Annotated in this window: 42 protein-coding genes; 21 read left to right on the top strand and 21 right to left on the bottom strand. The window is 50.5% G+C overall.

Annotation, left to right across the window (positions count from 1 at the left end; all coding sequences use genetic code 11):
- Positions 1 to 587: 587 nt before the first annotated feature.
- From csrA to alaS, 3 genes are all read right to left on the bottom strand, one after another.
- On the bottom strand, positions 588 to 779 hold the full coding sequence (gene csrA, locus FHP88_RS17570) for a carbon storage regulator CsrA (protein WP_144360409.1): 192 nt from the start codon (positions 777 to 779) through the stop codon (positions 588 to 590).
- A 248-nt stretch (positions 780 to 1,027) separates the two neighbouring features.
- On the bottom strand, positions 1,028 to 2,260 hold the full coding sequence (locus tag FHP88_RS17565; RefSeq protein WP_144360408.1) for an aspartate kinase: 1,233 nt from the start codon (positions 2,258 to 2,260) through the stop codon (positions 1,028 to 1,030).
- A gap of 143 nt (positions 2,261 to 2,403) precedes the next feature.
- Positions 2,404 to 5,010 carry an alanine--tRNA ligase gene (gene alaS, locus FHP88_RS17560; protein ID WP_144360410.1) on the bottom strand — a complete coding sequence of 869 codons (2,607 nt, stop codon included), beginning with the start codon at positions 5,008 to 5,010 and terminating at the stop codon, positions 2,404 to 2,406.
- A gap of 221 nt (positions 5,011 to 5,231) precedes the next feature.
- On the opposite strand from alaS, the gene FHP88_RS17555 reads away from it, so the two are divergent.
- Positions 5,232 to 5,750 (top strand): FKBP-type peptidyl-prolyl cis-trans isomerase, encoded by a 519-nt coding sequence (locus FHP88_RS17555; protein WP_144360407.1) that lies wholly within the window; start codon positions 5,232 to 5,234, stop codon positions 5,748 to 5,750.
- Between the two features lie 100 nt (positions 5,751 to 5,850).
- On the opposite strand, the gene FHP88_RS17550 is transcribed toward FHP88_RS17555, so the two are convergent.
- The 3 genes from FHP88_RS17550 to recA all read right to left on the bottom strand — a co-directional run bounded on the left by FHP88_RS17550 (position 5,851) and on the right by recA (position 12,472).
- Positions 5,851 to 10,773 carry an EAL and GGDEF domain-containing protein gene (locus tag FHP88_RS17550; RefSeq protein WP_144360406.1) on the bottom strand — a complete coding sequence of 1,641 codons (4,923 nt, stop codon included), beginning with the start codon at positions 10,771 to 10,773 and terminating at the stop codon, positions 5,851 to 5,853.
- Between the two features lie 213 nt (positions 10,774 to 10,986).
- Positions 10,987 to 11,436, bottom strand: a complete 450-nt coding sequence (locus tag FHP88_RS17545) for a regulatory protein RecX (RefSeq protein ID WP_144360405.1) — start codon at positions 11,434 to 11,436, stop codon at positions 10,987 to 10,989.
- A 1-nt stretch (position 11,437) separates the two neighbouring features.
- Complete coding sequence (gene recA, locus FHP88_RS17540) at positions 11,438 to 12,472, bottom strand: recombinase RecA (protein ID WP_144360404.1); 1,035 nt, start codon at positions 12,470 to 12,472, stop codon at positions 11,438 to 11,440.
- Positions 12,473 to 12,708: 236 nt separating this feature from the next.
- Here recA and FHP88_RS17535 point away from each other — a divergent pair, with 236 nt between their 5' ends.
- A complete protein-coding gene (locus FHP88_RS17535; protein WP_144360403.1) occupies positions 12,709 to 14,019 on the top strand; it encodes a DUF3422 family protein in 1,311 nt (436 codons plus the stop codon).
- A 26-nt stretch (positions 14,020 to 14,045) separates the two neighbouring features.
- On the opposite strand, the gene pncC is transcribed toward FHP88_RS17535, so the two are convergent.
- Positions 14,046 to 14,528, bottom strand: coding sequence for a nicotinamide-nucleotide amidase (pncC, locus tag FHP88_RS17530; RefSeq protein WP_144360402.1), 483 nt, complete (start codon positions 14,526 to 14,528; stop codon positions 14,046 to 14,048).
- Between the two features lie 135 nt (positions 14,529 to 14,663).
- Here pncC and FHP88_RS17525 point away from each other — a divergent pair, with 135 nt between their 5' ends.
- The gene (locus tag FHP88_RS17525; protein WP_144360401.1) at positions 14,664 to 14,936 is read left to right on the top strand and encodes a cupin domain-containing protein; all 273 of its coding nucleotides are present in this window, start codon (positions 14,664 to 14,666) and stop codon (positions 14,934 to 14,936) included.
- 35 nt (positions 14,937 to 14,971) lie between these two features.
- Positions 14,972 to 17,551, top strand: a complete 2,580-nt coding sequence (gene mutS, locus FHP88_RS17520; protein WP_144360400.1) for a DNA mismatch repair protein MutS — start codon at positions 14,972 to 14,974, stop codon at positions 17,549 to 17,551.
- 66 nt (positions 17,552 to 17,617) lie between these two features.
- Here mutS and FHP88_RS17515 read toward each other — a convergent pair whose 3' ends face one another.
- The 5 genes from FHP88_RS17515 to xerD form a co-directional block, all read right to left on the bottom strand.
- Entirely contained in the window at positions 17,618 to 18,280 is a 663-nt protein-coding gene (locus tag FHP88_RS17515) for an FHA domain-containing protein (protein ID WP_186297778.1), read from the bottom strand.
- Positions 18,281 to 18,318: 38 nt separating this feature from the next.
- Positions 18,319 to 19,068: a PP2C family protein-serine/threonine phosphatase gene (locus FHP88_RS17510; RefSeq protein WP_144360398.1), complete on the bottom strand. Its 750-nt coding sequence runs from the start codon at positions 19,066 to 19,068 to the stop codon at positions 18,319 to 18,321.
- A gap of 244 nt (positions 19,069 to 19,312) precedes the next feature.
- Positions 19,313 to 20,071, bottom strand: coding sequence for a DsbC family protein (locus FHP88_RS17505; protein WP_144360397.1), 759 nt, complete (start codon positions 20,069 to 20,071; stop codon positions 19,313 to 19,315).
- Positions 20,072 to 20,074: 3 nt separating this feature from the next.
- On the bottom strand, positions 20,075 to 20,557 hold the full coding sequence (locus FHP88_RS17500; protein ID WP_144360396.1) for a YajQ family cyclic di-GMP-binding protein: 483 nt from the start codon (positions 20,555 to 20,557) through the stop codon (positions 20,075 to 20,077).
- Positions 20,558 to 20,628: 71 nt separating this feature from the next.
- Complete coding sequence (xerD, locus tag FHP88_RS17495; protein ID WP_144360395.1) at positions 20,629 to 21,531, bottom strand: site-specific tyrosine recombinase XerD; 903 nt, start codon at positions 21,529 to 21,531, stop codon at positions 20,629 to 20,631.
- Positions 21,532 to 21,706: 175 nt separating this feature from the next.
- On the opposite strand from xerD, the gene hemH reads away from it, so the two are divergent.
- Positions 21,707 to 22,726: a ferrochelatase gene (hemH, locus tag FHP88_RS17490; RefSeq protein WP_144360394.1), complete on the top strand. Its 1,020-nt coding sequence runs from the start codon at positions 21,707 to 21,709 to the stop codon at positions 22,724 to 22,726.
- A gap of 148 nt (positions 22,727 to 22,874) precedes the next feature.
- Here the strand turns inward: hemH and FHP88_RS17485 are convergent, their stop codons facing one another.
- From FHP88_RS17485 to FHP88_RS17470, 4 genes are all read right to left on the bottom strand, one after another.
- Entirely contained in the window at positions 22,875 to 24,146 is a 1,272-nt protein-coding gene (locus FHP88_RS17485; protein ID WP_144360393.1) for an NAD(P)/FAD-dependent oxidoreductase, read from the bottom strand.
- 176 nt (positions 24,147 to 24,322) lie between these two features.
- On the bottom strand, positions 24,323 to 24,880 hold the full coding sequence (locus FHP88_RS17480) for a hemerythrin domain-containing protein (RefSeq protein ID WP_144360392.1): 558 nt from the start codon (positions 24,878 to 24,880) through the stop codon (positions 24,323 to 24,325).
- A gap of 232 nt (positions 24,881 to 25,112) precedes the next feature.
- Entirely contained in the window at positions 25,113 to 26,834 is a 1,722-nt protein-coding gene (locus tag FHP88_RS17475; protein WP_144360391.1) for a potassium channel family protein, read from the bottom strand.
- A 14-nt stretch (positions 26,835 to 26,848) separates the two neighbouring features.
- Positions 26,849 to 27,232: a DUF6394 family protein gene (locus tag FHP88_RS17470; protein WP_144360390.1), complete on the bottom strand. Its 384-nt coding sequence runs from the start codon at positions 27,230 to 27,232 to the stop codon at positions 26,849 to 26,851.
- Between the two features lie 247 nt (positions 27,233 to 27,479).
- Here FHP88_RS17470 and FHP88_RS17465 point away from each other — a divergent pair, with 247 nt between their 5' ends.
- The 6 genes from FHP88_RS17465 to FHP88_RS17440 all read left to right on the top strand — a co-directional run bounded on the left by FHP88_RS17465 (position 27,480) and on the right by FHP88_RS17440 (position 35,167).
- A complete protein-coding gene (locus FHP88_RS17465; protein WP_144360389.1) occupies positions 27,480 to 27,680 on the top strand; it encodes a hypothetical protein in 201 nt (66 codons plus the stop codon).
- Positions 27,670 to 30,621, top strand: coding sequence for a sensor histidine kinase (locus FHP88_RS17460; protein WP_144360388.1), 2,952 nt, complete (start codon positions 27,670 to 27,672; stop codon positions 30,619 to 30,621). The genes FHP88_RS17465 and FHP88_RS17460 overlap by 11 nt, the downstream gene beginning before the upstream one ends.
- Positions 30,618 to 31,973, top strand: a complete 1,356-nt coding sequence (locus tag FHP88_RS17455) for a sigma-54-dependent transcriptional regulator (RefSeq protein WP_144360387.1) — start codon at positions 30,618 to 30,620, stop codon at positions 31,971 to 31,973. The genes FHP88_RS17460 and FHP88_RS17455 overlap by 4 nt, the downstream gene beginning before the upstream one ends.
- A 250-nt stretch (positions 31,974 to 32,223) precedes the next feature.
- Positions 32,224 to 34,209, top strand: coding sequence for a sodium:solute symporter family protein (locus FHP88_RS17450; RefSeq protein ID WP_144360386.1), 1,986 nt, complete (start codon positions 32,224 to 32,226; stop codon positions 34,207 to 34,209).
- 36 nt (positions 34,210 to 34,245) lie between these two features.
- Positions 34,246 to 34,479, top strand: a complete 234-nt coding sequence (locus tag FHP88_RS17445) for a hypothetical protein (RefSeq protein ID WP_144360385.1) — start codon at positions 34,246 to 34,248, stop codon at positions 34,477 to 34,479.
- Positions 34,472 to 35,167, top strand: a complete 696-nt coding sequence (locus FHP88_RS17440; RefSeq protein WP_144360384.1) for a tetratricopeptide repeat protein — start codon at positions 34,472 to 34,474, stop codon at positions 35,165 to 35,167. The genes FHP88_RS17445 and FHP88_RS17440 overlap by 8 nt, the downstream gene beginning before the upstream one ends.
- Positions 35,168 to 35,190: 23 nt before the next feature.
- On the opposite strand, the gene FHP88_RS17435 is transcribed toward FHP88_RS17440, so the two are convergent.
- A complete protein-coding gene (locus FHP88_RS17435; RefSeq protein WP_144360383.1) occupies positions 35,191 to 35,412 on the bottom strand; it encodes a hypothetical protein in 222 nt (73 codons plus the stop codon).
- Positions 35,413 to 35,473: 61 nt separating this feature from the next.
- Here FHP88_RS17435 and FHP88_RS17430 point away from each other — a divergent pair, with 61 nt between their 5' ends.
- The 5 genes from FHP88_RS17430 to FHP88_RS17410 all read left to right on the top strand — a co-directional run bounded on the left by FHP88_RS17430 (position 35,474) and on the right by FHP88_RS17410 (position 43,742).
- A complete protein-coding gene (locus tag FHP88_RS17430; protein ID WP_144360382.1) occupies positions 35,474 to 37,354 on the top strand; it encodes a putative nucleotidyltransferase substrate binding domain-containing protein in 1,881 nt (626 codons plus the stop codon).
- Positions 37,355 to 37,484: 130 nt separating this feature from the next.
- Positions 37,485 to 38,213 (top strand): PolC-type DNA polymerase III, encoded by a 729-nt coding sequence (locus tag FHP88_RS17425; protein WP_144360381.1) that lies wholly within the window; start codon positions 37,485 to 37,487, stop codon positions 38,211 to 38,213.
- 125 nt (positions 38,214 to 38,338) lie between these two features.
- Positions 38,339 to 40,279: an acetate--CoA ligase gene (acs, locus tag FHP88_RS17420; RefSeq protein ID WP_144360380.1), complete on the top strand. Its 1,941-nt coding sequence runs from the start codon at positions 38,339 to 38,341 to the stop codon at positions 40,277 to 40,279.
- A 247-nt stretch (positions 40,280 to 40,526) separates the two neighbouring features.
- Complete coding sequence (locus tag FHP88_RS17415) at positions 40,527 to 42,866, top strand: alpha/beta hydrolase (protein ID WP_144360379.1); 2,340 nt, start codon at positions 40,527 to 40,529, stop codon at positions 42,864 to 42,866.
- 57 nt (positions 42,867 to 42,923) lie between these two features.
- On the top strand, positions 42,924 to 43,742 hold the full coding sequence (locus FHP88_RS17410; protein ID WP_144360378.1) for an NYN domain-containing protein: 819 nt from the start codon (positions 42,924 to 42,926) through the stop codon (positions 43,740 to 43,742).
- 12 nt (positions 43,743 to 43,754) lie between these two features.
- Here the strand turns inward: FHP88_RS17410 and FHP88_RS17405 are convergent, their stop codons facing one another.
- Complete coding sequence (locus tag FHP88_RS17405; protein ID WP_144360377.1) at positions 43,755 to 44,327, bottom strand: NUDIX hydrolase; 573 nt, start codon at positions 44,325 to 44,327, stop codon at positions 43,755 to 43,757.
- 165 nt (positions 44,328 to 44,492) lie between these two features.
- Here FHP88_RS17405 and FHP88_RS17400 point away from each other — a divergent pair, with 165 nt between their 5' ends.
- From FHP88_RS17400 to FHP88_RS17380, 5 genes are all read left to right on the top strand, one after another.
- Positions 44,493 to 44,999 (top strand): SixA phosphatase family protein, encoded by a 507-nt coding sequence (locus FHP88_RS17400; protein ID WP_144360376.1) that lies wholly within the window; start codon positions 44,493 to 44,495, stop codon positions 44,997 to 44,999.
- 155 nt (positions 45,000 to 45,154) lie between these two features.
- Positions 45,155 to 46,675 carry an exopolyphosphatase gene (ppx, locus tag FHP88_RS17395; RefSeq protein ID WP_144360375.1) on the top strand — a complete coding sequence of 507 codons (1,521 nt, stop codon included), beginning with the start codon at positions 45,155 to 45,157 and terminating at the stop codon, positions 46,673 to 46,675.
- Between the two features lie 153 nt (positions 46,676 to 46,828).
- The gene (locus FHP88_RS17390) at positions 46,829 to 47,371 is read left to right on the top strand and encodes a LemA family protein (protein WP_144360374.1); all 543 of its coding nucleotides are present in this window, start codon (positions 46,829 to 46,831) and stop codon (positions 47,369 to 47,371) included.
- Positions 47,371 to 49,302, top strand: coding sequence for a DUF2207 domain-containing protein (locus FHP88_RS19245; protein ID WP_186297777.1), 1,932 nt, complete (start codon positions 47,371 to 47,373; stop codon positions 49,300 to 49,302). Before FHP88_RS17390 ends, FHP88_RS19245 begins: the two co-directional genes overlap by 1 nt.
- Before the next feature lie 59 nt (positions 49,303 to 49,361).
- Complete coding sequence (locus tag FHP88_RS17380) at positions 49,362 to 50,834, top strand: helicase HerA-like domain-containing protein (protein ID WP_144360373.1); 1,473 nt, start codon at positions 49,362 to 49,364, stop codon at positions 50,832 to 50,834.
- Between the two features lie 22 nt (positions 50,835 to 50,856).
- On the opposite strand, the gene FHP88_RS17375 is transcribed toward FHP88_RS17380, so the two are convergent.
- From FHP88_RS17375 to FHP88_RS17365, 3 genes are all read right to left on the bottom strand, one after another.
- Positions 50,857 to 51,357 (bottom strand): gamma-glutamylcyclotransferase family protein, encoded by a 501-nt coding sequence (locus FHP88_RS17375; RefSeq protein ID WP_260843355.1) that lies wholly within the window; start codon positions 51,355 to 51,357, stop codon positions 50,857 to 50,859.
- Entirely contained in the window at positions 51,354 to 51,968 is a 615-nt protein-coding gene (locus tag FHP88_RS17370; RefSeq protein ID WP_144360371.1) for a LysE family translocator, read from the bottom strand. Before FHP88_RS17370 ends, FHP88_RS17375 begins: the two co-directional genes overlap by 4 nt.
- A gap of 85 nt (positions 51,969 to 52,053) precedes the next feature.
- Positions 52,054 to 52,494, bottom strand: a complete 441-nt coding sequence (locus FHP88_RS17365) for a GFA family protein (protein WP_144360370.1) — start codon at positions 52,492 to 52,494, stop codon at positions 52,054 to 52,056.
- Positions 52,495 to 52,632: the final 138 nt, after the last annotated feature.

The raw sequence follows: 52,632 nt of genomic DNA, 5'->3' as shown, positions 1-52,632 counted from the left end.
TGTCAGCCACTCGGCCAGCTCTCCTAATTTGTTCCCGCGTTTTAATGATCCTTACGGATCATGCAGGGGCACGCGTTATTCGGTGCTTCGCACCTCACCCCTTTGGGGCCGTCCTTCGGACGTTCAAGATCGCTTACGATCTTGTCAGCCACTCGGCCAGCTCTCCTAATTTGTTCCCGCGTTTTAATGATCCTTACGGATCATGCAGGGGCACGCGTTATTCGGTGCTTTGCACCTCACCCCTTTGGGGCCGTCCTTCGGACGTTCAAGATCGCTTACGATCTTGTCAGCCACTCGGCCAGCTCTCCTAATCTTTCTACACGCTTTAATGATCCTCACGGATCATAGAGGGGCACGCGTTATTCAGTGCTTTGCACCCCCCTCCTTTGTTCTGGACAGAACACCTGTACCAAAAAGAGGCCGTATTCTAACCCATTTTTTTTCGTATTGCTTCTAAGAATTCACTTAAAATCGGGTAACTGATGCACCCTATTTTAAACAATAATTTACACCTGACGACAAGGTCACCCGATTGAATAGAAGCGTGATATCACGGGGCCTGGACGGCCCCGCTATAGCAGAAAGATCTATTCGTCTGCTATTTCCTGGTCTGTCTGCTCACGTTTGATGCGTTCGTAAATTTCTTCACGATGCACTGTTACATCACGTGGGGCATTAACACCAATTCGTACCTGATTACCTTTGACGCCTAGCACCGTTACAGTCACTTCGTCACCGATCATCAGGGTCTCACCTACACGGCGTGTCAAAATTAACATCGTCCTATCTCCCTGTTATATTTCCACTGTGACATCCAAATTACTTCCGCTTTGACGATCTCCATCGTCACGTCAGTAATCAAAATGCCGCCAACCAAGCACTTACCCCACAGGAGATGTGGTGAAAGAGCGGTGGAATTCTATCAGTTAACCCTTTGAGAAATAAAGGGAATATAAAGACTATACTGCAGACTCCTAAGGCATTACCAAACTGATAGACGGAACAACTCGCTCCGTATAAGTAAACTTTAGCCTATCTTTACTGGTTCTGCTGCAAGGTCAAAGGCCTCATGTAGAGCTCGGACACCCAGCTCCAGGTACTTTTCATCAACGACAACAGATATTTTAATCTCTGAGGTTGAGATCATGCGGATATTGATCCCCTCTTTTGAGAGCGCCTGGAACATGGAGCTCGCGATACCTGCATGCGAACGCATGCCAACGCCCACCAGGGAGATCTTTACAATCGCGTTATCACCGATCACTTCACGTGCACCCAGGCTCGTTGCCACATCATTTAATATGGATACAGCCTTGTCATAATCATTTCGATGTACGGTAAAGGTAAAGTCGGTCGTCTCATCCTGACCAATATTCTGGATAATCATGTCTACTTCGATATTGGCTGCCGAGATCGGCCCCAAAATCTGGTAGGCAACACCCGGCTGATCCGGCACACCCAGGATGGTCAGTTTGGCTTCATCACGGTTAAATGCGATACCTGAAATTTTTGCGTCTTCCATACCCTTGTCCTCAAAGGTGATCAAGGTTCCCTCGCCCTCTTCAAAACTCGAGAGTACGCGTAGGGGTACATTATATTTACCGGCAAATTCCACCGCTCGAATCTGTAGAACCTTAGATCCGAGGCTGGCCATTTCCAGCATCTCTTCAAACGAAATCTTGCTCATGCGTCGGGCTTTGGGCTCAACTCGAGGATCAGTGGTGTAAACACCATCCACATCAGTGAAGATCTGACACTCATCCGCCTTCAGTGCTGCGGCAAGCGCAACAGCCGTAGTATCAGAACCACCACGACCCAGCGTAGTGATGCTGCCTTGCTCATCGATACCCTGAAACCCAGCAACGACGACAACGCAACCTGACTCCAGGTCGGACCTGACTTTAATGTCGTCGATATCCTGAATGCGTGCCTTGCTGTAAGCACTGTCAGTCAGAATATGTACCTGACCACCTGTATATGACTTAGCGGGGCAGCCAATTTTATGTAATGCCATGGAGAGCAACGCAATCGTTACCTGCTCGCCCGTAGAAACAAGCACATCCATCTCACGATTAGAGGGGTGCTCTTCTATCGCTTTTGCCAAGGAAATCAGTCGGTTGGTCTCTCCAGACATAGCGGACACAACGACGACCACCTGGTCGCCACGATTCCGCACCGCTGCAACCTTTTCGGCCACAGCCTGAATCCGTTCGATAGTTCCGACAGATGTGCCACCGTATTTCTGTACGATCAAGGCCATTGATTCTGCTACTCGCTTTCCAGTTATGCGCTTCACCCAGCCGTCTGGCTAGGCATCCAAAGGGCGCTAATTAAACAACAAAAAACAGGCGGTTTCCATGATTTCATAACAAACCACACCGTATTTCTAGCTTGTGATTGAGATTACGCGCCAAGGGATTCCTTGACCCATCCCTCTACAGATGCCAACGCCGCAGGAAGGGCTGAAGGATCATTACCGCCAGCCTGGGCCATGTCGGGTCGACCGCCCCCCTTGCCACCCACCTGTTCAGCAACAAATTTAACCAGATCGCCCGCTTTCAAAGCAGGAATCTGATCTTTCGTAACGCCCGCGACCAGACTCACTTTATCACCACTGACAGCCGCAAGAAGGATGACCGCACTGCCTAACTTGTTCTTGAGCTGATCCATTGTGTCACGCAGAGATTTTGGATCCACGCCATCAAGTTTTGCTGCCAAGACCTTGATACCCGCTACTTCAACGGCATTACTGGCCAGGTCACTCCCCGCCGCACTCGCGAGCTTGCCTTTCAACTGCTCCAGCTCTTTTTCTAATCGACGACTGCGATCAACCAGCTGGGCGACCTTTTCAGCCACGTCATCACGGCCGGATTTAACCAGGTCAGCCACGCGTTGCAGCCGATTTTCATCTTCTTCAACCCATTGAAGCGCCGCGGCACCAGTGACCGCTTCAATACGGCGAACACCTGATGCAATTCCCGTTTCCGACGTGATTTTGAACAAGCCGATATCGCCAACTGCTTTTACGTGCGTACCGCCACACAGTTCCGTGGAGAAATCTCCCATGCGCAAAACCCGGACATTATCGCCGTATTTTTCACCGAACAGTGCCATCGCACCGCTTGCTTTAGCGTCTTCCAGAGACATAATACGGGTCTGAACCATGTGGTTTTCCCGAATCTGTTCATTGACCATGCGCTCAATCTCTTTCAGCTGTTCACGACTGACAGGCTCAAAGTGCGAGAAGTCAAAACGCAGACGCTCCGGGTTTACCAGAGAACCCTTCTGCTGAACATGATCACCCAACACACGCTGAAGGGCGGCGTGCATCAGATGTGTGGCGGAGTGATTGAGCGCGGTAGCTTCACGTTTATGTTCATCGACCTGTGCGATAACCTCACTGCCGATACGGAGAGAATCACCTTTATATTTTCCCCGGTGGATGAAGACATCACCGCCTTGTTTCTGAGTATCCATCACAATAAAGCGGGTTTCACCGGAAGCCAGCTCACCCACATCACCGACCTGACCACCGGACTCCGCATAGAACGGCGTCCGATCAAGAATCACAAGACCCTCTTCACCGTCACCCAGCGTCTCGACAGACTTACCCTCTTGGAATAGCGCAATCACGGTCGCTTTGCTCTCTAGCTTGTCATAACCTGTGAATTCAGTTGCGCCATCGAGGTTTATTTCAACCTGCTGGACATTTCCAAACTGACTGGCTGCCCGAGCAAGCTCCCGCTGTGCCTCCATCGCACGCTCGTACCCTTCCATATCCAGTGTCAGCTCACGTTCGCGAGCAATATCCGCCGTCAAATCAGTAGGAAATCCATATGTATCATAAAGTTTGAAAACCGTATCACCAGGGATCTGTTTGCCTTCAAGGGTTCCGATTGTGTAATCCAGTATCTTCATACCCTGCTCAAGAGTTTCGGCAAAACGCTCCTCTTCCAGCCGCAGTACTCGGGTTACCTGATCGGCCATCGCAGGCAGTTCAGGATAGGCACTCCCCATCTCCTGACTGAGTGGTGCTACCAGTTTATGGAAGAAAGGATCTTTTTTACCCAGCATGTAGCCGTGACGAATAGCCCGACGAATGATTCGCCGCAACACATAACCACGTCCTTCATTTGAAGGTAGCACGCCATCAACAATCAAAAAGGCGCAGGAACGAATATGATCAGCAATGACCCGAAGGGATTTCTCTTCAAGATTTGCACAACCCGTGATCTCTGAAGCGGCCTTGATCAGATTCTGAAACAGATCGATTTCGTAGTTGCTGTGGACGTGTTGAAGCACGGCCGCGAGTCGTTCCAACCCCATGCCGGTATCGACTGAAGGGCGGGGTAGCGGTGTCATCTCACCGGATTGATCCCGGTTGAATTGCATGAACACCAGATTCCAGATCTCGATATAGCGATCACCATCCTCTTCTGGTGATCCCGGAGGCCCACCCCAGATTTCAGGACCGTGATCATAGAAGATCTCGGAACAGGGACCGCAGGGACCAGTATCACCCATAGACCAGAAATTATCTTTGGCCCCGCAGCGCGAGAAGCGATCAGGATCAATCTTCATCTCCTTGAGCCAGATATCCTCTGCTTCCTGATCCTCTTCAAACACTGTCACCCAAAGCTTCTCTTCCGGCAAACCCAACTCTTTCGTCAGAAAATCCCAGGCATATTGAATCGCTTCACGTTTGAAATAGTCACCAAAGCTGAAATTGCCCAGCATCTCAAAGAAGGTGTGATGGCGTGCGGTATAGCCTACATTCTCCAGGTCATTGTGCTTACCACCAGCCCGGACACAGCGCTGTGAGGTGGTCGCCCGAACATAGTCGCGCTTCTCCCTTCCCAGAAAAGTATCCTTGAACTGGACCATGCCAGCGTTAGTGAACAGCAGAGTTGGGTCGTCATGGGGCACCAGTGAGCTACTGGCAACCTCCTGATGGCCATTCTCTTTAAAGAAATTCAGAAATGCGGTGCGTAATTCGGCGCTGGTCTTCATACAGGCTAGGCTATTCAGATTAAAGAAATGGTGGATATTAGGCAGAAGCTTCGGTGTTGTCACCTGCAATTCTACGGAAATCGTTCTGTCAGGACAATTAAAGTCCGCCGTATGACGCGCTTTTTATACGCGAAAACAATTCCCGAATGCCGCTTCAACTTGGACAACACCGCGTTCCACCGTATTATGGCCTTTCTATAACGAGTCACCAAGGCAAGCACATGCAAATCAGTCAGGATAAAGTAGTCACCATTGAATACACCATGACAGACCCACTCGGGAATCTGCTGGATACATCGGATAATGGCGACACAATCTCATTCATCCAGGGTAAAGGGGGCATATTCCCAGCGCTGGAGGAGGCCCTCGAAAACAGGTCGATCGGCGAAAGAGTGCAGATTACCCTTCCACCGGAGCAAGCCTATGGTGCGACCGATGAGCGACTGATCAAAATAATCCCACGTGATAAATTCAGAGTTGAAGGCGAAATTGTTGTCGGCAGTCAATTCAAAACCCGCAGAGATGACATCGATATCCTGGTCACCATTGTCAAGGTGGACGACGACAGTGTCGTAGTCGACGCCAATCCGCCTCTGGCCGGCGTCACTATTAACATGGATGTCATTATTGTCGAAGTACGAGATGCGATTGAGGAAGAATTGCTGACAGGTCAGGTTCAGAATATGGATGAGATCTACGAGAAAGAACATAAGAAGAGTATGGCGGTAGAACTTAAATAACTCGTCGATCAATAGCACACAGGCCATTTACAATCGAGTGGCCTGTGTCAATCGCCACCTAGCCCCCCCCTATTTGCTTGCGGCTACTCCGAAACCATTGTCACCTAACAGACTTCGCTGAGCCTGTAGTTATAAACGCTTCCATTTTCCGTTGCATATAGACCTCAAAATCCTTTGCCGGGATAGGCGGGCTGAAGAGGTAACCCTGTCCCAGCTCACACCCTTCCCGACGTAAAAAAGCCAACTGCTCCTCAGTCTCGATGCCCTCCGCGATAACATCCAACTGTAGATTTCCTGCCAGAGAAATAATAGCGCGTGCGATCGCCTCGTCATTCGGGTCTTGCGGAATATCCCTGACGAATGACTTATCAATCTTCAGATTATTAATGGGCAGTTGCTTTAAGTAGGAAAGCGAAGAGTAACCGGTACCAAAATCATCAATAGATAATGTAACACCAAGCGCACGCAGTTCACTCAACACCCCTATGGCTTTGTCGGCCTGATCCATAAGGAAGCTCTCAGTAATCTCCAACTCTAATAAAGAGGCAGCCAGTCCTGAATCCTTCAGCGCCTGCTTTACCGTCTCCACTAAATTTCCACGTTGCAACTGCTGCCCTGAAAGATTGACCGCTACCGTCCCGGTTTCAAGTCCTTTCTCACGCCACTGTTTGATTTGTCTGCAAGCCGTGTTTAATACCCATGACCCAATGGGGACGATAAGCCCGGTGTCTTCTGCCAAGGGGATAAAGTTATCTGGGGGCACTAACCCCATATCAGGATGCAGCCAGCGCACCAATGCCTCCGAGCCAATGAGCTTGCCATCCACCAGTGAAATCTTTGGTTGAAAATAGACCACAAATTGATCCAGGACAATGGCTTGGCGAAGACTATTCTCCAGCAATACTCGTTTCACTGCAGATGAAGTCATCTCTTCCGTATAATATTGATAGCCGTCACGTCCTTGGGCTTTCGCCTGATACATCGCCGCATCTGCGTTGCGGAGCAGTGTAGCCGCTGTATCGCCATCATTCGGATAGATACTGATTCCAATGCTGGCAGCAATATGCAGATTATGTTCTTCGATAATGAATGGATCATTTAGGCTTAGCGCTAACTTGGCAGCTATATTACCCGCACGCTCTTGATTAGTGAGTTGCTCAAGTAGCACCGTAAATTCATCCCCTCCCAGACGAGCAACGGTGTCCTCATCACGTAATTGCCCCTTCAGTCGAGAGGCTACTTTTTGAAGCAGTGCATCACCAATAGGATGCCCCAGACTATCATTGATATTTTTAAAAAGATCCAGGTCAATAAACAACACGGCCAGGCAAGTACCATCCCGCTTTGCTCGCTCAAGCGCATGATCAAGCCGGGCGGTAAAAAGTAGACGATTGGGAAGCTCAGTTAATGGATCATGGTGAGCCAGATATTCAAGTTGGCTTTCTGATTCTTTGATATCACTGATATCAGAAAAGACTGCCACATAGTTAGTCAACCTGCCACGTTCATCCCTTACCGTACTAATAGTCTCCCATTCTGGATAAATTTCGCCATTCTTCCGGCGATTCCAAATTTCACCCCGCCAATAACCAGCACTATCAATGGCGGCCCACATTTCGCTATAAAACGCATCCGTATGTTTTCCAGATTTAAACATACTTGGATCTCTCCCAAAGACTTCCGCTTCGGTGTATCCGGTAATATCAGTGAAGGCTGTATTTACAGCAGTAATCTTTCCATTCACATCAGTGATCAACACACCTTCTCGTGTACTCTCAAATACTGTTGCCGAAAGCCGTAAGCGTTCTTCCGAAAACAACCGCTCAGATATGTCTCTTACAAGCGCCTGAATCCCTCCATCAGGTAATGCGCGAGCACTCACTTCAACGGGGAGAACCGAACCATCACGGCGGATCATTTTGCGCTGTATAATTAACGAGCCTTTTCGATGTACCTCGCTACGTTGCTTTTCATAGCTCTCGCAGTCAGCAGAATCAATGAACTCATCAACACGGTGACTCAACAAAGCATCCACCGTATACCCCAACATAACCTGAAGTGATCGATTACAATCGGTGATCACACCTTGTTTATCTGTAACAATCAGTCCATCGGCTGCTTGTTCAATGAGCGTTCGATACCGACTCTCACTTGCCTTGAGTGCCTTCTGCGCTCTCATTCGATCAGTGATATCCATTCGAATGACTAATGTACCTTTCTCCTGCGTCGGAAACTCCATCACTTCAATCCAGCGATCATTCTTGACCTTTAAGATAAATGGCTTTCTTTCCTTATGCATACGCACACGTTTTTCTACCCAGTCATCAACGGACACGCCTTCCAGATCCACCAGTCCGACTGTTGCCAGGGCATGATTCAGTTGCCGGAAAGACAAACCGGGCTTGAGCATTGAACCGATTTCTTTTACAGCCTTACGATAAGCACTGTTGCAGAGAATCATTTGATCATTATTATCAAAAAGAATGACACCGCCGGGGACACTCTCAATCGCATCATGCAACCGGTTCTGCAGACGCCGTTCGGCCTGCCGCGCCTCCACTTCAGAGGTCAGGTTATAACCAATCCCACGGTATCCTTTGAATTTTCCTGTCGAATCAAACAGGGGAATTCCACTTACTCTGACGTATATTTTCTGCGCATCTGGACGTTTAATACTGTACTGAAAATCGCTGAAGGGAAGATGCGCTTCTAGCTGAGCAAGATGTTCATCCCACATACTTTTATCGTACCCTTCAACCAGCAAGTCCTTACGAGATTTTCCAATAAACATATCAGCCGGAACGCCAATGGCCTCTTCAAGTCGATCAGAGAAATAGCTGAAACGTAAATCGGCATCCATCTCCCAAAACCAATCTGATGCCACCTCAGCAAAATCCTGAAAACGCTTCCGTTCTTCAAGAAGCCTCTGTTCCGTTTGATTACGCTCAAGTTCTGAGGATATACGTGTTGCAAAGATACGTAGAATTGACTCTACATATTGTGGATTCTCAATTGGGTGCTTAAAGAGCACAACCAGGAGTCCCTGTTGCTCACCATGTGAATCTGCCAATGGCGCCCCAGCATAACCCTCTGCAGAATACTTCACTAAAGTGGTATCGTTAGGAAAAAGATCACAGGCATGCTCTGGATAGATACAATACTCACCCTGAAGAAGCTCGGCACAAGGCCCTCCTTCAAGCGAATAGCTAAAGCTTTCTTCACTCCCCTCCGGGTTATAGACCGCTAAGGAATGCACTCGGTTTTTGCTATCAGCATCATGCATCCCCAAAAATGAATAAAAACCACCTAGCGCCGGGGTCAGCGTTTGCAATAGTGTGCTAAAGAAACCCACGCCACTCTCTGATGAGATACCCTTAGCAATCTCAAGAATAGCATCATGCTGTTTTCGCTTAGTCGTGACATCTTGAATCAGAGCCAATACTTGTGGCGCTTTATCTTGCGACGGTATAACTGAAGTGGAAATACTGATTACACAGGATTCACCATCCGCACGCGTGATTGACCACTCTTCTCCCCGCAGGTCATCTCCCTGGCGCATTCTACCCATGCGCTCAATGGCTCGAGCCTGTTGTTCAGGGTCAGGGTAGAGCGATTGATACCAACCCTTCTGATTAATTTGTTCGCGAGTGTATCCTGTTATCTCACTCATTCGATCATTCCAGAGCGTAAAGTGAAGGTACGGGAAATCTTCCACTGGATAACAAACACACAGACCTTCAGCCGCCTTTTCGATGACCGCATTACGAAATGCCGCATCTTTCAATTGGGCATGTTCTAATTCCTTAACACCCGTTAAATCTGTCCCCACACCACGATAACCGAGAAACTCACCAGCGGGGCCAAATCGCGCTTTTCCGTTGAGGCGAATAATGCGGGAGTCCCCATCGGGTCTCGTCCAATTCACTTCTACTGAGAGTTCCGGTTCATGCGCCTCCATTCGCAGCAAATGTTGTCGCCACCCATCATCAATATACGACTGAGTATTGTGTGCCTCCTTACGCGTTTTACCGATCAATTCCAAGGGTGGAACTCCCAGCACCTCCTCAACGCGACCAGAAAGATAGACAAAACGTAAGTCATGATCCATCTCCCAGAACCAGTCGGCCGCCGTCTCGGCAAAATCCCGAAATCTTTCTTCGCTTTGCCGAAGAGCGCCTTCCAGCTCAACACGAGTAGTTATATCAATCACGTTTGAAAGAAGGGGTTCAGATTTATCCTCTGGCACCTGTATCTTGATTAACGCCTGGATAAACTGTCGGGTAAAACTGTGTAGTAAAATCTCGACTTCAATCTTTCGGGAGCCGAGCATGAATCCAACAAGTGCTTTTTTGAACGATGTATAGCTGCTTTCTGGAAAAAGCCGATGAATGGGCCCTAACAATTGAGCTTCATTTTCCGCATGAAACAACTCAATCGCTGCAGGGTTGGCCCGGGTGACAATGATTTTGGATGCAGCGACCGAAAGAAGCTGTGGATTACTGTCGAAGAAACGCTCTGGTTCTTGTATTGCCTTCTGATCAAGTGTATCAAACCATCGAAGCAGCGCAGACACATCCTGTTCCAGGATACCAACACCAGCAGATTTGAAGATTCTACGATAGAGTGCTTCACTGGCCTGAGCTGCCTGCTCAAGCATCTTGCGTTCTGTGAAATCAATAACGAGATTAACAGTACCCGTAAGAACACCCTGCTCAAACAGTGGTGCGGAAATAAACAGCGCCCATAACGACGTTCCATCCTTACGAATAAAACAAAACTCGCGCTCTTCTTTATGTCCTGCCTTGCTGCGAGCAAGACAAACCAGTGCTTGGCCGCGTGCAGAGATCTCAATAAATTCACCCAGAGGTCTTCCGAGCATATCCTGCTGACTGTACCCGAGCATGGAAGCTACACTCTGATTAACAAACTGAGTGTGCCCCTCAATATCCAGCAGCCAAACACCATCCAATGTAGTTTCTATGATTTCTTTATACTGTTCGAGTGACAGTGAAGGTAAGCGCAAGCCATTTTCCTCATTCTTAACAGGGTTTCATCAAGTGATAATGATCACTCGCTGATAGAATGAGTATAGTTATAAGCGTTGGAAGTTTGAATAAATTATGCGGAAAATTGAGGGGATCGGGCAAAACATACCAGTGATTGGCCGCTTGAGTACGATCTTACTACCCCGAGATAAACTATGGCACGTAAATCCGTCAATAACGCCCTAGAAAACTTATAGATCATTTCCCCAAAGATAACTGCGAATAAGCTCAGAAGGGAAGCCACGGTATTCTAAAAAGCGAGCACATTTTACTTGGGCTTTGAAATTATCTGGAAGAGAATCACCAAACTTACGGCGACAACATTCGCCGAGCCATTCAAACCACTGTTCATCACTTGGATCCGCATAGCGATTAACAAGATCAGGGGAGATACCACGTTCTTGCAACTCAATACGAATGCGTACAGGACCGAAGCCTTTCTTCCTTCGATAGCTGACATACTGCTCGGCAAAACGCTCATCACTCAGATAACCACTCGACTCAAGTGAATCCAACACTTGACCAAGCAAAACCCTATCTTCCGTTCTGGCCTGTAACTTTCTACGCAGTTCGGCGCGACTATGCTCTCTGTTTGTAAGCAGGCGGATAGCCGCCTGCTCCAACTCAGCCGACTCTGACACGCTAGGCCTCTATCTCGACCTCTGAAGTATCGGCTGCAACATCTACCTTTGGGAAAGCCTGATTTCTAATCTGATCTTCGAGATGCTGTGCGATATCGGGATTCTCCTTTAGAAAATTCCGCACATTATCTTTGCCCTGACCAATCCGATCACCGTTGTAGCTGTACCAGGCGCCCGATTTATCAACCAAGCCATACTGTACGCCGAGATCAATAAGCTCCCCTTCACGTGAGATGCCTTCCCCATAGAGAATCTCAAAATTAACCTGTTTAAAAGGCGGGGCGACTTTGTTCTTGACCACCTTCACCTTGGTCTCATTACCCACAACCTCATCACCCTTCTTGATCGCACCTGTCCGGCGGATATCCAACCGCACCGAGGCATAGAATTTGAGTGCATTGCCACCTGTTGTGGTCTCTGGTGAGCCAAACATGACGCCAATCTTCATGCGTATTTGATTAATGAAGATCACGATACAATTAGAGCGTTTAATGTTAGCCGTCAGTTTACGTAGCGCCTGGGACATGAGACGTGCTTGCAGACCTACATGGGTATCTCCCATATCACCTTCGATCTCCGCCTTAGGCGTAAGTGCCGCTACCGAGTCCACTACGACAACATCCACGGCACCAGAACGCACCAACATATCGGTGATTTCCAACGCTTGCTCGCCGGTATCAGGCTGGGAGACGAGCAGCTCATCGACATTGACGCCCAGTTTTTCAGCGTACTGCGGATCCAGTGCATGCTCGGCATCGACAAATGCTGCTGTCCCCCCTTTTTTCTGGGATTCAGCCACGATATGCAGCGAGAGCGTAGTCTTGCCTGATGATTCAGGGCCATAGATCTCTATCACACGTCCTTTAGGAACACCCCCTATCCCTAGCGCAATATCCAGATTCAGTGAACCTGTTGATATGGCTTCAATATTCCGTATAGCCGTACCGTCACCCATCCGCATAACGGCACCCTTTCCAAACTGTTTCTCAATCTGGCTCAGTGCAGCACCCAAAGCTTTTTTGCGATTATCGTCCATAGTGTTCCCCCGGTTGAAGATCGGCAGCTCCCTGCTAGCCGAAATGTTCTCTTGATGTTCTCCATTATTGCATAGACTGAAGCTCAAGTCATGAGTCAGTTTGCCAATATTTGTTATTTTTTTCGAATCTGGTCTTTGGTATAGAATCAACCCGCTCCACTGGCCGATTTACTCAATCAATACAGGTACAATGGGATCTTCATTTTCCATAACCGGCATCACAAGGCATTGAGCGTATGTTACCAGACGCAACTGTAGGCATTCCCCATCACCCGCTGCGCACTCAGCTGGCCAATGAAGTCCATGCCCGCCCCTACGAGCTGCTGACTGCACCTGTTCAGGCCAGCCACTTGGCGATTTTATCCGACGAGTCGCTGTTATCCAGTGAAAGAACGATGATCAGCGCCTTGTGTGAACGATTTGATGTCGCGCCCCCTACTGCATCTGCCAGACATTACAGTGCAGACATGGGAATATTCCGACTTAAATGGGAACGCCACACTGAATTCTCCACCTATACGTTTTTTCATGCCGCACCCTTCAAGCAGCCCTTTCAAAGTACGGCCATTGAATTGATTCCAAAAGAGTGGCTGAAAGATCTACCCGGTGAGCTGCTCGCGGCTATCCATGTGGCCCTCATTCCGCGCGATTACCCAAAAAGTGACATTGAAGAGCTGGCCACCCATTTCGCCAGCAATACCGTTACCGGATCGCAGGTAGCTGGTGGAGCCGCCGAAGTTTGGACAGATTTCCATATTCACGCGGATGGATTCAGCCGTTTCCTGGTGCAAGACAACACCCTGCGCAGCCGTCAGGCAGGACGGTTAATCCAACGACTCTGTGAAGTGGAACAGTACCGGATACTGGCATTACTAGCGTTTCCCCTGGCCCAACGATACGGGCAGACCCTTACCCGATTAGATCAAGCTCTAAACAACCTGACCGGCAAGATCGTCGACATCGATAATCTGCAAGACGAGCATCAGGCGCTGGAAGCGTTGACTGGATTGGCGGCTGAACTCGAGCAGATCTCATCCAGCACCAGCTATCGCTTCAGCGCCGCAGCTGCTTACTACGACATCATCCATCAGCGACTGGATGATCTACGGGAGGAACGGATTCAAGGCGTTCAGATGCTACATGAGTTTATGGAGCGCCGACTGGCCCCCGCCATGCACACGTGCCAATCTGTCAATCAACGCATACAAACATTAGCTAAGCGAATCACCCGTGCTTCCAATCTTTTACGAACTCGGGTTGATGTAAGCATGGAAGGCCAGACAAAAGATCTGCTCAAATCAATGGATCGGCGCGCCCATCTGCAACTGAGGATGCAGGAGACTGTTGAAGGACTCTCTGTAGTGGTCCTGAGTTACTATCTGCTGGGACTAACCGGCTATGGATTAAAGGCACTCAAATCAGCCGGTGTCGGTGTAAATGTTGAGCTGGGCACCGGCATCGCCATACCCATCATAATCACCGTCGTATTTTTTGCTGTGCGGCGATTGAAACGGCTTGCTGGCCATGGAAAGGAAGAAGCGAGCTAACATTAAAAAAGAAGGGCAAGATCGCATTAAAGCAGCGCCAACACCCCTTTCAATGCCACGATTACCGCCTGCCGACGCACGCTATCACGGTCACCGGAAAAGTGATGACACGCGGCTTGAACGGGCCCACCTGTTCGCTGCCAAGCAAACCAGACCGTGCCAACCGGCTTTTCAAGGCTCCCACCACCTGGCCCGGCAATGCCACTGACCGAGAGCGCCAGTGAAGCACCACTACTTGCCAAGGCACCGACCACCATCTCTTTAACAACTGCTTCACTCACCGCCCCCTGTTCGGACAGCGTCTGCTCTCTCACACCCAACATTTCCTGCTTGGCGGTATTACTATAGGTCACAAAACCGCGATCAAACCACTCACTGCTTCCAGCAATATCGGTCAAAACCTTTGCAACCCAGCCACCCGTGCAGGACTCTGCTGTAGCCAGCATTAACCCAGCCTCCAGTAGTCCATCCGCAATCTGCTGCGCTATTTTTTCGGGTGATTCACTCATCCCAACAGTATCTGGTTTCATTCTGTCATGTGCAAGCCCAAAGCCCTGCCCAGCAAAACCCCAACTTGGAACCTGACCAGCCGGGTCTTTTCGGCTACACTGTGCAGCCCTGTATCATCTAGTCTGAAGGTTGCAATGGAAATCCTCTGCGAACACAAAGCATCACCAGCAAAACTTGAAATTCTCGGCGTATTTGAGTGGCCGATTTGGGAGAAAGAGATCTCCGAATTCCCCTGGCATTATGACCGCACTGAAGTCTGCTATTTTTTACGTGGACAGGTCATTGTCACACCCGATGGCGGAGAACCCCAGACATTTGGCAGGGGCGATCTGGTTACTTTCCCGGCAGGTCTGACCTGTAGTTGGAAAGTGCTCAAAGCTGTAGAAAAGCACTATAACTTCGAATAGATACCGAATAACTCTCAGCACCCAACTACACACTGATGAGCAACAATACACCCCCTTCTCATACACCTATGATGCAGCAGTATTTGCGCATCAAAGCCGACTATCCTGACATGCTGGTGTTCTATCGCATGGGGGATTTTTATGAGCTTTTCTTCAGTGATGCCGAACGCGCATCACAACTGTTGAACATAACGCTGACCAAGCGGGGGCAATCTGCCGGGCAACCTATTCCGATGGCGGGCATTCCTTACCACGCCGCCGAAGGCTATCTCGCCAAGCTGGTAAAACAGGGTGAATCAATCGCCATCTGTGAGCAGGTTGGCGATCCTGCCACCAGCAAAGGGCCGGTTGAGCGCAAGGTACAGCGTGTCGTTACCCCAGGAACCGTCACGGATGATGCCCTGCTTGAAGAGCGTCGGGATAATCTGCTAGCCGCCCTTTATGAACACAATCAGACTCTGGGTCTGGCGACGCTTGATCTCAGCAGTGGGCGTTTTGTCGTTCAGCAACTCATCGGTTGCGAAGCATTGGCGGGGGAACTGGAGCGCCTACGTCCAGCAGAACTTCTGCTGATGGAGGATTACACCCTTCCAGAGGGCGTCATACCCGCTGGCGGCACCACGCGCCGTCCCGCATGGCACTTTGACCATGAGAGCGCAGAACGCCTGCTGACCAAGCAATTTGGTACCCGTGATCTAGGGGGGTTTGGCTGTGCCGATCTTCCCATCGCCATTATCGCGGCAGGCTGTCTGCTGCAATATGTTAACGACACTCAGCAGAGCGCTCTGCCACACATCCGCGGACTTTCGGTGGAACGTCGGGAAGATGCCATCATCATTGATGCTGCCACCCGCCGTAACCTGGAGCTGGACAACAGCCTCTCAGGACAGCCCCAACATACCCTGGCAGGTATTCTCGATCGCACCGCAACACCCATGGGGAGTCGACTGCTGCGACGCTGGATCAATCGCCCCTTGCGTGCAGTGAATCAGGTTCGAGCGCGTCATGACGCGATCAACCAGCTACTGCAACAACAGGCGTTTCCTGCAATACAGGAGAGCCTAAAAGGTATCGGTGATATTGAGCGGATTCTCGCACGGATAGCGTTGAAGAGTGCCCGGCCCCGCGACTTGGCAACATTGCGTGACTCTCTCGATCAGCTACCTGAACTTCAAGCGCAACTGGCTGATCTGGATGCACCGCTCTTACAGCAACTTGCGACAGAGAGCGGAACCCATCCCGACACCGTAAAACTGCTGAAAAAGGCGATCATCGAGCACCCCCCCATGCTGATCCGCGACGGAGGGGTCCTGGCAACAGGTTATGACGATGAATTGGATGAGTTAAGGGCGCTCTCAGAAAACGCCGATCAATTCTTGCTGGACTTGGAGACGCGAGAAAAAGAACGTACGGGCATTCCCCAGCTTAAAGTCAGTTACAACCGGGTACATGGCTACTATATAGAGATCAGCCGCAGTAAATCAGATCAGGTTCCCGATGACTATGTGCGCCGGCAAACGCTAAAAGGCAGTGAACGCTTTATTACGCCAGAATTAAAAAAATTCGAAGATCAGGTGCTTTCCGCCAAAGAACGTTCACTGACCCGGGAAAAGTGGCTCTACGAGACGTTGCTCGAAACGCTTTTGTCGGTCATTGCGCCCCTGCAAAACTGTGCCAACGCTTTGGCAGCGTTGGATGTCATCAGCAATTTTGCCGAACGATCAGAGAGTTTACGACTCAATCAGCCCAACCTGGATACTACACCCGGCATTCAGATTGAGGATGGCCGACATCCGGTCGTCGAACGGGTGAGTGACAAACCCTTTGTCGCAAACAGCGTTCAGTTTGAAGAGAACCGGCGGATATTGATCATTACTGGCCCCAATATGGGCGGTAAATCGACCTTTATGCGTCAAACTGCCTTGATCGTGCTCCTCGCCTATGCAGGCTGTTTTGTCCCTGCAAAATCAGTCCGTATTGGACCTATTGATCGGATCTTCTCCCGCATAGGGGCTTCAGACGACCTCGCCGGAGGACGCTCAACCTTCATGGTTGAGATGGAGGAGACAGCCAACATCCTGCACAATGCCACGGAAAACAGCCTGGTGCTGATGGACGAGATTGGTCGGGGTACCAGCACCTTTGATGGTCTCTCCCTGGCCTGGTCCTGTGGCGTAGAGCTGGCCACTCATATCCGCGCCTTTACACTGTTTGCCACACACTATTTTGAACTGACCACGCTGCCTGAAGAGTACCCCGGCATCGCCAATGTACACCTCGACGCCGTGGAGCATGGCGAGTCGATTGTCTTTCTACATGCCGTCCGTGAAGGCCCCGCCAATCAGAGCTATGGACTTCAGGTTGCTGCCCTGGCAGGCGTACCGCCCAACATCATCAAGCGTGCCGCACAACGCTTACGAGAGTTAGAACTCTCCGCACAGAGACATTCAGATCAGAGTACCACTCAGCTCTCTCTGTTTACCGCAGAAGCTGAACCCGTTGCGCTTTCTCCAGCACTGGAAGCACTCGCAGAAATCAACCCGGATGAACTGACACCGCGCCAGGCATTGGATGAACTCTATCGATTGAAGTCACTTTTTAAAGCATCACCATGAATCACTGTGGTGCTAACCATAAAAAAGCCCAGCCTACTGGCTGGGCTTTTTTATGGTTTTTGGGAATTATGCCTCTTGGGCAAAAGATATCTCGGCCATGAAGTCACCTACTTCGAGGACATCTCCCTCCTGCAGTTGGACACCCCCCTTGGAATCAATCTCTTTGTTATTGATTCGAGGAAAACTGGAACCGCCGATATGTAAAAGATAAAACCCCTGAGGGCGCCGCGCGATGACTGCCACATTTTCTCCCGGTTTTCCAATGGTAAAGAGGGAGCGGTCAATGCGTTCCATATTGCCTTTGTTGGGTCCTCTGAAAAATCTCAGAGTGGCACTTTTCGGAAGCAATTTACGGGCAGTTTTGGCATGCTTTTTACGAGCCGCCGCAACCGCTGCAGGCTGAATAACAACCGTCTTATCCAGATCGTCCTCTTCCTCTTCAACCTCTGCCACCACATCAATATGATAAGTTCCAATAACCAAACGATCCCCCGCTTTGAGAACGTGCTTGGTAATGGACCGGCCATTCAGTTGTGTACCATTGGTGCTACCCAGATCTTCAATATAAAGATCCGTGTAGATACGCCGGATGCTTGCATGATTACGACTGACCGAGGGATCATTAAGTTGAACGTCAGAATCGGCGTCCCGTCCAATGCTAACGATCTGCTTATCGACAGCGATCTCATCAACCAAGACACTCTCTTTATTAATAACCAGCTTTTCCATCGTCACTCCCGGTCCTCTGTCAACAGGTTGCAATGAAATCATAATTGAGGGCACACCACTGCCAACGTTACGTTGTCTAGGCCGCCATTATCCAGCGCCTTATCCAGCAACTGTTTGGCAGCAAGTCCTATTTCGCCTTTCGATTCGATAAAAATTTTCTGCATCACCTGATCAGATACCATGTTACTCAAACCATCAGAACAGAAAAGATAGATATCTCCCGAGGCTATTTCGCTGGCACCAACATCCACCTCAACCACCTCATTGATACCCAGCCCACGAATCAGGATATTGCCTTTAACACCGGCATCCAGCGCCTCCTGAATAGAGACGAACATTCCCTCGTCCACAAGGGCCTGTACCATCGAATGATCTTTGGTTAACTGTTCCAGCCTTCCATTCCGCAATCGATAAAGGCGAGAATCACCCACGTGCCCATAATAGATCTTATCGCCATGAAACAGCCCCATAACAGCGGTAGTCGCCATGCCGTCATACTCAGGGGTAGCCATCATCATGGAGAGGATCGCTTCATTGGCTGCATTAACAGCTGCAGAAATCATCTGATCTGATGGGATCAGCTCACTCTCAGTATAGTGCGGAAGTAAGCTTGCGGTGATACTTTCCACAGCCAGTTGACTGGCCACCTCACCCGCATTGTAACCACCCATACCATCGGCCAAAATCACCAGACCGTGCTCTTCAAGCACTGCCACGTTATCCTCATTGATCTCTCTTACCCGCCCTTTATCGGAGTAGGCAACAGCATTAATGGGCATTACATTCATATCATTTTAATCTTGATCCAAGCCATAATAACCAAGATCATCCTCTTGGCGTGACACTGTCTATCCATGACAGTGGTATCGGCAGCTTACGCGCAAGACTTGAATCTTCAGGCAGTCAGCATGATTAATCTGTAAACGACTGCACATTTCAGGAAATGCATGTGAATTTAGTCATGAAAAGTGTGTACCTAATCCACACTTTGTTAACTTCAGAATAGAAATTCTAGGGTACATCAGAGAGGGGTTACTGTTTTTGCAGGGTCTTCATCTTGCTCAATATCTCATACAGCTTTTCTGCATCCACATAGCCGGGCAACATTTCACCATTTTCCAACACCAAAACAGGCGCTCCAGAAACCCCAAGTCGGCTACCCAACTGGAGATGATCATCCACTGGATTGGGACAAGATATAGACTCCAACGACTCACCTGACATGGCCCGCGTTATCGCCTTGTGTCGATTATCCGAACACCATACGGTCACCGCCTTCGCATAAGATGGGCTATTCACGCCTGCACGCGGGAAAAAGAGATAGCGAATGCGTATACCCCTGTGAGTATATTCAGCAATATTTTGCTGAAGCTTACGACTATAGGCACTGTCAATATCGGTGAATACCGTTAAGGTATGCTTGGTCTTCTCGGCCGGTTCAAAGATCAGCATGTTCTCCTCACCCACCTGTTCAATGGCTAGCAAGGTCACCTCTTTCAGACGAGGCGAGGTGAGGTTTGCCTGTCTCTCAAGATCAACGATCTCACCTTCGAACAGATATCGCCCATCACCCGTAACATAGACCAACCGCGACTCAATAACGACTTCGAATATATTGGGGATAGGGGTTGGTGAAATGCTCTCGGGGGTCACGCCAGGCAGCAACAGAGTGAGGCTCTGCCGCAGATGCTCAACATCGAGTTTCCCTGCCTGCCCTGTAACCGTCACCGGAAAGATGCCGATCAGGCTTATGAATATTATTAACTGGAATACCCGACACCTTTCAAACACAAATTAATCCCTGAAGTTTATGTATTGCAGCGGAAGATCAAAGTCAGCATTCTTAAACAGGGCGATGACTTGCTGAAGATCATCACGATTTTTACCCGTAACTCGCACCTGATCACCTTGAATCTGGGCCTGAACTTTAAGCTTGGCCCCTTTGACCATCTTCACCATCTTTCTGGCGGTGTCTGATTCAATTCCCTGCCGGATCACGACTTTCTGAATGGCCGCATTCAGACTTGATTCAGGATCCTTGATATCCATACAGGCCAAATCCACCTTACGCTTGACCAGCTTCTGACGAAGGATATCCATCATCTGATTGAGCTGGAACTCCTGTTCACCTTTCAAGGTAATTTCAGCATCATTCTGCTCAAAGGAACATTTAGTCCCTTTGAAATCAAACCGTGTAGACACCTCGCGCTTCGCCTGATCAACGGCGTTGCGAACTTCTTGAATATCCACTTCAGATACGATGTCAAATGAAGGCACTGAGTCACTCCTCTCTAATCCTGATTAGCCGACAAAGGCTACCATATTCAGGTGATAAAGTAGTGCTCAAATCAGGCCCTGGGATGGTGCTGCTGATGCAGACTCTTCAGGCGTTCACGGGCAACATGTGTATAGATCTGGGTTGTAGAGAGGTCACTATGCCCCAACAGCATCTGCACCACGCGTAAATCGGCTCCATGATTGAGCAGGTGGGTAGCAAAAGCATGGCGCAATGTATGGGGGGAGAGGTGTTTGCTGATACCTGCAGTCGCCGCATGTTTCTTGATGCGATACCAAAAGGCCTGTCTGGTCATACCTGAACCACGCCGTGTGGGAAACAGCGCTTCACAGACCCGCTGCCCCAATAAGTCGAAGCGCGCAGATTTTAAGAACCGGGTAAGCCAATCCACCGCCTCATCACCCAACGGAACCAGACGTTCTTTGCCACCCTTGCCGATGACTCTGACCAACCCCTGATTAAGACTTACTTGGTTAAATTTCAATCCCACCAACTCAGACACCCGTAGCCCTGTGGCATAAAGCACTTCCAGCATCGCACGATCCCGGAATCCCTCCGCATCATCAATATCCGGCGCCTCCAGCAGTGATTCAACCTCCTGCTCGGTAAGCGATTTGGGCAGGGGACGTCCCAGTTTAGGGGCATCAATGAGTGCAGATGGATCCTGTTTCACCCAGCCTTCGCGCAGTGCATGCTGATAAAACTGCCGGACACAGGAGAGCATCCTGGCACTGGATCGCGCCTTTTTTCCAGCCTTAGACATCACCGCCAGGTACTCAAGCAGATCCTCCCGTCTCGCTGAAAGGAGCTCTTTTTGATGCGCAGATTGAAGCCAGACGGCCAACTTGTTCAGGTCAGACTGGTAAGCCATCAAGGTATTCTTGCTGAGCCCACGCTCCATCCAGAGGGCATCGGCAAAACGCTCAATCGAAGCGCTATCAACTGCGACCGTCATCTCTCTCAAATCCTATTCTGCCACAGATCAAACCTTGGTAGAGCATCATACACGGAACTACAGTTTCTCGTGACCATCAGCAATCACTCAGGGCTCGCCTCAACTTCACCGTTGCACCATGTACCGCTAATGATGGATCATACACAGGATTAACAGAGGCAACTTGAAGCGACTGATGCAATTTTCCGGACCTGAACCAGACAATACCAAACCGGCCTGTACCGGGATACTGTTAACCAATCTCGGCACTCCCGACTCCACATCAACAGGTGATGTCAGGCGTTATCTGAAGCAATTCCTAAGCGATCCCCGTGTTATCGAGACCCCACGCTTACTCTGGTGGCTGATACTGCATGGCGTTATTCTTCGGATACGCCCTCCTCGCTCTGCCAAGGCCTATCGAAAAATATGGACGGCGCAAGGCTCCCCCCTGCTGTATCACACCAAACACATTGCTGAGAAACTTGAGCTATCACTCCAGACGGAGATTGGCACACCCATCACTGTAGTTACGGCCATGCGTTACGGTCAGCCCTCCATAGCGGAAGGCCTCGAGACATTGCGACGCAGAAATGCTCGTCGTGTACTCGTACTGCCCCTCTATCCTCAATACTCCGCCACCACCGTCGCATCAACATTTGATGAGATCAGTCGTGTTCTCCAAGAGTGGCGCTGGTTACCCGAGTTACGTTTCATCAACCACTATCATGATGACCCGGCTTACATAGCCGCTATGGCACGCAGTATTAGCGCTTACTGGCGGGAGAAAGGGCAACCGGACCGACTCCTGCTATCCTTTCATGGGATTCCACAGAGCTATGAAGACAAGGGCGATCCCTATGGACGTGAATGCAACACGACCGCCAGACTCATCGCCCAGACATTGGGACTTGCAGATGAACAATGGGGCATCAGCTTTCAATCGCGTGTTGGCAATCAGGTTTGGTTGAAACCCTATACCGATGAAACACTAAGGCAGTGGGGTGTCGAGGGTATCAAGCGAGTGGATGTGGCATGCCCCGGTTTTCCGGCAGACTGCCTGGAGACTATTGAGGAGATTGGCGAAGAGAATAGAGACTATTTTCTAGAAGCCGGCGGCAAGGAGTACAACTATATTCCGGCATTGAATAGCAGTAATGAACATATTGATGCGCTGACCAAACTGGTTAAATTGCACCTTTGGCAACCAGACTGAATCATCCCACACAAGCGTCAGCAGGATAACTATGCTGTCAACACGTGGAATCGGTACTAAAAGAATCCCGTCGCGAAGCGTGAACTTACGATTCCTCCATTAAAAAAGCCCGGTAATGACCGGGCTCTTTTAATCAAACAATTTCTGCCTATTTCAATTTACCGATACCCAACATCTTGAGGATATATTTCTCATAGATTGGCTCAGAGGTACCTTTTTTCATCTTACGGATAAAGTACTTCTCAAAGGCAATCTTGGCCATGTGTACCCATTTACCCTTCTTAAACCAGGCCACGTTACGTGGTGGGATCTGAGGAAGTGCTACAAACGCTGCACCTGTATCACCCATATCGGCCAGACAGATTGCATTCCAGGTAGCATTGGTAGAGAGCTCTCGACCTGCCAACTCATCGGCAATATTGTGCACTATAGCGGTCACCATTGACTCAATCATGTAACCGGTTTTTGGGGCACCCGTTGGCACCGCAGTAGCCTCAACCGGGGGAATGGCTATACACACACCTGCGGAATAGATATTGGGATAGGTCGGGTTTCTCTGATGACTATCCACAAAGACAAAACCACGTGGATTACAGAGCCCTTCCACATTGGCCACCGCATCTACACCCTTAAAGGCGGGTAGCATCATGGAGTACTTAAACTCAAGCTCGTGGGTCTTTAGCAGATGACCACTGTCATCATACTGCTCTACATGCATCTTACCGGCCTCAACCTTAATGACTTTGGCATTGGTGATCCAGTTGATGTGATGAGCACGCAGGTCCGACTCGAGGAATCCCTTTGAATCACCGACGCCACCCAGACCCAAGTGGCCAATATAGGGCTCAGACGTCACATAGGTCATAGGAATCTTGTCCCGAATCTTACGCTTGCGCAGATCAGAATCCATGATAAAAGCGAATTCATAGGCCGGCCCAAAACAGCTGGCGAATGGCATGGCGCCTATGATCACATGACCTGGATCATCAATCAGTTTTTGATACGCATCATAAGCCGTTAACGCATGGTCAACGGTACAGATAGATTGGGTGTTCCCTACGGCAGGACCCGCGCCTTCAACCTCTTCAAAAAACAGCTTCGGACCGGTGGCAATAACGAGATAGTCATAGCTGATGACTTCTCCACCCTCGACTTCGAGGGTATTGTTCTTGGCATCAATATTTTCGCAACGTTTGGCGATAAAACTGATCCCCTTGCGTTCCAGGTGAGGTTTTATATCAAAAGTCACACTGGCACGGTCACGCCAGCCAACCGCCACCCAGGGATTTGATGGGGTAAACTGAAACTCTGCCCGTTCATTGATAACTGTTACCTGGTGATCTTTACCCAGTGCCTCTTTCAGCTCGTAGGCACAAGGCATACCACCTGTGCCAGCCCCTAAAACAACAATATGCGCCATGCGATTATCCCTCCAAAGGAATTTTAGTTATTTCTCGCTCTCTCCACCTGCCTGATGCCGACTCTACAAATACGCTCAATCCCTAAGCACCTGTGGTTACTTGTTAATTCCCATCACTCCTGATGGGCTGACAATACGTTCTTTTTGACGCTGTCAGTGGCTTCCTGATTCCCTGCTTACTCCCCGTTATGCTCCGCTTTGCTAAGATACTCAAAGAGTGTCTGAAAACGTAATTTATCCGGCTTATCGAACACAGGATCATCGTGATTGGGTGATTGCTCAATAATCTTCGCCCAATCACTTTCCTGGAGTATTTCATCCAGCATCGGAAAGGCTTCCTGTTCCTCAAGCGAAAGATGCTGCCGCTGCAGCGCAATAAACTCCCGTCCCTGCACTTCCAGTTCATCCCGCGACATGACGCCGCCCTGAAAAATATTCTCTAAAGAGTTGCGGAAAGTGCGCGTGAGTTGCCCTAACATCTGATGCTGTGTCATCAGCCGATCCATCAGTTCTGCACGCTCTCCAACCAGTGGCTTAGCGATGGTAAAAATGACATTTTCCAGTGGATGATGTCCCTGGTCAGCATACGCCTCCATATACTCCAGCAGTTCGATCTTTAGATCAAAATCAGACTCCCGTCCTGCCAAAAAATGGTCTAGCTGAGATGTTAGCAGATCAAGAATCTTCTCGAGATTTCGATGGTCTCGGTGTAGCTTCTCCAGTAGATAATGCATGGAATGTCTCCGTATAACAAGCTGATAAACGCTCTCTGGTATCGGCCTGAAGTGCCGCTCCAGTTGATTTTATACGCTTCCCTTCTCGCGCCCAACAGAGCACGCTCCCAGATCTTTTTTAATTATTTTCAACCCGGGACGAAGCCTCATCCTAACCTATCTTGCCCGGCCACACCGCATAAGATAGAGAAAAAAATTCATCTCATACCTACCCAACAGTACCATCATCGAGCTATGACTTGCTCTCTGTCGCGACGACTCCACTGCGCTTCAATAAACGCCAGAACCACCCCCCCGACGCGGACTCACCCGTCAGGATGTAATTCAGCGCATGAATATTCTGCAGCCCCCACTCCATACCATCGCGTGAGGTGTGCCTCCCACAGAATAACAGATGATCTCCCGATTTAAGTACCGTATCAGCATTCGGCAACATGATGCGGTGATCACCCCGTTTCAGCAACAGCGGGATGCAGGACAGTGACCGCTCCCGTTCCCTTGGATCTGCCAGCAGATGCTGTAATTTAACCTGTCGACCTTGCTCCAGGGCACCACAGACAGCCAATGCATTGATGTGGGTCATGGAGATCTCCCAGATTGAGGGACCCTCAGTAGTTACCATTGCACTGATTCGACTCACCAGTTCGCAGGCCCACTGATCACTCTCATGCAGTGCCAAACTGGTAAACTGATAAAGCAATGGCGTGCCCAGTAGCACCCGAATCCGGTTGGCAATAATGGCGCTTGCGTGCATCACCATGTCAGCCTTTACCGCATCAATAATCGATTGATTTTCTTTTTGATTTTGGCGCAGTATGACAAACAGATCAGGGCGTAGCTCTCTGGCAGTCATGATAATCGAGAGATTATTGGCATCATTATCCGTTCCTGCGACCAAGCCAACAGCCTGTTCTATTCCTGCCTCCAGCAGCGTTTTAGCCTCCGTTCCACGCCCTAAAACATAATCTCCCGAAGGCATCCCCGTGACATCCGGCATGGCCTCAATGACTACAGGCTCAATACCTTCGTCTTTCAGACGGCGACAAATCGCCCTACCAAATCGGCCATAACCGCAGACAATCCAGCGGCCTCTGGCAGGGGGATAGATAGGCTCTTCAAGAGGAAAACCACGCTCACCAGTGAGCCAGGCATGCAACAGATAGAGTCCAGGCGCTTGCAGGGCTGTAGCCAGATGGTTGGCAAAGGTATCGAAGGGGTTGATGATGTGGTTGGTGCCAAAAGAGGCCATATTCGCTTCGATATCATGGGAATCAGAACGGCAGATCACCTTAATTTCCGGATGAAGCAATTTACTGGTGATGGCAATCTTCAGATTCACTTCATTGACATTGGTCAGCGCCACCACCCCATGACAGAGGGGGTGTTTTAATCCGGCTTCTAAAAGATGGATTGGTCGTGACGCATCACCCTCCAGGGCTGGCACATACTGACGCAGATTCTCAAGTTGCAGGATATTGACACGATCCGGATTGATATCAATAACCACCACCGAATGATCGCGCTCTGTCAGGGCATGAACCAATGCACTTCCCGTTTCGCCATAGCCACAGACCAGGTAGAAGGCATCACGCATCCTTTTCACACGCTTGGTGAACTTACCCTCAGTCATGGCTTGCTGAAAGGTCTTGTCTTGAATCAGTGCCAGCAAGGTACCAATGGAGTAGATCCAGACCACCACCGTAGCATAGAGCGAGACGGTGACCCAAAGGCGTTGCGCATCCGTAAACGGGTATGGGATTTCACCAAAACCAATCGTGGTCGCCATAAAGCTGACAAAATAGAAGGCATGGAACAGGTCCATGTGCCAAATATTGCCCGCATTATCCTGGCCAGGTATCAGTGACAATCCCAGAATAGCCACCGCATAGGTCAACACCAACGTCAGCAAGGGCTGACGCATACGTCGAAAAATCAAAAAGTAGATGCTATGCATAATCTGGGCGCGTTTTAACGCCGCAACATCACTGTTTCAATGACCAGCAGCACGACCGAGATGACATTGGCCAGCATGGCCCCACCCGACAACGAGACAATACTGGCCATCACGGGCGGCGTAAGGCCTGTAGCTGAAATATGCTCCGCTGCAGCCCATACCAGAGCCGCCGCAAGGAGCTGCAGTACCGCAACCAGACTGGTAGCCAGCAGCACTGCACCCATCTGGGTGCGGTCACCAAACTTGAGCAAGGTGGCAACAAGATTCACGATCACCACGGCAAACAGCTCATACAGATGATGATGGTCTGGGTTGTCGATCTCGCCCACAAAAAAACCAAAATTGAGCGTGAGCGCCAGCACAATAAAAAAGCCAAATACCACCTTCTCAGGATTCATGGATTCCCCTCTCCTCTTATCCGTAGCAGCCCATCTTTATAGGCAATTGCTACTGAAACTGCACTTTGTTATCTATATCCCCAGGATCATACGCCTTGCCTGCGCTTTATATCAAAGTCAGTCATTTCAAAGTCCTAGGTGGTGTAATCTATTCCATAGGTAACTAAGACAAGCACACGCCCCCCTGCTGCGGGTCAAAAACCCGCATAAAGTTGTTACTAATAGTAACAACTGATACCCTTATCTGATGCAAAAACACCCCGATCCTATCAGGTTAAGAGAGAGTGCACTGATCCTGGCACTCTTTGGCCTGTTTCTGTTCGCCTCACCACTGACCGTGTGGTGGGCCGCTGACCGCGCTCACTGGCTGGTCCCCTACGCACTTTGGTTGTTGCTTATCGTGCTAGGTGCCTGGCTGCACAGGAAATATTCGCAGCATGACTTATGATCTGGAGATCCTCTTCGGAGCCAGTCTGTTCTATCTGCTACTGCTCTTCTTTGTTGCCTACGTCACGGACAGTGGCCTTGTACCGGATCGCTGGACCGATAATGCACCGGTCTATGTGCTCTCATTGGGCGTCTACGCCACCTCCTGGACCTACTATGGGAGTGTTGGCTTTGCCCAGCGCGAGGGCTATCAGTTTCTGACGGTTTATCTCGGCGTCACGCTTGCTTTTATTCTGAGCCCGGTACTCCTGCAACCCCTGTTACGTCTAACCCGAGAATATCAGCTCACTTCTCTGGCAGATCTACTGGCTTTTCGCTATCGAAGCCAGCTTGGGGGGGTTCTGGTTACCCTGTTTATGCTGCTTGGATCACTGCCCTATATTGCACTGCAAATCCGTGCGGTGACCACCTCAATCCAGGTACTCACTCACGATGAGATCCCGCAGACGCTAGCACTCGGTTTCTGTGGCATGCTGACCCTGTTTTCCATCCTCTTCGGTGCCCGCCATATCTCCCCTCGAGAGAAGCATCGTGGACTGGTAGCCGCGATTGCCTTTGAATCCCTAGTCAAGATTGTTGCAATGATGGCGGTAGGCTACTTTGCAATTTTTGGTGTCTTTTCTGGACCGGGCGAGCTAAACCAGTACCTGGAAAACCACCCAGAAGCACTCCGCAAACTCTATGAACCGGTACGGGAAGGCCCCTGGACAACCTTGCTATTCCTGTCGTTCTGTGCGGCCTTTTTACTGCCCAGACAGTTCCACATGACCTTTACAGAGAATCTGTCGATTCGATCTTTGGCTACTGCAAGCTGGGCCTTCCCGCTCTTTTTGCTACTGTTGAACCTGGCCATCCCGCCGATTCTTTGGGCCGGTGAATACCTCCAACTGGATATGGATGCGGACTATTACGTCCTCGGCATCACCCTCAGCAAGGGGCCCTCCTGGTTACCGGTTCTAGCCTTCATCGGGGGGGTTTCGGCGGCAAGTGCCATGGTGATTGTCTCAACATTGGCACTCTCATCCATGTGCCTGAACCATCTGTTGTTACCCGCCAGCTATCCGGATCCAAAGGTAGATATCTATCGATGGCTGCTGTGGGGTCGGCGACTACTCATCGGATTGATCATTTTTGCCGGCTACATCTTCTATGAGGTACTCGAACACAATCAGGGCCTGGTTCAGCTGGGCCTGATCTCATTCGTTGCGGTTGCCCAGTTCCTTCCTGGCATTGTGGGTTTGCTCTATTGGCGCCGCGCCACCCGTGAAGGCTTTATTACCGGTCTGTTGGGCGGTTTCACTATTTGGGTAATAACCCTTTTGTTACCGCTACTGGAAAAATCCGGGTTTATTGAGACCGGCATCGATCTTCCCGCGATGCGCGATACCGCCGGCCTCGACCAATGGCAATTCTCAACCTTCTGGTCTCTCGCCTGTAATAGCCTGCTGTTTGTCATTATCTCTCTCATCACTAGGCAGTCTCCGGAAGAGGAGGAGACGGCACTCGCCTGTCGCAGCGAAGTAGCCATCATGATCCCGCTCGATGGTACGCTGACCGCCGCTTCCCCGGCCCAGTTTTCCGAGGGCCTTGCCGTGATGCTAGGGCGCGAGGCGGCAGAAATGGAGGTCAATCAAGCCCTGGAAGATCTTGACCTGGATCGCAGCGAAACACGCCCTAGAGAACTCAAGCGACTCCGACAACGCATAGAGCTAAACCTCTCCGGTCTGGTGGGACCTGCCATGGCCCACATGATCATCAACCAGCAGCTCAAGGTTGATGGCGATGCTAAAACCGCTCTCGCCGACTCGATTCGACACATGGAAGAGCGCATGGAACAGTCCCGCAGTAAGTTGAAGGGTCTGACCGCGGATCTTGATGCGCTGCGCCGTTATCACCGGCAGGTGCTGCTTGATCTGCCGCTTGGCGTCTGTGCGGTAGATCCGGATCACACCGTCGTGACCTGGAATCTGGCGCTGGAAGTGATGAGTGGCGTACCGAGCAGCGAGGCTACGGGACGTAAACTCTCTTCCTTAACCGCCCCCTGGGGAGAACTCCTGGCCGGATTTGCCTTGGCCCAAGATGAGCATATTCACCATATGGAAGTCCCAATCAACAACAGCCCGCACTGGTATAACCTGCACAAAGCGGCCATTCTTGATCCTGACCTACCTCGATTCCAGACCGGTCCACGTAGCGGTTTGGTTCTGCTTCTAGAAGATTTGACCGATCTGGAGACCCTGGAGGCCGAGCTGGCCCACAGTGACCGCCTGGCCTCTATTGGAAAACTCGCCGCCGGTGTGGCCCATGAGATTGGCAACCCTGTCTCGGGCATCGCCTCGTTGGCGCAGAATCTCCTGGAAGAGCGGGACGAGGAGACAACACAGGAGAGTATCGAGGCAATCCTGCAACAGACCCGTCGTATCAGCAGCATTGTCCACTCTTTGATGAGCTACAGCCGCAGCGGGCGAATCGGTCTCAATTTTGAAACTTTCACCCTCAACAGCATCATGGAAGAGGCCATTCAACTGGTTGGCCTCACGCGTGCCGGCAAGCATGTCGAATTTAGCAATAGCTGCCCCGAAGAGTTGCTCATGAAGGGAGATCGTCAGCGTCTGGCCCAAGTGATGGTCAACCTGCTCACCAATGCCTGCGACGCCTCAGAGCCAGGTGATAGCGTTGAAATATTCGCCTTCACCTCTCATGACGAAATTCAGATAGAGGTCATGGACCAAGGGGAAGGCATTCCAGAAGAGGCACTCGATGTGATTTTTGAGCCCTTTTTCACCACCAAAGAGGCAGGAAAAGGAACCGGCCTGGGACTGCCTATGGTTGGAAAAATTATTGAAGAACACAATGGCAGCATTGCAATTGACTCGGCGCCCGGTGTGGGTACCCGTGTCATTATCAAGCTACCGCAACACCTGGATAAGAAAAAACCATGAGCCAAATATTAATCATTGAAGATGAGTCCGTCATCCGCGATGCCGTTGAGCGACTGCTAACCCGCAGAGGTTACAAGGTGAGTGCGACAGAATCGGTTGAAGAGGCAGAATCAAAATATGATCTGCAGAGTTTCAATCTAATACTCACCGATGTCCGTCTCCCGGGTGTTCCCGGGACTGAGGTCATACACCGTGCACCCGGTGTTCCTGTACTGATCATGACCAGCTACGCCAGCGTACGCTCCGCTGTAGACTCGATGAAAAAGGGCGCCATCGACTACATCGCTAAACCCTTTGACCATGATGAACTGGTCTTGCTGATTGAGCGTACCCTGAAGCAGGAGAAATTGGGGCGAAAAACGGAAGTATTGAAATCCGAACTGGACAAATCCTACCCGGTCGACGGTATGGTAGGAAAATGCCCCGCCATGCAGGAGGTTTGTCGAAGGGTGACCAAGGTCGCCCCAACAGATAGCACGGTACTGATCCTCGGAGAGTCTGGTACAGGTAAGGAACTGGTTGCCAGGGCACTGCATGAACAGAGTTTACGCAAAGATGCCCCCATCATCACCGTGAACTGCGCGGCTATTCCTGAAACCCTGATTGAATCGGAACTGTTTGGCCATGAAAAAGGGGCCTTCACCGGCGCCGACTCATCCAGGACAGGTCTGGTCGAAGCGGCAGAAGGCGGCACACTGTTTCTGGATGAGATAGGTGAACTACCCCTTGCCGCCCAAGCCAGACTGCTCCGCGTCTTGCAAAACGGAGAGATTCGCCGTGTTGGCTCCGAACAGTCTCGGGTCGTTGACGTACGACTGATAGCCGCAACCCACCGTGATCTCAAACAGCGGGTACAGGAAGGCGAATTTCGCAGTGACCTCTATTTCCGTCTCCGTGTCGTGGAGCTCAATCTGCCACCCCTGAGAGAGCGTGGAGGTGACATTGTTGATCTGGCTATATTTCTTCTTGAGAAGACACGCAAACAACTCAATCGGGCCCCGATGACGCTCAACCAAGCCTCTATCGAAACCATCAGCACCTACACTTGGCCCGGCAATGTCCGAGAACTGGAGAATGCCCTTGAGCGGGCGGTCATTCTGTGTGAGGAGGACATCATCACCCCTGATCTACTCGCCATTGAAAGCACCCACTCCGCAGGAACCCTGCCCATCGCAGCCACCCCACCAACGGGAGAACTTTCACTGGAACAGTATTTCAGACAGTTTGTCCTGGAGAATCAAGATCAGATGACAGAAACCGAACTCTCCAAGAGACTGGGCATCAGTCGCAAGGCGCTTTGGGAAAGAAGGCAACGCTTTGGTATTCCCCGGACCAAAAAAAGTAGTCGTTGATTGAAATCTGAAAAACCAGACGGCTTCTCCTGTTACCGAATCACCCAGGGTCGTTACCATTAGTAACGAAGAAAGGTAACAGGCCGCAAGGAAATTACACAAACCCTTGAGCTGAATAGCTTTAATTAACGGCACGTTTCTCGCATAATAGCGGGAGCATTTGGGTATAAGTCGTCGTGATGATGATCTAAACTCAAATAACAAAATTAAAATATCCTTTAAAACTCACTCATGAGGGGGAATACGACCAATGGACGCGAAGGTTGTCTGGTTGTTTGTATTCGTTGCGCTATATTGGTCCTACTGTATCTTTTGGGGCATAAAGGGGGCGCTGTCGGCCAAAACCGCCAGTGATTATTTTGTAGCCGGCCGGCAAATTTCACTGTGGGTATTTATACTCGCCGCCACGGCAACCTCTTTTTCTGGTTGGACCTTCATGGGACACCCAGGTTTGATTTACCGGGATGGGTTCCAGTACGCCTACGCCTCTTTCTACGCAATCACCATCCCCTTTACGGGCGTACTTTTCCTCAAGCGACAATGGATGCTGGGCAAGCGCTTTGGGTTTATCACGCCAGGCGAGATGCTGGCTTACTATTTTCGCTCAGACCTGATCCGTATCCTGGTCGTTCTGGTAGCCCTGATCTTCTCTGTCCCCTATCTGGGCATTCAACTGCGCGCCTCCGGCTTCCTGTTTAATGTGCTTACCGATAACATGCTGAGCACCAATGTCGGCATGTGGCTACTCTCTACGGTAGTCATTATCTATGTTGCCTCAGGTGGTCTGCGGGCAGTGGCCTATGTTGACTCCGCACAAGCTATCCTGCTGGGTGGCGGAATCGTTGTGATTGGCCTCATCGCTATGCACGCGGTGGGGGGCTTTGCAAACCTCAACCAAGGGATTGCGGCACTCTCCCAGATTGATCCCGTTACAGGAAAGGCCATGTTTGGCCAAACCACACCGGATGGCTACAGTGCCTATATTGCCATACCGGGAGTGATCCAGTTTGGCGCTGGACTAGGCACTGACAGCGCCCCTATTGGCGGCGCCTGGACAGGCCTTATGGTCCTCACCTACATGTTCGGGCTGATGGGCATTCAATCAGCCCCAGCCTTCTCGATGTGGGCATTTGGCAACAAAAGCCCAGAACCCTTTGCACCACAACAGGTATGGGCCTCCTCTTTTGTAATCGGTTTTATCCTGGTGTTCTTCACCGCAATTCAGGGCATCGGAGCACACTTTCTTGGCGCCGATCTTGAGTTTATGGCCAAATTTCCAGACCTGGTCAACAACGTCATGGGCACAGGCCTGGGTGGGCTCGATATCATGCAGTCCGAGGGCAAAGGCGACATGCTGGTTCCGCAACTGGTCTACCTCATGTCGGAAACGGCACCCTGGCTGGTAGGCCTGCTATCTGTTTGCGCCCTGGCCGCCATGCAGTCAACCGGCTCTGCTTATATGTCGACCGCCGGTGGCATGTTGACCCGTGACCTGCTGAAGCGGTTTATTATTCCAAATGCCAGTCACGCACAACAAAAGATGTATGGTCGGCTGGGGGTCATCCTGATTGTCTTGGCTGCCCTGGTAGTTGCCTCGACATCCAGTGACGCGCTGGTGCTGTTAGGTGGGCTGGCAGTGGCTTACGGCTTCCAGATGTGGCCGGCGCTGATTGCCGTCTGCTGGTGGCCCTATCTGACAAGACAGGGAATCACTGTCGGGCTTATCGCCGGACTGATTGCGGTAACGCTGACCGAAAGCATCGGCGCACAGTATATGCCTTGGGGTCGCTGGCCGATGACACTCCACTCAGCATTCTGGGGCATACTATTCAACTTCTCCCTGGCGCTGATCATCTCTGCTATGACGCAAAAACAGAATGAGCATGAACACCGGATGATCTTCCACAATTTCTTGCGTGATCACGCCTCGCTCTCTCCAGAAAAGCGTGGGCTGATCCCTGTCGCCTGGATCGCTACACTGACATGGTTTTTCTTTGGCATAGGTCCTGGCGCGGTCATTGGTAACTGGGTGTTTGGTGACCCCACCAACGCCGAGACCTGGACATTTGGCATGCCCTCCATCTGGGCCTGGCAACTTCTTTGGTGGCTACTGGGCGTGGGGATGATGTGGCTACTTGCTTACAAGATGGAGCTTTCAACCATTCCCCACAAAGAGGTCGTGGCCCTGCACGAAGATATTGGTGACATACAACTGGATATCGATAAACCCGGTTGATAGTTAATTGATTAATTGTGAGTTGTGAATCAGACCATGAACGCATCTTTCTACTTCTGGTTCATTTTATTGGCCGCAATGCTGTTCTTCCCTGTCAGTAATCTGATTTGGGTAATCAGTGTCAGGCGGTTACAGCATAAACAAGGGAGCACACTGGACAGCAATGCCCTGCGTGGGCAGAAGATCAGGGCACGGTTTATCAGCCTTGGCCTTGTTCTGTTTTTCTCCTGGATTTTTAACCTGTGGTTGAGCAACACAGGTAATGGGTGATACCCACTATCGCGCCTTGATCAGAGTTGCCGTTGCTTTGACAACGGCCTGGATAGGCTGGACCTATTACGACACTGAAATCAGAGATGCGGGGCCTGACGCACATGAACTGTCTGCTGCGGGGCGTTATCTGGAAGATGGCGCGTTCGACAAGGCACTTGCCGCTTTCGACAAGGCCTATGAACGAAATCCCGACAATACGGGCGCATTACGTGGCAAAGCACAGTCCCTCATGCGCATGGGATTACAACAACTACTTGAAGCGCACCAGCTAGAACAGGCTAACAGCGCGATGAAAGCCGCGACAGTTCGCCAAGCGGCAACGACCAGATTGCAGACTGCACTTGCCTTATATGATGAATCAATAAAGCAAGAGCAGAACAAGGGTATCAACGACGCGAATCGTAGAGCTGTCGGTGTCGCCCATGCCAACCGCGGGATATTGAAAGACCAACTGGCGGACTATCCTGGTGCATTGGCTGATTATCAGATGTCACTAAAGCTGGCTCCGGAAATCCAAGAAGGCCCCGGCTTTCTAACCCGATTCATGCGCAATCAACCGGAGAAGCCGCCTTCAATAGCAGATCGGGCGCGCTACCTGAAAGAGCAGTTAGCAAAACCGGCAGACGAACGGCTGTTACGGTTACCAGAGGAAGATGCAAAACAGCGATCGTATAAACTGGATTAACCGAGAACCACTGAGAGGAATATTTAGAACAGCTTAAGGATATCGACAAACAGGACGCGCGAGAAAAACAACAACGCGATGGCACCAAACAACTGATGCCCCGTATCGTTCTCACCATCCTCATTGCGATGCGTTAATGCATGATAGGCAATCACACCTGTAACAAACAGAAAGATCCAATCAATCACATTAACGCCCATATCGATAGTAAGAAAAAGGTAAACGCCCGCTGATAAAAATAGCATTTTTTCCTGATCAGCAACAACGCAGGAAAATCAAAAACCGAATAACAGTCTAAAAGAGCGCATGGAAAACAAACGGACAACACTGACAACCGAGCAGATACTGGCTGCCACACGCACTTTCAAAGACGTTCCCATCGGAACATTGAAAGAGCTGGTGAACTGTGCAAGCAAGCGAGTGTTGCCCGGAGGTGTTGCACTGTTTCGTCCTGGTGAGCCTTACAAAAAAGAGATCTATATCCTGCTCGATGGTACGGTCGTCATGCATCGCCCAACTGGACGCCAGGATACCGTGCTTCCAGGCGATCTAATCGGATTGGCCAATTACCTGGATAAGAATGATTACACCACAAAAACCATAGCCACCAATCAGTCAGTGATCCTTGCCATACATGAAGATCGCTTCAAGGCCCTTGAAGAAGAACACCCTGAACTGTTCAACGTGTTGAACAGAGTCATTGCCGCCAAGCTCCGTGAACGCAGTCCTGATCGCTCTATTTCTACCGGCGTATTAGCGCACCCAGTCACGCGAGTGATGCACACCCCGGTTATCTCCTGTACACCGGAGACCAGTCTACGCGAAGCATTCGACATAATGAAAGCGCGGAAGATTGGCAGCATCGTGGTAACCGATGACAAGGACTTGCTTCGCGGCGTACTCACTTATGCAGGACTCGCTGAAGCCGTCATGCTACGCAACGCCGACCCAGGTAATCGGGTAATCGATATCGCTTTTGAAACACCTCGCGTGATTGATCCGGAAACGGCCTTATGGGAAGCCGAAGAGATCATGAGACGGCATAGCGTAGAATACCTGATTGTTTTGGATGACCAAATTCCGGTGGGTATTGTCTCGCAAACCGATATTTTGCGTATTCTGATATCCCGCCCCAGCACGCTGACCAATCGCTTCAGAGAAGCCGATACGATAAAAGAGCTGGCCAAGTTGATGCCACAGCTAGTTGATGCAGCCATTGATATTCAGGAGACCAATCACCGCCCCAGCAGTGCAGTGAGATTACTCAGCGAGTATCACCTGATCGCTCAAAGACGGGTGGTGGAATTGACACTGCGCTGGATGGAGACAAAAGATCTTGGCAAAGCACCAGTAGGATTCACGGTACTTATTATGGGTTCGGGGGGACGCCTGGAGATGCTACTCAACCCAGATCAGGACAACGGCATCATCATTGATGACACCCCGATCAGCGAAAAGAAAGAAGTAAAGGAGTGGTTTGATCATTTCTGCAACCGCCTTAATCTGAATCTGGATTTGGTCGGTTATCCACTCTGCCCCGGCGCCATCATGGCGCGTAACCCGCTCTACAACAAAACCCTGTCGAAATGGAAACAACAGATTAGCCATATCGTCAATCAGCCCACAGAAAAGGCGGCGCGCTGGTCCAATGTGGTTTTTGATTTTGATACCCTGTATGGCGATGATGCCCTCACCACAGAACTGCGTCGTCACGCCCTGGCTGAGATAAAAAACAAACCACGGCTATTAAAAATGATGTCAGACCATGATGCCGAGGGAAAACCCGCTATCGGATTCTTCAACCAATTGGTTACTATGAAAGATGAGCAGGGTGAGTATATCGATATCAAACGTAACGGTTTACGTATCATTGCCGATGCCGCACGCATTTTCGCATTGCAAAATGGCATCGCTGCACAGAACACCACCGATAGACTGAATGCGCTCATGCGCGTCGGAAAGCTCTCAACTGACTTCAAGGACTCCGTTCAGGAGGCTTTTGAGGAGTTATTGGATTTGTTGTTGACGCATCAAATCAAGCAGGCAAAGGCAAACAACGAACTGAACAAGCTGATCAATCCGGAACGCCTATCCCCACAGTCGCGCAGTACCTTGCGTATGGCCATGCGGGCTGTGAAACGGTTTCAGGAACAATTACAGGATGATTACGCAACTGATATATTCTAGATGAGAGAGGAGTGGCTCAAGCTGGCACTGACTACAATGAGGGGTGCTGACCCCTGCCCCGCTTGCGAGCGGCGATAAAAACTACAGATAGCAGGGAAATTGCAGGCTGAACAGCAAAAGCTAATATGATATGGCGAGTGAACAGCTCGGAGAGTTACTGGGGAAAATTCATGCAGGTTTCAGGCGTACCCTGAGCAAAGGGGCACTGCTTGCAGATCCAGGCATGCTGGCGCTGCATCAACGCCTGCTCTCTGTGAACCCAAAAAAGCTAGTAAACAAACCGATTGAAGAGACGCGGTTTGTAGTAGTTGACACTGAAACGACAGGCTTACAGGCCTATGCAGGGGATGAGATCTGCTCTATTTCACTGCTCGAAATGCAGGGTTTGGAGTTGACCGGTCGGGAATTCAACACACTGATACACCCGGGCAGAAGTATTCCGGAAGCATCAACCCGAATCCATCATCTCAATGATGATGATGTAAGCGATGCACCTTTAATTGAAGAGGTCATGCAGGAGATTGGGGACTTTATTGGAGAGAGTGTACTGATTGGGCATCACATCGGATTTGATATCCGGTTTCTCAACAAAATCCTGCAGAAGGAGTTGCTTTGCCACCTGAAACATCCATGGTTAGATACCATGCTGCTTTACCTTGTCCATACCGGACGGGTTGGGCACTATACACTGGAGGAGGTAGCCGATTACACTCAGGTTGAGATCGAGGGCCGTCATACTGCCCGAGGTGATGCCATGATCACGGCAGAGGTATTCAAGCGACTGGCTAAAGTGCTGGTGGAATATAACAACCCGGTGAACAAACTCATTCACCGTCAATATGAATTGGGGCATTTTTAGTATCTGTTTTCCGTTGGAGATGACGACACATCCCTAATGTGAGAAAAGAGCTGAGAACATTTTTATTTTAGAGAGAAACCGACCAAGTCATTGGTCACTGTATTTTAAAGAAAAGGAGACATGTTATGTCCGAAGAGAAAGTCTATCCGGTTAGTGCTGATACCGCCGCTCAAGCCCACATTGATGCAGCAAAATACAAAGAAATGTACCAGCGCTCTGTCGAAGACCCGGATGGTTTCTGGGGCGATGCCGCTGAAGAGTTTCTCACCTGGTCCAAGAAATGGGACAAAGTGAGTGAGTGGGACTTTAATGAAGCCAATATCAAGTGGTTTCAGGGTGGCAAACTGAATGTCTCCTACAACTGCCTGGATCGTCATTTGGAAACCCGCGGTGATCAGACAGCTTTGATTTGGGAAAGTGACGATCCCAATGAAGACAAAAAGATCAGCTACCGTGAATTGCACGCAGAAGTGTGCAAATTCGCCAACGTACTGAAATCACGCGGCGTGAAGAAAGGTGATCGGGTCTGTATCTACATGCCGATGATTCTGGAAGCATCCGTCGCGATGCTGGCCTGTACGCGCATTGGCGCCGTACACTCCATCGTCTTTGGCGGCTTCTCACCCGATGCACTCTCCAGCCGTATCCTTGATTCTGATTGCCAAACACTGATCACGGCCGATGAGTCTGTTCGCGGCGGCAAAAACGTCCCACTCAAAGCGAATGCCGATATCGCACTGGATGACTGCCCTAACGTCCACACCTGTATTGTAGTCAAACGCACCGGGGGTAATGTCGCCTGGAAAGAGGGCAGAGACATCTACTATCACGATGCGATGGCAGATGCCTCTGACATATGTGAACCAGAAGAGATGGATGCCGAAGATCCACTGTTCATTCTTTACACCTCCGGTTCAACCGGCCAGCCAAAAGGCGTACTGCATACAACAGGCGGTTACCTGCTGTTTGCGGCGATGACCCACAAATATACCTTTGACTACAAAGACGGGGAAATCTACTGGTGTACGGCCGATGTGGGTTGGGTTACTGGTCACACCTATATCGTTTATGGGCCATTGACCAATGGCGCTACCAGCCTGATGTTTGAGGGCATACCCACCTATCCGGATGCCGGTCGCTTCTGGGCTGTCTGTGAAAAGCACAAAGTCAATATCTTCTATACTGCACCAACCGCCATTCGTGCATTGATGCGCGTGGGAGAAGAACCCGTCAAGAAGCATGACCTCTCATCCCTACGTCTACTCGGCTCAGTGGGCGAGCCCATCAATCCCGAGGCATGGGAATGGTACTACCGCGTAGTTGGCGGATCACGTTGTCCGATCGTCGACACCTGGTGGCAGACCGAAACCGGCGGACACCTCATCACCCCACTGCCTGGTGCAACTGACCTGAAACCTGGCTCTGCCTCCATGCCTTTCTTCGGTGTCGTACCGGAAATCGTTGATGCCGCAACTGGAGAAGTGCTTGAGGGTGAGTGTGAAGGTGCATTGACGTTGGTCCGTCCCTGGCCTGGCATGATGCGCTCCGTCTATGGTGATCATGAACGTTTCAAGTCCACCTATTTTTCACAGTACCCGGGCAGCTATTTCACAGGTGATGGCGCACGGCGTGACAAAGATGGCTACTACTGGATCACCGGCCGTATTGATGACGTATTAAATGTATCCGGACATCGTCTGGGTACCGCTGAAATTGAGTCTGCACTGGTACTGCATGAGAAAGTTGCTGAGGCCGCTGTAGTCGGTTATCCACATGAGATCACCGGTCAAGGCATCTATGCCTATGTCACACCCATGGCAGGTGTAGAACCCACCGATGAGTTAAAGGCTGAACTGGTGAAACTGGTCCGTGATGAAATTGGCCCAATCGCCAAGATCAACCTGATCCAGTGGGCACCTGGACTACCCAAGACCCGCTCGGGCAAAATCATGCGGCGCATTCTTCGCAAAGTTGCCTGTAACGAGATTGACACATTGGGTGATACCTCAACCCTGGCTGATCCAGGCGTGGTCGATGATCTGATTGATAATCGCGCCAATAAGTAAGCGCTAAACACGCTGACAAAAAAGGCAACTCGGGTGACTGAGTTGCCTTTTTTATTGGAACTTATGCCTTGTTTTCGACACTAAACCAGTTAGTAGCACAGAACCTACCTGCGAATGAAACAATTGCAGACACTCGTCTTAGTAATGCCTATACTTTCATAATATAGGGGTCTGGATCGAACCTGACTACACCCCAGAAAAGCGACAACATAGCGCATACATTTTTACTATTCCAGGGGGTACCGACTTGAATGATCGGCAGGGCGAAGTAAAGATTAATGTCTCCACTTATGAGTGGTCAGTACGCATCTTCTCGACGATAAAAAGATTGTTGAGTGTTAACATAAAGATGCATCACGACCGAGGACAGGTCGCTCAAGGTGAGATCTTCCTGTTCAATCACTTTGCCCGTTTCGAAACCTTTATCCCACAATATCTTATCTACCAAGAGTGTGGTGCCTATTGCCGCTCAGTAGCCGCCAGTGAGTTTTTTGAAGGCGATGCCACACTGACTAACTACCTGCTAAGTGTAGGTGCAGTCCCCAACAATCACCCAAGACTGATTGCCTTTCTGGCAGAAGAGATCCTTCGTGGACGCAAAGTGATCATCTTCCCTGAGGGCGGCATGGTGAAAGACCGCCGCTCACAAGATCAGCGGGGGCGCTACAGCATCTATTCACGTACTGCCCTGGAACGCAGGAAGCATCACACAGGGGCTGCCGTACTGTCACTGGCCGTCGACATACTCAAACAATCCATACAGCTCGCATTTGAAACGGATGATCAATGCCAGATTGACCATTGGATGCAACGACTGGAGTTTGATGACCCCAAACTGCTCCAACAAGTGGGGGAACGCCCCTCCACAATTGTCCCGGCCAACATTACATTCTATCCCATGCGGGTCAGCGATAATCTGCTGCACAGTGGCTTCGAATTGATGAACAGAGGCATTAGCCGCCGTCTCTCTGAAGAGTTACTAATTGAGGGGAATATCCTCCTTAAAAATACCGACATGGATATACATCTGGGCGATATCCTTAATAGCCGTGATTACTGGAGTTGGTGGGTCAAACCGATTGTGAAACAGTTGGCCCCAGAGATGAAATCTCTGGATGATTTATTAAGTAAGCAAGAACCCCATCCCAGTATCAAACATCGGTTACTGAACAGTCGCCTACGGCACAATGCATTGCGCCTGCGTAACGACTATATGAAGGCCATCTACAGCGAGGTAACTATCAACCTCAGTCACCTGGCCTCCTTAATCATCTACAACCTGCTTGAAAAGGAACAGACCGCCATCAATAGCGAGCTGTTCCATCGCATACTCTACCTCGCGGTTAAATCGGCCCAGAAGATTTCAAACATCAACCTACACCGCAGTCTTCAGGATGCCGATTGTTACGGTGAGCTGACCGCCGAAAAATGCGCAGGCCTGGATCAATTTTTCATGACAGCAGCGCAACTCGAACTGATTGAGCATGTCGACGATCACTATCTGTTCATGCCCAAACTATGCAAGGACCACGAGTTCGACCAGATTCGACTGGAGAATATGATCGAGGTATACGCCAATGAAGCACGCCCGGTAGCCGGGTTGGTGCAAATGATTGACCATGCCATCAATCATGCCAAGCGCATCACACCAGAACAGATGGCGGCCCATCTCTTTGACGATGAGCTGCAGAGTTTTCACTGGGACAAAGCCCGGTTTTCAAAACCGAGGCATCAGGAGATCAATAACAAGGAGACCGCCACTCAAAGCGGTGAGCCTATACTCATCCTGCCTCAAAACCGTAACCCTCTAGGCATTGTACTGGTACACGGTTTTCTCGCCACACCCGCAGAGGTAAAGTCCTTTGCTGAAAAACTGGGGCATCTTGGATTTGCGGTCATCACGCCTCGACTAAAAGGGCATGGCACCTCACCCTGGGATCTTCGTGAACGGCGCTGGAAAGAATGGCTCGCCTCCGTTCAGCGTGCGTACCGAATAATGCAGTGCTATTGCGAAGATATCTGTCTGGTTGGATTCTCTACTGGTGGGGCATTATCATTGTTGCAAGCAGCCGAGCAACCGGATGGGCTTGCCGGTGTTGTGGCCGTATCCACACCGGTAAAGTTCCGCAATAAAAATATGATTTTCGTGCCCCTGGTACATCACGCCAATAAACTCATGAGCTGGTTACCGTCCTATGAAGGGATCATGCCGTTTCGACCCAATGACACTGAGCATCCTGATATCAACTACAGTACGATGCCGCTCCATTCACTGTTTGAATTACGCTTGATGGTCACCCAATTAACCAAACGGTTACCCGACATTCACTGCCCTGCCCTGTTGATGCAGGCCGACGGAGATCCGGCTGTGGTGCCTGACAGCGTCAATCGTGTCTATAACAAGATCAGTAGTACGGAAAAGAGCATTGAAATGATCCAATCCAATCGACACGGCATCCTGAATGAGAATATCGGTAACACCCAAGGGATCATCATTCAGTACCTGAAAGGGCTTAATTCACGCTATATTCAACCAGAACCAGCACCGAATCTCACTGAGCCACTCACACAGGAACTGGCAGTTTGATGTAAAATAACCGCCTAACAGCGCTTCCAGTCGAAATCGAGGTATTAGAATCTGAACATGCTAAAGGTAGGCGTTTTTGTTGATGCCGAGAACATTAAATTTAACGGTGGGTATCAGCTACGCTATGACATACTCAGACGCTTTGCTGCGCGGGATGGCGGAACCTTGTTGCGTTTGAATACCTATCTGGCGTTCGATCAGGAGCGCGCCAAGAATGATTCTGAATACGCAAAAAAATCGTACATCTATCAACAGATGGTGCGTGATTTCGGCTGGAAAATCATCGTCAAACAGGTCAAGCGTTATGTTGATGATGAAGGGACTGTTACTACCAAGGCCAATGCCGATCTTGATCTGGCAGTAGATGCCATGTTGCAGGTAGAAAATCTGGACTTGATACTGCTGGTGACAGGGGATGGTGATTTTCTTCAAGTGGTTACGGCACTACAGAACAGGGGGTGTAGGGTCGAATTACTGGGTTTTAATAACGTATCCAAACAGTTGCAGCGACAGGCCGACGCCTTCTATCGCGGCTACCTGATACCTGATCTATTGCCGTTTTCTTACGAACCCAGAAATGAATGGGGAAAGCCAGGCTCATGTGTTCGCGGTGTCTGTACCAAATGGTTCCAGGATAAGGGTTATGGGTTTCTCCGCTTCATCCGGGAGATCTCACCTAATCTATGGATTACTGATCCACGAGAGAACGATTCACCCTATGAAAGCGTGTTCTGCCATATCAATGAACTGGCAGATGACGTAACGCCTGAATTACTGCTGAACCGCGAGACCGTCGTCGAGTTCTATCTCAAGGAGAGTGATGTTGATGACGGGCTGATCGCCACCAATGTGCGGTTGGTCTACGATCCTTCTTGACAGGATACCGGCTTACTCATGCAAGGTAGTGCGGTAACGACGCTCTGTTCCTGGAAGTCTCTCAATGACGCCAGAGCGCAAACGGAACTCACCCCGACGCTGATCTTCAAAATAGTATTTCAGCGTCTCAGCGACCACCTGAAAGGCCAGGTCATCCCAGGGTATCTCCTCTTCTGAAAACAACTTTACCTCCAGACTCTCCACACCTGGGCCATAATCAAGATCCTGCAGCGGGCCCCTGAATAACATATAGATCTGATCGATGTGAGGCAGGCTGAACAGGGTATAAAGGGGTCCCACTAAGACACGGGCATTGGCCTCCTCTACAGTCTCGCGCAACGCACCTTCCTGAGTGGATTCACCATTCTCAAGAAAGCCCGCAGGCAGGGTCCAATAGCCTCTGCGTGGCTCGATAGCCCGACGGCAGAGCAACACCTTACCTTCCCACTCGGGGATACATCCGGTTACAACATTAGGATTCTGATAATGAATAACCCCGCAATCAATACAGATATGCCTTGGCCGGTTATCGCCTTCAGGCACTTTGGTTTCCACACGACTGCCACATTGGCTGCAAAAATTCATACACTTGACCACGATCATTAAGACGTCACATACAAATACGATACTCACACCACTCACTGCCCAATAGCTTAATCCGACAAACCGGTGCCATGAAGCAGAAAACAGGTGTAATCTTATATTCTAACGTAATTTCACGGTTCAATCGGATTTGCCATAATAATCACTATGAAAATAATCATCATCCGACACGCCATAGCTCAAGATCGCGCAGTATTTGCCAAGATCAGCAAAGACGATACACTCCGTCCATTGACGGAGAGGGGTATCAAAAGAGTTCAGCAATCTCGTCAGGGGCTCAAGAAACTGGAACCTAAGGCGGAATATATCCTCAGCAGCACGCTGGTACGGGCCATACAGACAGCCGATCAGATTGCCGAATGCTATCCCGATGCCACACGTCAGTCGATTCCACAACTGAACCCTGGCTCAGATCCGGCAAAACTGACCAGCCTCCTTTCTGATCTCCCCCCGGAGAGCACTGTCCTCCTGGTCGGCCATGAGCCGGATTTGTCAGAGTTGATCTCATGGTACACCAATGGCTCTCATTTCAGCTTCCTGCAACTCAAACGCGGAGCCGCTTGTCTGCTACAGTTTAAAGGCAGCCCCAAAGCCGCCTCTGCTGAGCTGATCTGGCTGCTCCCCCCAAGACAGTTACGCAGCTTAGGCGGTTAGATGGCCATGCTGATCAAGAAAGCAAACCACATCTGTGTAGAAAAACACCCATCTACCGTTTACAGCACTATCCGCAACAGCATAAACAGCACAGTTTCAATCAGACAAGCCCAGTGGTAGCATGCCGGTCCCGTTTGTCATAAAAATGTTCTGACATGCTGCGATATAGCGCCAACATCCCCACACTTTCAGATACTGTTGCGGCGGTTGATCTGGGTTCCAACAGTTTCCACATGATTGTAGCCAAGGTAGACAACGGCAATTTTCAGGTAGTCGACCGGCTACGCGAGATGGTTCGACTGGGCGGTGGATTACTCGAAAACAAGGATCTATCACCCGAGACTGAGGCGCGCGCACTCGATTGTCTCAAACGCTTCGGTCAACGACTTAAATCACTCCCACACGGCAGTGTCCGCGCTGTAGGTACCAGTGCTCTGCGGCAGGTACGCAACTCCACGCGCTTTCTGGCCGAAGCAGAGGCGGTGCTCGGCCATCCGATCGAGATCATCGCCGGTCGTGAAGAGGCCCGCCTGGTCTATCTGGGTGTAGCCCATGGATTGGCCGCCGGCAATGAACGCCGCCTGGTCATCGATATCGGCGGTGGCAGTACCGAACTGATTGTAGGTGACGGATTCCAGCCCCGACGTACTGAAAGCATCCACATGGGTTGTGTCAACATGACACGCTGGCACTTTAACGAAGGTGCGATAACGGCAGAAGCCATGCGGTCGGCTGAACTTTCCGGGGCGCTGGAGATGTTACCAGTCAAGAATGAATACCGTAGCGCAGGATGGGAGGTGGCGGTCGGTGCTTCCGGCACTATCCGGGCGATTAACAAAGTGGTTCAAGCGGCGGGCTGGACCGATGGACAAGAAGGCATCAGTTTCTCAGCCCTGGAAAAACTGCGCGATATACTGATCGAGATCGGACATATTGAAAAGCTGCAACTGGAAGGATTGAGCGATGAGCGCAAGGCCGTATTCCCAGGTGGTGTAGCGGTATTACGCTCGGTATTCAAGGCACTCCGGATAGAGCAACTACGCGTCTCTGACAAGGCGCTACGGGAAGGGTTGCTCTATGAAATGCTCGGCCGTACCCAGTACGAAGATGTCAGGGAGAGCACCGTCCGTACCCTGTGTCGTCGCTATGACGTTGACATGGAGCATGCCAGACGCATAGAGAAGACAGCACGCTCACTGTTTGCTGAGGTCGCTGAGGCTTGGCAATTGAATGAAGGGGAATACATCGACATGCTCTGCTGGGCCACCCGCCTGCATGAAATTGGCCTGACAGTCTCCCATAGCCAATTCCATAAACACGGTGCCTACCTGATCGCCAATTCCGATATGCAGGGTTTTTCTCGCCAGGAACAGCGCGTACTCTCAGCCCTCATTCGCGGCCATAGACGAAAATTCCCATTCGATGTGTTTAGTGAGTTGCCCCAGGATATTGCACTACCAACGCTCAGACTTTGCATTCTACTAAGACTCTCCGTGCTACTGCATCGGTCACGCTCCGAAACCACCTCGGTCGAGTTGAAAATCAAGGTTTCTGACAATCAGATTAAACTCAAATTTCCTGATGAATGGCTCACTACGCATACACTCCCATGTGCTGAACTTGAGCAAGAGGCAAAGCAACTGAGTAACCGGGGCTTTGAGCTGCGGTTCAGCTGATTATTCAGGGTATTGATGAATCACCTTATCAACCTATAATCCTTAAAAATAGGGTATTACTGCTAAAGAGATCGCACACTGAGCCGAAATCCTCACTGTGTCACCCGCCGGTGCCCGCTACAATAATCAATAACGGACGGGATCAAAGCTATAATGGAAATTACTCTACTGATATTACTGCCGCTGCTTATATGGGCAGTCATTCTCTACAACAAACTGGTCAGAGATAAAAACCATGTGCTGGCGGCATGGAGTGATATCGACGTCCAATTAAAACGGCGGCACGATCTGATACCCAAACTGGTACAAGCTGTTCAGGTGTATGCCGACTATGAGCAGCATACCCTCAGCCATATCACCCATCTGCGCCAGACCGCTGCGGCCACATCCGAAACCCTGGAACGTGCACGCATGGAGTCTGAGCTCAGTACCCAGGTAAGATCCCTGTTGCTAATCGCAGAGGATTATCCTGACCTCAAGGCCGGCGAGCAATTTCTTGATCTGCTTGCACAACTCAGTGACGTCGAAAACCATATTCAGTATGCACGCCGTTACTACAATGGGGCCGTACGCAACCTCAACGTACGCATTGACTCTTTTCCAGACCTGATCCTCGCCCGCGCCTTTAAATTCAAACCCGCCCGCTTCTTTGAACTGGAGAGCGTGGTAGAGGCCGATCCACCGGAGATCCACTAATGCCCGTGTTCTTCAAACAATGGATTGTCATTACGCTGCTTTTCTTTTGCCAGAACAGCCTCGCCAGTGAGGCGATTCTGGACTACTTCAGCGACATACAGATCCGGCAAGATGGCGGCATGGTGGTGGAAGAGACCATTGAGGTGCGGGCAGAGGGTGATATTATCCGCCGCGGCATATTCAGAGATTTCCCGACCGACTACAAAGACAGACTGGGAACCCGATACCGGGTCGATTTCAAACTGCTGGAAGTACGCAGAGATGGCCAATCTGAACCTTATCACACTGAAAAACAGCCTAACGGTATCCGCATCTATATCGGCAACAAGAATGTCCTACTAAAACCGGGTAACTACCGCTATACCCTGCGTTACACAACACGGCGTCAACTCGGTTTTTTTGAACAACATGACGAACTTTACTGGAATGTCACCGGCAACGGTTGGGCCTTCCCCATTCATAAGGCCGCCGCACGGGTTCAGCTACCTCATACGGTTTCTGCTGATGTGATTCAGGTGGAGGGTTATACCGGGGCATTCGGTGCTAAGGGGCAAGACTACAGAGCAGAAGTAACCGGGGATGGCGATGCCTTGATCGCGACAACGCACACGCTGCCAACCGCTCATGGACTGACCCTTGTCGTCTCCTGGCCGAAAGGGCATGTGCTGGAGCCTGACAAAGAACAGAAACTGGCCTGGTTCCTGGCGGATAACCAGGGCCTGCTCATCTCGGGCGGTGGACTGCTCCTGTTGCTGGCCTATTACCTGGTCGCTTGGGTTCGCGTGGGACGCGACCCACAAAGCCAGGCCATTATTCCACTCTATGAGCCAGCTAAAGGCTACTCACCCGCCTCCATGCGCTTTGTGCGCAAGATGGGTTATGACGATCAGACCTTTGGCGCCGCCATCATCAATATGGCAGTAAAGGGTTATCTCACCATCAAGGAGAGTCAATACGGCACCTTCAGCCTGACTAAAACCGGCGAGACACCACAACTGGCACCGGGTGAAGCCGCCATAGCCAGTGCACTGTTTAGCGGACGCAGCGGCTCAATCGATCTGAAACAGAAGAATCATGTATGCCTGGGCAAGGCCCTTAAAGCACATAAAAACGCCCTGAAAAGGGATTATGAGAAGATCTATTTCCTCACCAATAGCGGCTATATCGTCCCTGGCGTTCTAATCACGCTGGCCTTATTGGCAAGTGGCCTCCTTACCTCTGAATCTGAAGAGGCTTTAGCAATCGGCGGCTTTATGATGGTCTGGCTCACCTTCTGGACTTTCGCGGTCTACAAGCTGGCGCTGGGTGTGTTCCAAGCCTGGCGTAGTGCGCATCAATCAAGGGCATTGGGTTATGCCAAGGCGATCTTTAGCACACTCTTCGCGCTACCCTTTTTTGCCGGCGAACTGTTTGGTATTGGCATGCTTACCTTTGCCATCTCGCTTCCTTTTACCTTGGTTTTATTGGTTGCAGTAGCGATCAACTTCCTCTTCTATGAGTGGCTTAAGGCACCGACACTGGCCGGGCAGAAACTGTTACAGCAGGTGGAAGGGTTCCGTCTCTATCTGGGCGTTGCCGAGCAAGAAGAACTCAATTTTAAACACCCGCTTAAAAAGACTGCGGAACTGTTTGAGGCCTATCTCCCCTATGCCATTGCGCTGGATGTTGAACAACAGTGGGCAGAGCGGTTCAGTGGTGTACTGGCTGCCGCCGGTAAAGAAAGTGGAACCTACCACCCTGGCTGGTACAGCGGTCGCAGTTGGAACAACCACAACCTGACCGGCTTCACCACCGCGATGGGCAGCGCCATGGGTTCTGCCATATCAGCCTCATCCAGCGCGCCGGGTTCATCCTCCGGCAGCAGTGGATCATCTGGCGGAGGGGGCTCCTCTGGCGGTGGAGGCGGTGGCGGTGGCGGTGGCGGCTGGTAAAGCGCTATTTTGATGATAGAGTAGCCTCATCAAGAATAAACGCCGTCAGGAGTATAGGAATGGATGAGATGATCTACATCGGATGCAGCGAGAGCGATGTTGGCCTGCTGCCGCGCATGGCCAATCGACACGGCCTGATTGCTGGCGCAACGGGCACAGGAAAAACCGTCACCCTACAGGGGCTGGCTGAATCCTTCAGTCGACTCGGTGTCCCGGTGTTTCTGGCCGATGTTAAAGGCGATCTCTCCGGACTTTCCCAGCCCGGAAAACCCCATCCAAAGGTCAAGGAACGGTTGGATCAAATGCCGCTGGACGATTTCAATTTCCAGGGTTTTCCGGTCACCTTCTGGGATATCTTTGGCAAACAGGGTCATCCGGTTCGGACCACCATCTCAGACATGGGCCCTCTCTTGCTGGCACGCCTACTCAATCTGAACGATACCCAGCAAGGGGTTCTGGCGCTGGTGTTCCGGGTTGCCGACGAGAATGGCTGGCTGCTGCTGGATCTCAAGGATCTACGCTCAATCCTGCAGTTTGTCGCTGAAAATGCCGCCGATTTCCGTACCCTCTATGGCAATGTATCCGCCGCCAGCGTAGGGGCCATCCAGCGGAGACTCATTACCCTGGAAGACCAAGGTGGTAAGAAGCTGTTTGGTGAACCGGCCCTCAATCTTCAGGATCTGATCCAGAACGATGACAACGGTCTGGGCGTCATCAATATCCTGGCAGCCGATCAGCTGATGAATTCGCCGCAACTCTACAGCACCTTCCTGTTCTGGCTCCTCTCCGAGCTGTTTGAACAGCTCCCTGAAGTAGGTGACCAGGATAAACCCAAACTGGTGCTGTTTTTCGATGAAGCACATTTGATGTTTGATGATGCGCCAGAGGCACTGCTGGATAAGATCGAACAAGTAGTGCGGCTGATTCGCTCCAAAGGGGTTGGTGTCTACTTCGTCACGCAGAATCCACTGGATATCCCAGACAGCGTTCTGGGCCAATTAGGCAATCGTGTTCAGCACGCCTTGCGTGCCTATACAGCCAAGGATCAGAAAGCCCTTCGTGCGGCCGCTCAAACATTCCGGGACAATCCAAAACTGGATACCGAACAGGTAATCAGCGAACTGGGTCTGGGCGAAGCGCTGGTCTCCACCCTGGATCAAAAAGGACGCCCCCAGGTTGTCCAGCGCACACTGATTCGCCCGCCCGAAAGTCAGATCGGTCCAATCAAACCCGCCCTGCGTAAAACCATTATATCCACATCACTGGTGGCTGGCGTCTATGACACCGCCGTCGATCGCAAGTCCGCCCATGAGATTCTCACTGAACGCGCCACCCAGCAGGCCGAGGCGCAACAAGCAGAAGAAGTCGAAAAGGCACGTGAGAAGGAACTCGCCAAAGAGAAGAAGAGCAGTGGAAGTAACCGCCAAGGGGTGATGGAGTCGTTCTTCAAAAGTGCGGCAAGGGCAGTCGGCAGCACGATTGGACGACAGATCATACGTGGTGTGCTGGGCTCCATCATGGGTAAGCGTTAGACCTTTGCGCGAGCGGCTGCTCTCAACGATAGATCAGCAGCTCGCGAGTATGGCGTGGTCGATCACTATCATCAATGGCATCGACTGATTCCAGTTGGGCAATGTACGCAGTGGGTAAGTGATGTTCTCGGGCACCCTGGAGAACATGTGCCTTGTACCAGCTGAAAGGCAAGACAGTAGGATCTATGTGTGTGGCGCGATACGTGAAAGCCTGCTGTTGTTCCCCGCTTGGCAATACGAGCGTTACTGTGGCGACCTCATAGCCAGCACCCACACCTTCGAACTGATCCAGTAAAGGCTGCTCCTGTTGGTCAATGGCATACAACACACCAATTACATGGTGATGCGCTTCACCCGTGTAGAAGGCATCACACTTACCAGAACCATCTCGACCCAGTTTATGCCAACAGAGTTGATGCCCAGTCAAGGTTGAAACAGTCTGTGGCCGTGCAGAGAGAATACGTTCGCCGAGTCTCCGGGTCGACATGTTCGAGCCATAGGCAAAATAGTACAGTGGGGTCACCGCTCAGCCAGCGCCAGTTTTGCACCCAATGCAGCAAAGGCCACAGCAAAACTACGCTGTAGACGACTGATTACACGGGGTGAATGAATCACATAGTCCCGCACCGTACCGGCAAACAGACCATATCCGATGAACACTACTAAGGTGATCAGCATGAATATCCCACTCAACAGGCTTAAATCCATGATCGGTGTATGCGAACCCAAGGGTACAAACTGGGGAAGGAATGCGATAAAAAACATGGAGAGTTTCGGGTTGAGTATATTAATCAGGAAACCTTTGACAGCAATATTCAACATGCCACGCTTGCAACGTTTCTCATCAATCGTCAGATTGCCGGTATCCCGCCACATCGACCAGGCGACATAGAGCAGATAGAGCGCTCCAAGATATTTGAGTATCTGGAACGCCACTGCACTCAAATGCAAAATAGCAGAAAGCCCAAGGATACTCACCAGCAGATGGGGTAGCGCGCCGAAGGTACAGCCTACTGCCGCCGCCAGACTGGCACGATGCCCAACAAAGAGTCCCGTTGAAACAGTATAGATCACACCGGTTCCTGGCAGCATCACAATAATCAGTGATGTGATAAGAAATTCTGTGGTGAACATAAGGTTTAACCCTGCAGTTAAAGAAGATTCAGGCCATTATAAATAATAGGTGATTTTACTAAGACCGCATCACCTAGCAAAAAAATCATTCTAACGAGTCACTCTCATAATCAATCTCAACATGTGAAAACCATAAGTCACGCCAACGTTGAGTCTTCTCATCATCCGTTAGCACCTTTGGAGAAGCGACCACATCTAATCCAAAGTGAACTTCCCTGCTTACAGACCTACTGTTAACCGCAGCATAAAGCTGATTATTTGATTCATAGCAACCACCAACTAGAACGCCACACTGTTTGCATACAAGAAAGGTAGCTATTCCACTTCCTTGATGATATTCACTCAGATTCGTTTGATCCTTGACGCGAACTTTCAGTTGTCCGTTGGCATCAGAAAAGTATGCAGCGCCATGTTTGACGCAAAAATCACAATCACAGGCGCGTGGATTAATTGATCGCGTGTCTAAGGCGGAGACGATAGTAAAGGTAATATTACCGCAATCACAACCACCGACCAGTTCTTTCATATCCAACTCCATCATTAATTGTAGTAGTTCAGACTTGATCTGACACTTCGCTTGAAAAAGAGAGGGTTACCAGTTTTGATGGAAGTGCGAACTTTCAATCGAAACACAAAGAGGTAACCCTCATGATCAATAGTAACG

It is taken from the genome of Sedimenticola selenatireducens, from assembly GCF_007625115.1.
Taxonomy (GTDB): Bacteria; Pseudomonadota; Gammaproteobacteria; order Chromatiales; family Chromatiaceae; genus Sedimenticola; species Sedimenticola selenatireducens_A.
The sequence above is the reverse complement of the archived record's forward strand: the minus strand, read 5'-3'. Positions and strand labels throughout refer to the sequence as shown.

Coding starts and splice junctions, on each gene's coding strand:
- csrA (WP_144360409.1), bottom strand. CDS start 779: ATGTTAATTTTGACACGCCGTGTAGGTGAGACCCTGATGATCGGTGAC.
- FHP88_RS17565 (WP_144360408.1), bottom strand. CDS start 2,260: ATGGCCTTGATCGTACAGAAATACGGTGGCACATCTGTCGGAACTATC.
- alaS (WP_144360410.1), bottom strand. CDS start 5,010: ATGAAGACCAGCGCCGAATTACGCACCGCATTTCTGAATTTCTTTAAA.
- FHP88_RS17555 (WP_144360407.1), top strand. CDS start 5,232: ATGCAAATCAGTCAGGATAAAGTAGTCACCATTGAATACACCATGACA.
- recA (WP_144360404.1), bottom strand. CDS start 12,472: ATGGACGATAATCGCAAAAAAGCTTTGGGTGCTGCACTGAGCCAGATT.
- FHP88_RS17535 (WP_144360403.1), top strand. CDS start 12,709: ATGTTACCAGACGCAACTGTAGGCATTCCCCATCACCCGCTGCGCACT.
- pncC (WP_144360402.1), bottom strand. CDS start 14,528: ATGAGTGAATCACCCGAAAAAATAGCGCAGCAGATTGCGGATGGACTA.
- FHP88_RS17525 (WP_144360401.1), top strand. CDS start 14,664: ATGGAAATCCTCTGCGAACACAAAGCATCACCAGCAAAACTTGAAATT.
- mutS (WP_144360400.1), top strand. CDS start 14,972: ATGAGCAACAATACACCCCCTTCTCATACACCTATGATGCAGCAGTAT.
- FHP88_RS17515 (WP_186297778.1), bottom strand. CDS start 18,280: ATGGAAAAGCTGGTTATTAATAAAGAGAGTGTCTTGGTTGATGAGATC.
- FHP88_RS17510 (WP_144360398.1), bottom strand. CDS start 19,068: ATGAATGTAATGCCCATTAATGCTGTTGCCTACTCCGATAAAGGGCGG.
- xerD (WP_144360395.1), bottom strand. CDS start 21,531: ATGACGGTCGCAGTTGATAGCGCTTCGATTGAGCGTTTTGCCGATGCC.
- hemH (WP_144360394.1), top strand. CDS start 21,707: ATGCAATTTTCCGGACCTGAACCAGACAATACCAAACCGGCCTGTACC.
- FHP88_RS17485 (WP_144360393.1), bottom strand. CDS start 24,146: ATGGCGCATATTGTTGTTTTAGGGGCTGGCACAGGTGGTATGCCTTGT.
- FHP88_RS17480 (WP_144360392.1), bottom strand. CDS start 24,880: ATGCATTATCTACTGGAGAAGCTACACCGAGACCATCGAAATCTCGAG.
- FHP88_RS17475 (WP_144360391.1), bottom strand. CDS start 26,834: ATGCATAGCATCTACTTTTTGATTTTTCGACGTATGCGTCAGCCCTTG.
- FHP88_RS17470 (WP_144360390.1), bottom strand. CDS start 27,232: ATGAATCCTGAGAAGGTGGTATTTGGCTTTTTTATTGTGCTGGCGCTC.
- FHP88_RS17465 (WP_144360389.1), top strand. CDS start 27,480: ATGCAAAAACACCCCGATCCTATCAGGTTAAGAGAGAGTGCACTGATC.
- FHP88_RS17460 (WP_144360388.1), top strand. CDS start 27,670: ATGACTTATGATCTGGAGATCCTCTTCGGAGCCAGTCTGTTCTATCTG.
- FHP88_RS17455 (WP_144360387.1), top strand. CDS start 30,618: ATGAGCCAAATATTAATCATTGAAGATGAGTCCGTCATCCGCGATGCC.
- FHP88_RS17450 (WP_144360386.1), top strand. CDS start 32,224: ATGGACGCGAAGGTTGTCTGGTTGTTTGTATTCGTTGCGCTATATTGG.
- FHP88_RS17445 (WP_144360385.1), top strand. CDS start 34,246: ATGAACGCATCTTTCTACTTCTGGTTCATTTTATTGGCCGCAATGCTG.
- FHP88_RS17440 (WP_144360384.1), top strand. CDS start 34,472: ATGGGTGATACCCACTATCGCGCCTTGATCAGAGTTGCCGTTGCTTTG.
- FHP88_RS17435 (WP_144360383.1), bottom strand. CDS start 35,412: ATGCTATTTTTATCAGCGGGCGTTTACCTTTTTCTTACTATCGATATG.
- FHP88_RS17430 (WP_144360382.1), top strand. CDS start 35,474: ATGGAAAACAAACGGACAACACTGACAACCGAGCAGATACTGGCTGCC.
- FHP88_RS17425 (WP_144360381.1), top strand. CDS start 37,485: ATGGCGAGTGAACAGCTCGGAGAGTTACTGGGGAAAATTCATGCAGGT.
- acs (WP_144360380.1), top strand. CDS start 38,339: ATGTCCGAAGAGAAAGTCTATCCGGTTAGTGCTGATACCGCCGCTCAA.
- FHP88_RS17410 (WP_144360378.1), top strand. CDS start 42,924: ATGCTAAAGGTAGGCGTTTTTGTTGATGCCGAGAACATTAAATTTAAC.
- FHP88_RS17405 (WP_144360377.1), bottom strand. CDS start 44,327: ATGAATTTTTGCAGCCAATGTGGCAGTCGTGTGGAAACCAAAGTGCCT.
- FHP88_RS17400 (WP_144360376.1), top strand. CDS start 44,493: ATGAAAATAATCATCATCCGACACGCCATAGCTCAAGATCGCGCAGTA.
- ppx (WP_144360375.1), top strand. CDS start 45,155: ATGCTGCGATATAGCGCCAACATCCCCACACTTTCAGATACTGTTGCG.
- FHP88_RS17390 (WP_144360374.1), top strand. CDS start 46,829: ATGGAAATTACTCTACTGATATTACTGCCGCTGCTTATATGGGCAGTC.
- FHP88_RS19245 (WP_186297777.1), top strand. CDS start 47,371: ATGCCCGTGTTCTTCAAACAATGGATTGTCATTACGCTGCTTTTCTTT.
- FHP88_RS17380 (WP_144360373.1), top strand. CDS start 49,362: ATGGATGAGATGATCTACATCGGATGCAGCGAGAGCGATGTTGGCCTG.
- FHP88_RS17370 (WP_144360371.1), bottom strand. CDS start 51,968: ATGTTCACCACAGAATTTCTTATCACATCACTGATTATTGTGATGCTG.
- FHP88_RS17365 (WP_144360370.1), bottom strand. CDS start 52,494: ATGAAAGAACTGGTCGGTGGTTGTGATTGCGGTAATATTACCTTTACT.